The following is a 46,717-nucleotide window of genomic DNA, read 5'->3' on the forward strand; positions in this document are numbered from 1 at the left end:
CCAATCGTTGGTTCATCAAGGAACAACAGCTCAGGATCATTAATCAAACACCTTGCAATATGTAATCGTTGAATCATACCCTTTGAATATGTGTGGATTTTTTGATTTTCTGCATCCTCTAATTTAACTAATGTAAGTAATTCTTTAATTAAACCTGGTTGCTCTTTATTTTTGATTTTATAAAGCGTACAAAAGTAATGCATATACTCTTTCGCTGTCAATCTTCCATATACGCCTCGTTCACCCCCATAGACGAAATTTATATGATTACGAATCTTGTGACTCTCCGAAGCAACATCATAGCCAAGAACCTTTGCTTCACCCGCGGAAGGAAGCAACAATGTTGTCAAAATTTTAATCGTCGTCGTTTTCCCAGCACCATTAGGTCCAAGCAAACCAAAGACTTCCCCTTTTTCTACGTCAAAAGTAATATTTTCTAAAGCATATTTCAAACCCTCTTTCAATTTATAAAAGCGAGAAACCCCTTTAACTTCTATGATTTTACTCATCGACTCACCCCTAAACAATTTAGTCATTGATAAATATTACCATAATTTCTCAATAAATCTAGATATTATCAAAAGATTCTTACAAATTTTCATATAATTATTTTCTTCTCATTAAAAATGCGACGCTCCAGGTGGGTGTCGCTTTGATGTCATTTTTTAAATATGTAAAGACTGACTATGATGATCCCCAAAAAAAGAATATTCCTGGGACTCTTTTACAAACTAATAAAGTATATAGTTTCACTTAGAAATGGAGTTAACCATAAGATGAGCATTATATTAGCACTATTGGCTGCATTATTTGCGTCGTTTACAGCAATACTGGCCAAGATTGGAATAGAAGATGTCGATTCAAATTTAGCTACTGCTGTCAGGACGGTTGTCGTCTTGATTATGGCTTTTCTGATGGTCATCATAACGGGACAAACCGGCAGCATTATTACCGTTTCGATGCATGCACTGATTTTCCTAATACTTTCTGGACTGACCACAGGTTTGTCATGGATATGTTTTTTTAAAGCGATACAAATTGGTGATGTTTCAAAGGTTGTACCGATCGATAAAGCAAGTGTCGTTCTCACAATCGTGTTATCCTTTATAATTCTCAAAGAACCTGCAACGGCAGTAGTAATAACGGGTGGAATAGTGATATCCATCGGAACCTTTGTGTTAATAAGTAAAAAAGATAAAAATAACAAGGAGAAGAAAGTTTTAAATACCAAGTCTTATATTTTTCTCGCTATTCTTTCGGCGATTTTTGCTGCGCTTACAAATATTTTAGCCAAGATTGGAATTGAAGGCGTGGATTCAAATGTTGCTACATTTATTCGTACTGTAGTGATTCTTCTTTTTGCCTGGGGAATTGTTTTCTTTCAAGGAACTTTCAAAGAACTAAGTAATATCACAAAGAAATCATATATTTTCCTCATTTTATCTGGAGCGGCAACAGGATTCTCGTGGCTATGCTATTTTGGAGCATTGGCACTTGGCAAGGTAAGTGTCGTAAATCCGATCGACAAGTTTAGTGTAGTGCTTACCATGATCTTAAGCTTTGTAATTTTAAAAGAGAAACCAACGAAGTATACGATTGCTGGGGCTGTACTTATTACGATTGGGACAGGGCTGCTGATTATTTAAATGTTGTTGTTCCTAAATTTAGAATAAAAAAAAGGACTATGCTGTCCTTTTTTTATTGATCTCTTGCAGATTGTACAGACATAAGCTTTATTAATGATTTTCCGCGCCATCATTCGCCATCAATACCCAAAGTACGACATACCGTAAAAATAAAGTCACATCCTGCGCTTTCCCGAGAAATAATTCTTAACTTATTTTCATGATTTCACATCACAAACTGCCTCTGCACAAAGATTCTGAGAATCATATAAAACTTCCCCATCAATCATTGCAAGTTCAACCTTCATTTCTTTTATCAAACTTTTATCTTGATTCAATATACTGGAGTCTAACACAACGAAATCAGCTAACTTTCCTGCCTCTATGCTTCCCTTTATATTTTCCTCAAAGCTTGCATATGCACCATTCCAGGTGTAAGCCCTGATCGCTTCCATTATTTCGATGCGCTGGTTCTCTCCTACTGATTTTCCTCCGATCGATTTCCGATTTACGGCAGCATGGATGCCGAGTAGAGGATCCATGAAGGTTACTGGTGCATCAGATCCAAATGCGGCAATAATTCCTTTTTCAATAAAATCGCGGGCAGGATACATCACATCCACCCGATCACCGTAATATTCGAGGTACTTATCACCGTTGACGTACATGAAGACTGGATTTGGAGTTACAACAACACCGAGTTTCTCCATCCTCTCTTGCAAATCTGGAGAGGAAATCCCAGCATGTTCAATTCGGTGTCGGTGATCAGACCGCGGATGCTTGGCCAACGCCGTTTCATAACAATTCAACAGCATTTCAATCGCTCGATCCCCCTGTGCATGTGCCGTCAGCTGAAACCCTTTTTCATGAGCTAATCCTAGTATTCTATTTAACTCTTGCTGGCTATAATAAATAATTCCTTTATCCGAAGGGTCATGAGTATATCCTTCGCGTGTCGCAATCGTAGGACCAACACTGCTTCCATCGGTAAAAAGCTTGGCAGGACCAATTTTGAAACGTTCATCACCAAGTCCGGTAATCGGTCCGGCGTCGACCATTTTTTTTACAAAATCGTGAGAATTGGTTAATGAGCCAATCATCGCATATACTCGAACCTTCACTTCATTCGCCTTGACCGCCTGCTGCATAATCCGGATTGTTTCTGCTCCATCTCCATAAGCACCGGCATCATGGATACTTGTGATTCCTGCCTTAATGAATTCCTCTGAAGCTAACTTGATCCCTTTACGAATTTCCTCATTCGTATAACTCGCATACTCAAACACCTGCATATGTGCGTTTTCGATCATGCGACCAGTAAGGGTGCCATCTTGATTCCTTTCAATGATTCCACCTTCTGGATTCGGAGTTTTATCGTTTATGTTAGCTATTTCAAGGGCCTTGCTGTTTACAACGGACGTATGGTTACATGTCCGAATGATGACAATTGGATGCTCTGTCGATATTTCATCAAGCTCAGCTCTTGTCGGATAACGCTTTTCTCTTAGTTTTTGTTCATTAAAACCCCAGGCCCTGACCCATTGTCCTTTTTGAGTTTCAGCAGCCTTTTTACGAAGGTCGACAAACAGATCATCTAAAGACTGTACATGCGGCTCAATACAGCTTACTCCTAAAAGGTTGGTACCATAAATCGTCAAATGAATATGTGAGTCTATTAATCCTGGGAGCAGTGATCTTCCTTGCAGATTGATTATCTTTGTTTCATTCGCGACAAAATTTTGGATTTCTTCATTCGATCCCACGGCAAGGATGCGATTTCCTTTTACGGCAACAGCCTGTGCAACCCTGTCCTGTTTATCGACGGTCATTACTTCTCCATTTAAGAAGACGATATCTGCTTTCATTTCAATCCCCTTTCTTGTATGAAAAAATCGTCAGACCCATTTTTAAAAAATGAGCAGTCTGACGATTTTTTTATTTTTACATTAAGCTACATCAACATAACGTTTGACGTCCTCTTCGGTCTGTGGCTTTGTCATAAAGCTAACTGTTACCATTATGATAATATTGAAAATCAAGCCCAGAATTCCTGCGTGAATTTCAAAAGGTGTTGAGGTCGCCACAAGCTGGAAGTAATAGTTCACAAATGTTCCGACAACTAATCCAGAAACAACCCCTTTAGTGGTTGCTCGTCTCCAGAACAGAGCACTATAAACCCCTGGCGCGAATTGCACAATCGAACCATATGCACCTAAAAGTAACGCAATTAACCCTTGCCCGCCAAAAACGGTAATATAATAAGCCAATGCGCCGATTACAAAGACTCCAATCCGCATGATTAGTAACGTCTTTTGCTCGGAAAGGTTCTTCCATATTTGTTTGATTACCCCGTCCGTCACTTCCAATGACGCACTATGTGTGATTGCATCCGCTGTGGACATCGCTGCTGCCAGTGCACCTGCCCCAACAAGACCATATAACCATCCAGGCAAATTCATTACAGTGGTAATTAAGTAAGGCAACACTTGGTCAGCACTTTGAAGATCCCCAGCATCAACTACTCCTCTAGCTGCAAACCCAACTAATAACAGCGGTACTAAAAACAGAGCAAAAATCGGATAAGCGAGAACTGTCTTTTTAATTGTCCGAGAGTTGGAAGCATAAGATTTAGAGAACAAATGCGGCCACATCAGGAAACCGATAACAGACACTAAGATGGTAGTGGTGTATGCAACAGTCCCCATTGCTGAGCCTTCTTTGCCAATCTGAAGGAGCTCAGGCGTTTCACGTGCCATACTTGCAAACATTTCCGTCGTTCCGCCATGCAGCTGATAGACAATCGCCAAACCAACAACCCATGAAACGATGATCATTAGCAAACCTTGGAACACGTCTGACCAGGCAGCAGCCCGTAAGCCGCCAGTGGCTACATAAATAACAACGATACCGTATGACACAAGTGCTCCTAACCAGAAAGGGATTCTTCCCTCAGTCATGATATTAAATATAATAGCCATTCCAGACATCTGTGTAGCTAAGTATTGAATTGAAGCAAATATAGCAATTAAACCAACGATAACAGCGATGGCAGGGCTGTTAAATCTACCCTTCAAAAATCCCGCAAGAGTATACAAGCGGTGTTTCTTCCCTATTTTCCCAATTTTTGGTCCGATGATATACCATGGTAGAATCGCAAAGGCAGTATAGGTAATGATATACAATGCAGGAGCACCCTTTGAGTATGCCCAGCCTGGCGCACCCAGGAAAGAAAAGGCACTAAATACCGATCCGCCCATAAGGAACCACATGACGAATAAACTGATTTTCCCTTCTGCTACAGCAAATTCATCAAGAGAACTTCCATCTCTTCCTCGTCCAGCCATAACTCCAACAATAAGTGCAATGGCCAGGTACATAATCATCATTATGAGAGCGATTTGCCAGCTTGGCATTAGACATCCTCCTCCTCATCTTTTGCTGGATCAAAACGATATAGAACGACCAAAGCAATAAATGTAATGAAAATCCAAAGGATAACCCAGAAAAAAGAAAACGGTAAACCAAAGACGATCGGAGTCGCACGGTTCCCAATCTCAAACAATGGAAACACAAGCAACAAGAATGGAATCACACTACACAAAATATAAAGAGTATTAAATCTCGCCTTGCTCAACCTTCCTCATCTCCCTCTCATCTTTAACGCTCTAAAGCGCCGGGGGTCAGACCCCCAGCGCTTTAAAGGGGTAAAGTTATTTGTTTTTTTCTTCCATTTTCACTGTCGTTCGGTATAGCAGCTCGGTTCCTAATGAGATGTCGTCGATGGTGGAGTATTCTGCTGGGTTGTGGCTGATTCCGTCTTTGCAGCGGACAAAGATCATTCCGTAATCGCAAACATATGACATCGCCAGGGAATCGTGGAATGGGCCGCTCATCAGCTCCATAGTGTCTAATCCCATCTCCTTACTCTCACCACGCATGACGTCCATGATGTCCTTGGAGCAGTACCGCGGCTCGCTGTTTGTGTCTTCTGAGATTTTGCATGTTAATCCATGCTGGGCCGTGATCTCGTCCATTCTCGCCCTGAGCCGCTCTTCTAGCCGGTGCCTTCTATCAATATCGATATCTCGCAAATCCACAGTAAAGCTTACCTTTTCAGGAATGATGTTGCGAGAATCCGGGAAGACCTTCAAACTTCCTACAGTACCAACGGTCGGGGCATCTGGATCTTCACTTGCCAGTTCGTTGAGGGCAATAATGACTTTCGCAGCACCGACTAACGCATCCTGCCTCATCGGCATTGGTACGGAACCGGCATGTCCAGCAAATCCCTCCAATTCGACTGTCAGCCATAAAGGACCTGATATACCAGTGACGATGCCAACCGGCAAGTTGTTCTTTTCAAGCACTGGTCCCTGTTCAATGTGCATTTCGAGGAACGCCGCAATGCTTCCGTTAGGATATTGAGATTCGTGGAACTTATCAGGGTTACACCCAAACTCGATCAGTGCTTCTTTCCTGGTGACTCCATCCTTGTCGGCCCGTTCCAGCTCACCCTCTTCTAATTTTCCGAGGATTCCCCTGACACCAAACAGTCCTTTATTGAATCGGCAGCCCTCCTCATCGCAAAAAGCAACGACTTCGATCGGCACCTTAGGAACAATATTGTGTTCTTTCATCGTTTGCACGACTTCCAAAGCACCAAGTACGCCAATTGCACCATCAAACCGTCCTCCATATGGCTGCGAATCAATGTGGGATCCAAGCATCAAAATCGGTGCTTCTGGACTTTCTCCTTCGAACCGGCCAATCAAGTTACCGAAATCGTCGATTCTTGCAGTTAGTCCTGCTTCCTCCATCCATAACTTAACCTTTTCAACTCCCTGGCGGTCCTCCTTGGACAAGGCAAGACGGCATACCCCTGTATCACCAATTTTCCCAATCTCCGCTAATTCATTAATCCGTTGTTCCAGACGTTGTTTGTTTATTGTTAAGGTCTGCAGCGTCATCAAAATTCCTCCTTAATACCAAGCAATCTGTTTTCTAGCAATTTTTCATAAAGACAAATCTCTCTCTAAAACTCCCTAAATCATCGTCATTTGATGGGCCTTCGCTACTTCCTCATAAACAATTCTTCCACCTAAAACATTCAGCCCCTTATGTAAGGCCTCATTCTCGTCGAATGCCCGCTGATACCCTTTATCGGCAATCTGTAAAATATAAGGAACTGTCACATTCGTCAGCGCCATAGTTGAAGTCCGAGGCACTGCTCCTGGCATATTCCCAACCGCATAATGGACAACACCATGTTTCACATATGTCGGATTAGCGTGCGTAGTGACATGTGTGGCTGTTTCAAAAATCCCGCCTTGATCAATGGCCACGTCGACAATGACGGATCCTTCCTGCATCAGGCAGACCATTTCTTCTGTTACCAGTTTCGGAGCCTTTGCACCCGGTATAAGTACCGCGCCAATGACCAGGTCCGACTCCGCTACAGTATCTGCTATCGTATAAGGACTCGACATCAATGTCGTGATGTTATTGCCGAAAATATCATCAAGCTCACGCAGGCGATCCGGACTCACATCAAGGATGGACACTTGTGCCCCCAGACCAACTGCAACCTTTGCGGCGTTCGTGCCGACGACACCTCCGCCAATGATCGTAACCTTACCTCTGTTCACGCCTGGCACACCGCCAAGCAAGACCCCTTTGCCTCCACGGGATTTTTCAAGGAATGATGCCCCGATTTGGGTTGCCATCCTTCCAGCAACTTCACTCATCGGTGTCAGTAATGGTAACGTTCTGTTTGGCAGCTGCACTGTTTCATAAGCAATTGCCACGACATTTTTTTCCACCAAAGCTTCTGTCAAAGCGCGATCCGCTGCCAGATGTAAATACGTGAACAAAATCAGTCCATCATAAAAATATGGATACTCATCAGGTGTAGGCTCCTTCACCTTCACAACCATTTCGCTTTTCCATACTTCTGCGGCACTTTCAACAATCAACGCGCCAGCTTCCATGTAAAGCTCATCGATAAAACCTGAATTCAGTCCTGCTCCTTTTTCTACCAACACCTGGTGCTGATGCTGAACGAGCTGCATCACTCCCGCAGGTGTAAGCGCGACCCTGTTTTCGTTATTTTTAATCTCTTTGGGCACACCGATTTTCATTGTCCATCTACCTTTCTGGTACTATACTGGAATCTCCTTGGACATTTTGCAAAACACTCGTAATCCTATAAACTACCAAGGATTACGAGTGTCAAAGTTGGTTGTTAAAAATATTCTACTGAATCGCCTTCAACTCATCCGTCAGGGTTTGGATGATAAACTGAAGATCGTCCATTTCAATATTCAATGGCGGAGATAACGTCAGCACATTGTTATACCCAGCAACGGTTGCCCCATTTTTACCAATGATGAGGCCCTTTCCCTTACAGCCGCCAATTACTTTGTTTACAAGGTCCACTTCAAGAGGTTCTTTAGACTCCTTATTCTTGACCAGCTCGATTCCAACAAGCAGCCCTTTCCCGCGTACATCTCCTACAAACGGATGGTCAGCCAGTTGCGAAGCCAAACTTTGTTTCAAGTAATCTCCAAGCTCCCTCGACCGGTCAAACAGCTGCTCATTTTCCATGATTTCAAGATTCTTCAAAGCTAGCGCACAGGCAGCCGGATTTCCTCCAAAGGTATTCACATGCCGGAAATATTCGTATTCCTCTGAGCCTTTAAAAGCTTCATAGATTTCCTTGCGAACCGCAGTTGCCGACAACGGAAGATAAGCGCTCGTAATTCCCTTTGCCATCGTGATAATGTCTGGCTTAACACCATAATTCATGAAGCCAAAAGGTTTTCCAGTCCGGCCGAAACCGCAAATGACTTCATCGACAATCAGCAAGGCGCCATGCTTTTCACAAACCTCTTTTACACCCTTCATATATTCATCAGGCGGAACGAGAATCCCGCCGCCCGTAATGATCGGCTCCATGATCACACCAGCAATCGTCTCACTCAGCTCCCAGGTCATCACCCGGTCAATATCCTTTACTGATTCCAGCTCACTTGCCGGAGCGTCCACCCTATCCTTGCCGCGATACAGATCCGGCGGTGGCACATGCAGGAATCCTGGTGCCAGCGGCTCATACTTATACTTCCGCTGTGCCTGGCCAGTTGCCGCCAAAGAACCCATCGAATTTCCATGGTACGCTCGGTAGCGCGAGATGAATTTATATCGGCTGCCCTCCCCTTTTTGCTGGTGGTATTGCCTTACGAGCTTGAATGCTGTTTCATTCGCTTCAGAGCCGCTGTTGGAAAAGAAGATCACATACTCGTCACCAATCATTTCATTCAATTTTTCCGCTAGCTTAATCGCCGGAATATGGCTTTGGCTTAGCGGGAAATACGCCATTTGTTTTAGCTGTTCGTAGGCTGCCTCAGCAAGCTCCTCCCGCCCGTATCCAACATTCACACACCAAAGGCCGGCCATACCATCCAAATATCGTTTTCCGTTATGATCCGTCACCCACGAGCCTTCCGCTTTCTCAGCAATTAAGGTACTATCCGGACTGTACGGCTTCATCGAATGCCAGACATAATCCCGATCCTTCGTCAGAAAATCTTCACCTTGTTTAATCTTTGTCATTCCTGCCTTCCTCCTACTTTCAGGCTTTTATAAAAAAATCCCCGTTTAACCATTCGATTAATAATCAAACCTAGAAGTGATCATCTTTTTGCGCGTAAAGAAGTTCACCCCATCCTTGCCATTCACATGCAGGTCTCCGTAGAAAGAATCCTTCCATCCTGAGAATGGGAAGAAGGCCATTGTTGCCGGAACACCAACATTGACTCCCAGCATTCCTGCATCTGCTTCTTCTCTAAACTGTCTAATGGCTTTTGCATCCTTTGAATAAATGGTCGCACCATTTCCGTAACGGGATTTTCGAAGATATTCAAGTGCTTCATCCAAGTCCTCCGCTCTCAGCAAGCTTAATACCGGCGCAAAAATTTCATCCTTTGCGATCGTCATTTCTGGGGTTACATGGTCAAAAATTGTTGGTCCTAAGAAGGTGCCATCCTTGAATTCATCCATTTCATTCCGTCCATCAAGCAGCAGTGTCGCCCCTTCTTCCACTCCCTTTTCGATATAGCCCAGCACCTTTTCCCGGTGAGTGTCACGGATTACTGGAGTGAGGAGAACCTCGTCATCCAAACCATTTCCAATGACAAGCTCGTCTGCCTTCTGCTTTAACGCCTGGACGAACTGATCTCCGTCGCCAACTACGACAACGGCACTGCACGCCATACATCGCTGCCCGGCACTTCCATAGGCCGAACTGACAATATGAGTAACAGCCTTCTCCATGTCTGCATCCGGCATGACGATATGGTGATTTTTTGCACCGGATAATGCCTGGACTCGCTTCCCTTGTGCCGCTGCTCTTTCATATACATATTTCGCTACAGGCTGTGAGCCTACGAACGAGATTGCTTTTACATCCTCATGATCAAGCAAGCCATTCACGACATCATGTGCACCGTGAACAATATTCAATACACCCTTAGGAGCACCCGCTTCTGAAAACAGTTCAACCAATTCATTTGCTAAAAGCGGTGTCCGCTCAGATGGCTTTAACACGAAGGTGTTTCCACAAGCAATCGCAAGCGGGAACATCCACAAAGGCACCATCATCGGGAAGTTAAAAGGAGTTATCCCACCTACAACCCCAAGCGGATAGCGGAACATTTCAGAGTCGATGTCCTCCGCAATATTCGATAGGCTTTCACCCATCATCAAAGTTGGCGCACCAGCTGCAAACTCCACACACTCGATACCTCGCTGAACTTCCCCATGCGCTTCCTTGTAAGCCTTGCCATTTTCCTGAACGATCAGCTTTGCCAGTTTTTCATGATTCTCGCTCAATAAGTGGTGATATTTATATAAAATTCTCGCCCGTTTTGGCACCGGAGTGTTTTTCCATGTTTTGAACGCTTCATGAGCGGCACTTACTGCTAATTCCACATCTGTTTTTGAAGAAATCGGGACTTTGGCCAATACTTCACCTGTTGCCGGGTTCGGCACATCCAGAGTTTCAGTGCACTGTGCATCCACCCATTCACCATTAATAAAGTTCTTCAATACAGCCGTATCATTTTTGATTACTGTCATTACTACGAAGCCTCCTTTATCTTTTTTCTAAATTTTTAAAAAATTTACCTTATAGTAAAATTATCTTTGATTTTCAACTAGCTTTCATTAGACATTGTGTAAAATAACTGCCAAAGAATTTTTCACATAATGAAAAAAGTAAAACAGCTCTAAAATGAACCTTTCTTTTGTGTGTAATCGCGTTATTAGATTGATAGAACCCTCTGATGTTCCACTTAGGGTTTGGCTGTTTTCATATACTTCATTGCTTTTAATAATCTGATTTCCGCATCAGATGTCCGCTTTCCACTGAAGAGGAGGAAAAAGCCCTACTGTCGTCTTTTTCAATAAGCAAATTCTTCCTGGCTGGACGGTGAGCATTCTCGGTGTTTTAGCACCTTTGCGGTAAATATGATCCTTAGTTGCGGACCATTTGAACTCATTTTAAATTGTTTAAAATTGATCATTTTTACAATGCACAAATGCTTTCTTGGGATAACTTTTTTACGTTAATTAATGTATATATAGTATCTAAACTTCAACAGAGTGATAAAGGTCTCAGCGTAAATGAAATAGTTCACATACCGTTCATTTCGCTCCTTTAAATTTGTGATTTCAATCACAATGCCCACATCATCGACAGAATAAAATGATTATGAAAAAACGTTTTAGAATAAGGATATTAACTAGGAGGAAGGACAATGAGGTATAATAAAAAGCTTTTGAGGAACACATTTTTTTCTGCCGTGATACTTTTACTCCCAGCCTGCAGTACAACTACATCCTCAGAAAACACACAGCAAACAAGTGATCCAAAAGGAACCGTTTCAGCTGCTGCCCCTAACATATATGGTCCACACGAAAACGTAAATCAGCCACCGATCCCGTTAAAAATTGAACGAGTAAGCGAAAATGAAGTGAATGTAGAAATGACAGCACAAATCACGGATATTGAGATATCAAAAGGAAATATATATAAAGCCTGGACATTTAACGGCGAATCCCCTGGCCCTGTAGTGGTAGTTAATGAAGGTGATATCATCAATTTCAAATTAGTCAATATGGATCCTGCTATCCCCCATAGCATGGACTTTCATGCCGTACATGCAGCTCCATCTAAGGACTTTATTGATGTAATGCCCAATGAAAGCGGTTCCTTCACCTACCCTGCAAGTAAACCAGGAGTGTTCATGTATCATTGTGGTACCAAACCTGTTTTATCACACATTGCAAATGGAATGCATGGAACGATCATAGTGAAGCCGAATGATGGTTATCCGAACGACGGAGAAATCGATCGTGAATTTGTCATTATCCAAAATGAATGGTATAAGTATAACGATTTAGAGGATTTTACGAATGGAGTGCCCAGCAATGTTGTTTTTTCAGCTAAGGCGTTGAAAGAAGGACAACTAAACACAAATGGCGTGGTAGGCAGTTTAGTAGATACTCCTCTTTTAGCAAAAGTTGGTGACCGGATTCGTTTATATGTAAATAATGTCGGTCCAAATGAAGTCAGCAGTTTCCATGTTGTTGGGACGATTTTCGATGACGTCTATATCGATGGAAATCCGTTCAATCATATGAAAGGCCTGCAAACAGTCATGTTACCAGCCAGTGGAGGTGCTGTCGTCGAGTTTACTGTAACAAAAGAAGGCAACTATCCAATCGTCACTCACCAATTTAATCATGTGACCAAGGGCGCGGTTGGAATGATTAAAGTGACAAAGGATGGGAAGGATGACGGAAGTGCCATGACTGGGCACTGATGAAATCAGGTAGTCGTTACATTGAAACGATCAAAGCAGTTTCCTTATTTGGAAACTGCTTTACTTTATTTAATGAAATACATTGGCTGGGTTTACAATGGCATACGTCTTTATGTCTGTACTTTGGTAAAAGTGAAATTTGCTCTTTCCCACAGACCTGCTGGTACTCTTTGTGAAAACGATCGAATGATTGAAATTAAGAATTTAGTCAATCCCTCCCCAGGTTCACAGGAATTTTCATGTGAAAATGTTGAGACCTAGAGACGATCTTTCATTCCTTTACAACGTTTCCTGTTCAACCGCTCTAACCGGTTTCGAAGAAAGTAAATAATCATATGAATGCAGCATAAATTCAATCGCCAGCCGCTTTTCATGGTTCATAAAGTCGTTTCCAAGCAGCTTCTCAAGCTTCTCAATCCGGTGATAAAGAGTTTGCCGAACAACATACAGCTGCTTCGCTGTCTCCTGCTTCGACCCATTACAGGCCAAATACGTCTTCAAAGTCTCCATCAGTTTTCCATTGTACTTTTTGTCATAGTTAATCACCGGCTCCAGGTATTCGAGCACAATCTCATTCAAGTCCAAATGACGGTTCAAATGGGAAATGAGCCGGAAAATGTGTAAATCATCGTAAAAATAACTGCCCTCATGCTGGCTGCAGCGATTCTGTATGCGGATCGTTTCGATGGCTGTTTGATAACTGAGGTGGATATTCTTTAATTCATCTACATATTTGCCAACTCCAAGCACGGGCTTGGACTTTTGCTTGCCAACCTTGAGATCGTTTTGCAAGACCTTCTGGATTCCTTCCTTCATGCGCTGCTTCCAGGTTGCCGTGTTTCTTTTATTCAGAAAAATAAAGATCAAGGAATCTCTTTTTTCAATCGAAAACAGTGTAAACCCTTGCTGTTCAAATACCGTCCTGAAGTAAAGCTTGAAATAGGTTAAATCGACATTTGAGTACTGCTCATATGGGTCAAGCTTACACAGGCAGACAAACGCCCCCTTCGGCTTAATTGCCGGTGAATGATAAGCTAGATATTCGTGAATGGACTCCTCTCCATACTCGCCCTCCAGCCAGCTCATCAGCCATTCCGTTTCCTCGGCCCGCCGCTTTTCCTCAACATAATGCTTCCTGAGTAAAAACTGAGCGAGAGCAGTTGCCGTCCGGTCCAAAATCAGCTGGTCAAAATCAGTTAAAGCTCGATCCCTGGACAGGATAATCAGCTCTGCATGATTATCACCAAGCAGCTGAATAGGAATACTTGCCAGCAGCGGGGATGGTGATCCCATGGCATGACTTTCGATAACGTTCAAAATTTCTCCTTGTTCTTTTTCGGTAACTTTAGGTGTGAATTGTATTTCATGATTGCTAAATATGGTGATAACCTGAATTCTTAAGTATTGTTGGATAAAAGTGAGGATTTCATTATGATCTTCAATCGTTAAAAGTTTCTTATTCAGTGCTTGTGAATAGCCTTCTAAGTCTGAAATCATTTGATATTGGTGATTGATTAGGAGAGTATGGATATCCTGTGTGATTTCTACGAATGGAACCTCTTGCTTAAAGAGAATGATCGGGAAATTGTGTTCATTGGCAAGGGTGATAATTTCAGATGGCAGCAAGTTCGTATATGTACCAATTTCAATGCAAAGCCCTGCCGCATTCGAATCGATCAATTGCTCGACAACGGAAAGGAATAAGTCCTTGTCCTCCTTCCAGGCAAGGCCAGTCGACAAAATCAGTTCATTCCCATTGAGCAAATTCCTGATTTTTGTCACATCGACAACATGGACCCACTTCACCATCCGGTTAAGCCCAACATGTCCAGCAACAACTTCAATGTTTTCAAAGTGCTTTCTTTGTAAAAGATCATTTACAGTGAGGTAAGAATTCAAAGCAAAATCTCCTTTTATTAGTAGTTTTCTATTAATATAGCGAAACTATGCTGAGGAATATGTCGTTTTCTGTATCTTTAAAATATTTAATAAAATGTCTCGCTTATAAAAAATATGACAGAAAAAAAAGACCATCAAATTTCGATGATCTACCCTTATACCCTTTTGAATTAAAATAACCTGCCATCCTAAATCTTTAAGTAAAGCTCATCACAACCCAATTTATAAAATTGCATGTGTAGAGATACAAAATGGTTTCATTCCGACAGACAAATAGTGCCCTAAAAATTTATAGAAACGATTTTTGTAAAATCGCTAAATTTTTTTCTAGAAATAAAGCATTTTTATCAATTCCTCGACGTTTACACCAGCCAATACTATTGAAGGCATCTGTAAATTGATAAAAAGGCAATACTATGTCCAGATCAATTAATGGCCTGATACTGTTATAGCCTTCTTGATAGGCTTTATACAAGGAAGGATCGAAGCGCAAAAAATCTCGATACAGTTTGGTAAAATCGATTTCAGTTGAACCAAACCGTACGCTTTCAAAATCGATCATGCCTGAAACTTCATTACCATCTACAATGAGATTTCCTGGACGAAAATCCATATGTACAAAGCTGGGTCCATCAGGTGGAGGAAGGAGTTGTTTCATTTCTTCAAATTTTCCAATGGCTTGTATGTATAATTGTTCGTCCAAAACTTCCTTTACATCTTCTGCAAAACTATAAAATTGCTGTTCAATAAAAGTAGACCAATTCATAAATTCATTTTGTATGCCGGTTAACTCTTGGTCAGCACGAGGTTGAATCGAATGCATCTTTGCATGAAGGACCCCAACTTGAAACGCTACTGTTGATGAAGCCTCATTTGTTAACGGTTTTCCTTTTAATTCAGACAAAAAAAAAGCGCCAGGGCACTCCTCATCACCAGACCAAAAATCCAATAATTCTGGAGTGGAAACACTTCCTTTTAAAATTTCATAGGCTTCTAACTCCCGCTGCCACTTCAATTTCGTATAAGGGATTTTCAAAAACACATTTTCACCATTATTCAAAGTACATTTATAGACTGTTGAACTATGGGAATCTTCAACATTATGAATGGATTGTACCTGCAATCCAAATTGTTGTATGACACGGTTTAACATTAAACTTAACCTCCTTATACTGCTCTCCCTTGGACACTTATTGACTTGCGAAGAACTTTCCCTAATTGACAATATCCAAATAACAAGCTTTCTTCTAATAAATTTCATTTTAACACTTCTCACATTTAATGTTATTAGATTTATTTAATTCGAAGGAAACCTGCTCATTTAGTAACGCTTTTAATGTGTTGCCCTTAAATACAATACGGTTTACACAATCGTGAACATCACAATAAGAAAAAGCCGCATTGTCTGCGACTTGATTTCAATAAGCATTAGGCTGCTGATTAATTGTCTCATTTAAAACCTGGAGTTTTTCCTTGGACCTATAATTAGTTTGATAGCAGTTCTATTTTCATTATTAATTAACACATCGGTAAACGCAGGAACAAAGACCAGGTTAACACCACTTGGAGCCACGAAGCCTCGTGCAATCGCTATGGCCTTAATCGCTTGATTTAAAGCTCCAGCTCCAATCACCTGAATTTCTGTACTCCCTCTCTCCCTTAATGCGCCGGCAATTGCACCTGCAACAGAATTAGGATTCGAATTTGATGAAACTTTTAATAAATGATCCATATGAATTTTTCCCCCTGCTATTTAGTCGCTTGAGACGATCACTATAAAGGATATAAGTACGGTATCTTTCATCATATTCGAATTATTGCCATTCAGAACAAATGAATATAAATATTCTCTTTTCATGAATAGACCTTCTTTGGCTTTTTCCTGCAAACTTTATCCTTAAGGATTTTTTTATGAAATGAGAGGAGGTCACTTGAAATAGGATAAAAAAAGAAACTAAGTATTAATTTCACACATAAAACATACAGAATACACATTTGGGAACAATACAAATCAGTGTTATTTAGACACTGAATTAAGTGGTGAGCAGTAAGACAAAACACGTGTTATTCAGAGGAGATTCAGAAATATGGTGTTTCTAATATATTTGATTATGAACGTGACTGTCTTTCTTATTTTCATCAAAAAACAGAAAACTCTTCACATTCTTGAGATCATTGCATATTGGATGCTTGCTTCATACATAGCTCAAAACTTTTCAGCCATTTGTTATATGAACTTTAAAACCCTTTACATACCTGAAAAATTACCATTTGAATTCTCACATTTTATGAGTCGAACGGTTCTCTATCCTCTGATTCATGTCTTATTTCTCGATTATTATCTGAAAACGAATACTTGGGTTAAAAAAATCATTTTGATGTTTGTATTTGTGGCAATCTTAACGAGCATAGAATGGTTCAATCATTTTTTAGGTGTTTTGATTCACGTGAATTGGCGGTTTTGGTGGTCCCCCGCCATATGGTTGGCGGGAATGATATTGTTGATTGGGTTCATGAAGATATTTCGAATCATTTTATATCGAGGAGGTTTCAGTAAATGAATGTGACATATGATTGGAATGAATGGTTCTTCGTCATTTCCACATTTATTGTTTTATTGCTGTTTTTTCCGATTCGAACATACTTTTCACCTGTCATTGTCACTCTTATATGGATTTACAATATCGCAATGGTTTCTACGATTGACTATTTCTTAATCGCTACTCCATTTAACATGTATTATTTTGGTGACAATCCGACTTATGAGCTGTCTGGCGCATTGTTTCATTTATTTATGTATCCCTGTGCTTCTTTAATCTTCCTGTATATTTACGACAAGTTCGAACTTTACGGCAAAAAAACAGCTTGGTATATACTCTGCTGGACAGGCTTTGCCTTATTTTACGAATGGATTTGTGTAAAGAATAATGCGTTAATTTATACCGGGTGGAAGTTACAATATTCCATTCCAGTTTATCCGGCTGCTGCCATTGCATTAATTTTGTTTTTTCACTTTGTAAAAAGGAAGTCATTGGAGGTTTCCTATCAATAGACAATAAAACAGCCAACCAACCTGTAGCAAGGTTGATCAGCTGTTGGGTGAAACATGGGGACGGTTCTTCTGTTTCAGTTTATTACAAATTTTTACTTAAATTGAAACAAGAGAACCGTCCCCGTGGTCCGTTTTATTGGACGGGGGTAAATCGAAGAATCTCCCTCATCATTCCTTCAAATTGGTCTGGGTCAAAAAAATCCTCGCTCTGCCAATTGCTGAAAATCCATTCAATCAGCTCAGCGGAAGAGTTGAACACTTCTCCGCTGGAATCGGCTTTCTTGATCATGTATCGTCCATTATCATCATCAATCGTCACTTCACAAGGAAAAACATTGTCTCTACACTTCAAAAAATATTCCATTGTCCAACCCTCCCCTAATTTTTAAGCACCAGCTTTTTGCTGCTTCAATAAAAGCACTGAAAAATACTTTCGCGCATCCGGCGTGAGAATTTGCAGTGTTTCATACTCACCCTCGGAATTTTCGAATTCCACGAACGCACCGCTTAAATTCTCTACAACATTCTTAATTCGATAACCTTTCTGTACCATGAAATCGAGACGGTCTCTCTCCTGTAAAAACTCCTGATACTCAGACAAAAATTACACTCTCCTTCCAAAATTATGTGTTGATTGGATTAGTCGCTTCCGGAACAACGACCGAATCCAATCCCTCTTCTACAATCCAGTCACGCCCGACCGTGATGCCCAGATATTTTTCATCACTTGGGTCTTCAATTTCTGCCTGCTTGTATTTCACGAACCACCAGTGTTTTGCCAAAACGTAATAAATGATGGCACCAACGACAAAGCCTACGATAAAGGAATAAGAAGGGAAATAGTATGCAGCAAGGCCTCCGATCACCCATGCAATCAACCCTGCCATGTTAAAACCGTTCATTCCCCTGAATTGTCCATACTCTTCATACAGCTCCTGGACATTCACGCGTCTTTTACGCAATACGTAATAATCTGTGAACAAAATTCCCACGATTGCTGATAAAATTCCGCCAATGACTAGCAAGGCTGGAATGATAATGCCAAACAAACTCCACGGCTGGACAAGAATGCCGACAACACCGGCCATCACTACTCCAACCCAGAATGGCACCTTAGGACCGCCGACATTCGAAAAAATAGTAGCTGCCGGAATGACGTTCGCCGATGTATTCGTTGACCATTGTGCCAGTACAATCATCAGTAAAAGAATTCCTAAGATGAATCCACTCGCAGCCTGCTGAAGTCCAACAATCGGGTCGTAATTTAAAACTGCCACGTATGAAACAGCACCAATAATCACCATGAATGTATTCACGATCGGCATTGTGATCAAACTGCCTGCAATTTGCGCTTTGTTGCGCTTGAACCAGTTCCGCTCGTTTTTAGGAGCTTTGAAGTATCGAGACAACGACGGCATATCCGCTGCAAGCGTCGCCCAAAAGCCCATGTTCGCCATAACAACAACCATGAATGCTGTAAATGCGGCTCCGCCAGTAACCGGACTTTCCACCCATACCCAAATATCTCTTCCCTGTGCCATTGCTTGATCAGAAAGGGAAACGTACATCCAGCAGGAAATAATAATGATGATTGGGGCAGCCAGGTCCGCAAACCTTTCAACCGCTTTGATTCCCAGTGCTGTATTTACAAGCTGTACGACCGCAAATAAAACGAAACAGATAAACCAGTTATCATAACCATATAGTAAATTTAAAATACCATTAATAGCTGTTGCTCCAAAATAAGTGTTAATCCCAAACCAGCAAGAAGCTGCAACCCCACGGACTAACGATGGTATATGCGTTCCCATCGTGCCGAACGGGGCCCTCATATAAACAGGAAAAGAAAGTCCATGTTCAACCCCGATATCGCCAATGATTGTCATGAAAATCCCGATCGCTACCGATCCAATGATTGTAGCGACAATCACCCATCCCAGCGGCAACGTTTGTATCCCGGCTCCGCCAATAGCAAAAGCAGCAAGAACGATGGCCATCCCAATCCAGATCACCGAAAAACCAAACGGACTAATCTTCCTTTCATCATGCGAAATCGGAAGCAAATCAGGCGACTTTAAGTAATTTCCTTTTTTACTCATTCAGACACCCCCAAAGTAAAATATACATAATTTTCTGAATTTAAAAGACAAAAATGATTCACAAGCAACTATTTTATGACTTCTTGTTTCCACCTCCTTTTAAAATCAAATCCAAAGAAAATAACAGGTTCTTATCAGTACACAACCAGCAGCAAGGGGGACTCCCCTCGCTGTGGTCGATGGAATGATTCATTTTTTCAGGATGGCTGCCTCGAATTCTTTAAAACTATTGCAGGGTGTCTGGCAGAATAATTTTTTAAAATCACTTTCTCTGACTGACAGATTAGATTCTTAACAGACATTCCACTGTCTGGCAGATCAGATTATTAAATTTAATTCTTTTTCACTGTCCGGCAGGTTAGATCATCACACACATTTCACCATCTGGCAGATTAGAAAGTAAGTGACTCCTTCGTATTTCTAGTCTTGCTTTCACCGTATTTTGCACGCTTCAGGAACTGTCCGCCCCCCGGCTTTCCAACGAAGGTTTTATCGCGGACGACAAACTCCCCACGAGATAACACAGATACCGGCTCACCTGTCACTTTCATACCTTCAAATGCACTATAATCGACTGCCAAATGGTGTGTCTCCGCAGAAATCGTTCTCTCTACAGTCGGATCAAAAATCACAATATCAGCATCTGCTCCCACAGCAATTGTACCTTTTTTAGGATACAAGCCAAACAGCTTTGCCGCTCTTGTTGACGTTACATCAACAAATTGGTTAAGCGAAATTCTTCCCTTCAGCACTCCCTCAGAGAACATGATCGAAACGCGGTCCTCGACGATAGGTCCTCCGTTTGGAATCTTGGAAAAATCCCCTCTGCCAAGTTCTTTCTGCCCTTTAAAATCAAACGAGCATTGGTCAGAGCCTACTGTTTGCAGCTGGCCAGTCTTCAGCGCGTTCCATAACACATCCTGGTTCCACTTTTCGCGCAGAGGCGGTGACCAGACATATTTAGCACCTTCAAAATCAGGCTTCTCAAGATAGGATTGATCGAGCACCAAATACTGCGGGCACGTTTCTCCCCAAACCTCGATCCCCTTATTTCTCGCTTCGGCAATCTTTCTGGCAGCATCCGCACAAGACACGTGAACAACATAAAGTTGTGAGTTCGCAAGCCCTGTAAACGTTGCGGCACGCTCAGTTGCTTCTCCTTCTATCTCCGCAGGTCTAGTTAACGCATGGTAAATCGGATCCGTGTTACCCTGTGCCAGTGCCTGCTTCGTGAGGTATTCAATAACATCGCCATTTTCGGCATGAACCATGACAAGCGCACCAAGGTCCTTAGCTGCCAACAACGTTTTAAACAAGGTTTCATCGTCAGCCTGCAAGACATTTTTATAAGCCATGAACACCTTGAATGAGGTGATTCCCTCTTCATCGATGACCGAAGGAAGCTGGTTCAGTACATCATCATTGATTTCTCCAATCATCAAGTGGAAGCCATAATCAATCACCGACTTCTCCTTCGACTTTGCGTGCCATACATCAATCGCATCCTGTAACGGAACACCCTTATTCGTTAAGCAAAAATCAATAACCGTCGTCGTACCGCCAAATGCAGCGGCAATCGTCCCCGATTCGAAATCATCCTTTGTAACCGTCCCGCCAAATGGCATATCAAAATGAGTATGAGGGTCGACACCGCCTGGGAATACGTAGCAACCCTTCGCATCGACAACCTCCGCTCCCTGAGTTGAAAGGTTCTCGCCAATTAAGCTGATCACACCATTTTCAATCAACACGTCCGCCACGTACGTATCCGTTGCTGTCACGATTGTTCCGTTTTTTATTACCTTTTTCATGTGTTCTCCTCCTTTTTAAAAAGCTGCTTCCCTTTTTAGATCAGGTTCCTAATTCTGGTCATAGAAACTAGTTTCTATGACCTTTTTACTATGCCAGCCACAACAATCCTACCTTACTTCACGACCGGATCCACCCCGCAAGCCAGCACACCAAGCGCTGCCTGGCGCTCGTTCCAGGTCATTGGCGGCAGCTCGCTCTTCAGCTCGACCATGTCGATTGCGCCATCAACCGGGCAGACAATTGAGCATAGATTACAGCCGACGCAATCTTCCTCTCGTACCTTCAGATAGCTGTTTCCGCTCGCATCCTTCAGCATATCGATACACTGGTGCGAGGTGTCCTCACAGGCAATGTGGCACTTATTACAATTAATGCATGTATCATTATTTATACGGGCGACAATTTTATAATTAAGATCAAGGTCACCCCAGTCTGAGTATTTATGAACAGATTTTCCGACAAGATCCATCACCGAAGCAATCCCTTTTTCATCAAGGTAATGATTTAAGCCCTCGATCATGTCCTCGACAATTCGGAAGCCGTGGTGCATTGCTGCTGTACAAACTTGGACACCCGTTGCGCCCATCAGCATGAACTCAACCGCATTTTGCCAATTAGAGATCCCGCCAATGCCTGAAATCGGAACATTAATCCGTGGATTACGCGCACACTCACCAACCATGTGAAGCGCAATCGGCTTTACAGCAGGACCACAATAACCGCCGTGCGCTCCCTTTCCGCCAACATGCGGCACCGTATCCCAAGTATGAATATCAACAGCTGCCAGGCTGTTAATGGTGTTGATCATACTGATCGCATCTGCTCCGCCTTCGACAGCAGCTTCAGCCGTCACCGTAATATCCGTGATATTCGGCGTCAGTTTGACGATAACCGGAGTCTTGGCCACTTCCTTCACCCAATATGTCTGTTTTTGGACGAGTTCTGGCACCTGGCCGGAAGCCGCTCCCATGCCGCGCTCCGCCATCCCGTGCGGACACCCAAAGTTCAGCTCAAGGCCATCGACGCCCACGTCCTCAACCCGCTTCACAATCTCATGCCATTTTTCCTGCTTAGGCTCGACCATCAGGGAAGCGATGATTGCGTGATTCGGAAACTTCTTCTTCGTTTCATAGATTTCTTTTAAATTGACCTCGAGCGGTCGGTCAGTGATTAATTCGATATTATTGAAGCCTGCCACTTTTTGGCCGTTAAAACTAACCGCCGCAAAACGTGAGGAAACATTCAGGATTGGATCCCCAAGCGTCTTCCAAACCGCCCCGCCCCAGCCAGCTTCAAAGGCACGCTGGACCTGGTAGCCCGAGTTGGTTGGAGGAGCAGAAGCTAACCAGAACGGGTTCGGTGACTTGATTCCTGCCAAATTGATACGTAAATCTGCCATACTCTTACCTCCCTTTGTTTGTTAGGCTGTTTCTGGAACTGGTTGAGACAGCAGCTGATGGATTGCGTAGGCCGTATCTTTACCCTGCTGGGCTGCTGAAACGACCATGGCTTCTCCCTGTCCTTTGCCAAAAATAACATCTCCACACGCGAAGACTTTTTTATTCGATGTCTGATACGTATCCGGGTCGATTTTAACTACTCCGCCGCCATGCTCCAAACCAAATTGTTCTAGGAGGTCGACATATCTCGATTGGCCAATCGCCTTAATGACGGCATCGACTTCTAAAATAAACTCCGACCCTTCCAAAGGAACAGGACGACGTCGTCCATCTTCTCCCGGCTCGGCGAGCACCATCTTCACACATTTAATGCCCTTGACCTTGCCATTCTCATCCCCAATAATTCTTACAGGAGCAGTCAGCCAGCGGAATTCAACACCATCCTGCTTGGCAAATTCATATTCAAAATCATAAGCAGTCATTTCATCTACCGTCCGGCGATAAAGAATCTTGACGTTTTCTGCACCAAGCCGAACAGAGCAGGTTGCACCATCAATTGCCGTATTTCCAGCACCAATGACAACGACTTTTTTACCTAAAAATTGATTGTCGATCGGCTTAGTCTTTGTCGCCTTAACGAAATCAATCGCATCGTACACTCCATCCAAATCTTCTCCATCAATGCCAAGGTCCGGAACCTTTGACATCCCTACAGCTAAAATAACGATGTCATGCTGTCCCATGATTTCCTCGACAGAAACATCAACACCAACTCTTGTATTCGTCCTGATTTTCACATCGAGGCTTTCAACCTGTTTTACTTCCCAATAGGAAATGTTTTGAGGCAAACGGAACGATACGATTCCATAAGTATTCAATCCGCCAGCCCTCTCTTCAGATTCAAAAATGGTTACATCATAACCTAACAGCGCAAGCTCCCTGGCAGCTGATAAACCAGCAGGTCCTCCGCCAATAATCGCAACCGTTTTACCATTTTTTTCACCAGCCTGGAACAATAACTGATCATTCTTAATCGCCCAGTCAGTGGCATATCGCTGCAAATTTCCAATCATGATCGGCTTCGTCGAATGATTGAGTACACATGCACCTTCACATAGCTCCTCAGTCGGGCAGACACGTGAACAGCTTGCACCAATCGGGTTGTACGTCATAATTGTTTTTGCTGACCCCTTCAGGTTTCCAGAAGCAATCTTTTTGATAAAAGTTGGGATATCAATTCCCGTTGGACAAGCCTGAATGCATGGAGCGTCATAACAATACAAACATCGATTCGATTCCTCAACCGCTTCCTGATTCGTCAAGCCTGGATGCACTTCCTGAAAATTCACCTGCAAGTCCTCATACGAAATTTTCGTCGTCAATGAAACAACCCCCTTTTTAGAAAATCGACAGAAAGAGGGCTTTACGTCCTTCTTCTGTAAAGTCCCTCTGCAGTCATGATTGTTATGGTAAAAGTGCCGTCATTTCCTCGTACGTTTCCGGCCTGCGGTCGCGATAGAACTGCCAGGTATCACGGACTTCCCTAATCAATTTCTTATTCATTTCACCGATGATCACTTCATCCTTGTCTCGGCTGCCCATCGCGACAAAGTTACCTCTTGGGTCAACCAGATACGATTGGCCATAAAATTCACCCATATTCCATGGACCTTCCATGCCAACCCGGTTGATCGCGCCGACATAATAGCCATTCGCCACTGCGTGTGCTGGCTGCTCCAGTTTCCACAGGTATTCAGACAAACCGGCGACTGTGGCAGACGGATTCAGAACGACTTCCGCACCTTTCAAGCCTAGTAATCTAGCACCCTCAGGGAAATGGCGGTCATAGCAAATGTAAACCCCTACCTTGGCAAAAGCCGTGTCAAATACCGGATAGCCTAAATTGCCCGGCTTGAAATAGTATTTTTCCCAGAAGCCGCAGCCCTGGTCGCCTACACCAACATGCGGGATATGCTGCTTCCGATATTTTCCTAGATACGATCCATCCGCATCAATTACGGCAGCAGTATTATAGTAGGTGGCAATCCCTTCTCTTTCATAAATAGGTAAAACGATGACCACGCCCAGTTCCTTGGCAAGATCCTGAAAAAGCTTTGTCGTCGGGCCGTTCGGAATTTCTTCTGCCGCGTCATACCATTTCGAGTTCTGTTCGGAGCAGAAATATGGACCATAGAAAATCTCCTGTAGGCAGATAATTTGCGCCCCTTTATCCTTCGCTTCCCTTACAAGCTTGATATGCTTCTCGATTGCCTTCTGCTTATGAACCTCAACCGGCTCATTGCCATCAACATCATTAGAAGCCTGGATAAGACCAATTTTCACTGTATCCGACATGTTCAATTCCCCCTCTTTTATTAAAAATTAAAGTATATGTCGTAATTTGTAAGCGCTTACAAGATTCCTGTTTAAACGACATTTTTCTCAGGTGATTAAACCGTATGTACTCTATTATTCCCCTTTCAGATGTTTTCTGAATAATTAGAAACTTATATCCATTTTACATTTTCCCAAATACCATTGCACTATACAAAATGTTAAAAAATGTACAGCATGTACTGTTCACTATGTAAATGGGAAGCACAGGGACGTGGAAGCATGGGGACGTTTCTTGTGCTTCTCATCAATAGGAGAAACAAAAAGGATGCACCTTTTTCCTTTTATCGAATTTTTTTAGAAACACACAATGTTTGATGTTCTTACTAAAACAGAAGCATAAGATTCGTCCCTATGCTTATATTCAAATTACTCGGAACTTTTTTACGTTTTGTCCGTATTAGGATTATGGGGGTGTTTAAAATTAATAAAAATCGTTTCATAAATGGTGTGTTTAACATTTCACGCATATCAATTTCACTGCTTTTATTAGGAATTATTTTATTTATGGGTGGCTGCTCTTCATCCGTAAAATCTACACCACAAGATAAAAACATCACAGCGATAAAAACTGTCTTGGAGCATCAATTCACAGGACCAAATGAAGAATTCATTGAGGGATTGGATAATATACCAAAACTTGAACAATATTATGAAAAACGTTATAAGTCTTATTTTACGGAAGATATGTATAACCGTTTTATTGTAGCACATGCTTATGATTATCTCCTGATGGCACACAATAACGGTAAGCAAATAAAGGTCGATACAGTCAGTGTTAAAAGTATTGAATCCACAGAAGGCACATACACTTACAAAGTGGTAGTCCTATACGGTAAAGAAGGAAGTAATCAAGAGTCGGCTGAAGTATCAGGCAGAGCTAAATTCAGCAAAGATGGCAAAATCGCAAGTATTAAATACTTAGATGATGGAGGATTATCAGAAGAATTGAGAAATTAAAGAAGCAAAGGGACGTATCCTTTGCTTCTTTTGATGTCATTGTTCAGCACTTTAAAACGTTAAGAAATCCTCTTAATAAACAGAAGCATAAGGTACGTCCCCATTAAAGATCTCATCTAGCTGTTGGGAAAACTCTTTGAACCATGTTCTTAAAATCATCGTACAAACCACGTATTGGTTGGCCATTTTGAATCTGATTAGAATAATCCCTCATGTTGCCAACGAAATCAGGGTTACTTGAAACATAAACATTGTCGATACTTTTATCTGTGGATTTTACCACATCAGAAATTTTATCTTCAATATCTTTACTAATATTATTTGTTTGGGTATCGTTTAAAACAACTCCTACATAAGCAGTGCTATCTGTAATAATTACATGTGCCCTTTTTACTTCATTTAAGTCTTCAATTTTGTTTTTAACTTCGTCGTGAACTCTCATTTGTGTATTATTATTGTCATTTAGATTATCATTATTGTCATTTAGGTTATCATTAAGAATTCTTGCGCCTCTGTTGTTATAATTTTGGACCTTTGCATTATCATTATCATTATCCCTGACATCTTCTCTAGCACCATTGTTCATGTTACACCCAGTGATTAAAGCGATGGTGAATAAGGCAAGTGATAATCGTTTAATAAACTTCATGTTTGTTTCCTCCTTAGGTTAAATTCAAGTATAGAATTGCCAAATCATCTGTTTTTATGTACACAAACAAAAAAATTCACTTCATCCTACTGTTGAGTAATAAGAAGAATAAAACAAAAAAGTGCATTCCTCCTTTCAGGGATGGAATGCACCATTCACTATTTTAAACAATCCGTGTATTGGTCTCATATTTAGTTACATGCCCCCTTCCAGATTCTGAAATCTTTTGGTAGTAGTAACCTGTTGGGACACAATTGCATACAATGAACCATAACAAAAATATGTCCAATTTCAAGCCACCTTTTCCCAGGGTGGTTTTTACTTTTTATGCTTGGTATTTCTTATTATCAATCTTAACGATTTCATGGTTTGATTCCCTCGCAATTCTTTTTGTTTCATCCACTAGCTGAAGAATATGCTTGCTACATTGTTGAGCACCCTTTATTAGGAGCGGGACTCCTATAACATCAATTCCTAACTCCCTTGAGAAAAACCCTCCTAGTGTCATAGCAAGCGGAACAGCAGGAGAAGTATTGGAGAGTATAATTTTTTCTCCAGTTTGATTACGGCTTATTAATAATTCGCAAAAATGGTGAAGAGCTTTAATGGCCAACTTTGAAGATCGTCTGCCCAGAGTGTATACTGGATTGCCTTCCTCATCTTCACCATGCAAAATAAATCTTCCTGCATCTTCTTTATTTAACTTATTGAAGTAGGGCAGTGCCAATATCTCATCTTTACCAGGAATTTTGTTTGGATCATGTATAATCTTAAGATGGTAGGCAGCTGCTAAAGATGTGGTATGTGTTCCACCAAAGTCATGATAGATGAAAATCAAATTTCCCACTCCTGTCAAATTTTTACTATAGGCCTTTATTTGATTTTTAATTTATTTATATTAAATTTAATTTATTTTAAGTTCTTATCGTGCCTTCCATACATCTGCATCGATAGCAGAAGAGGATATCAACAATGGGTCTTAATCGATTATTGTAAATGCTTTGGTACGGGGATTTTATGTTCATTATTCTTTACTTCTTCGAAAATGCCCTCTTGACTTTCGACTTGGTACTTTTTGTTTATCAAGTTTAATATTTCGTTTATATGAGTAAGTTGTGAATTACTTGGGATTAAATTAACAATGGTTTGTTTAAAATCTTCAAATTCCTTTTTCGTAACCGGTTGAGCATCGTTTCGCAACTCAAAACCTAATTGGCCATTTGGTTCAAGGGTTGCCCATTTTACGTCACTAATTTAGATACACTATTTTGTCTTAGTTTCGTTTCCAGTTGATCCACCGTTAATCTAAGTTTCTTCAGGTTTTTTTGATTCAAATTCCAGTTATCAATTACAACAAGTGCTTTGCCTGTAAGAATTTTTTCAAAACTATCCGATTTCATTTGTAAAAATTCAATGACTAAAAGTGTTCCTACAAGAACATTAGCAACCAAAAAGGTTATCCAAATATTTTTTCCCACTACAGGTTGAATAAGTAAAGTCCCAATTGCAATCTTTAAAACAGTTTCAGCCAATGTCATTTGTGAAATTGTTTTCCGGCCAGCCATTTTTAAAAGTACTGTTCCCTCAAGGATAATCAGAATCGCCTTCCAAATATGATCCCATACCATGTTAAAAATAACCACCATTCGTTTAAACAGAGTTACATGTATCTTCTCCAAATCCCACACTAATATCCAAATCTTCCAACAAGCAAAAAAGTAGAAAAAGCACTAAAGATTCTACTTAACGATATGTACCATTTTCCAGGATGCTTCTATATTTCCTTTCTGTGTAAAATTCCCATTCATAATAATAGAATTTATATCAAGGGTTGAAAGCTGGAAATTCACCGAAAGACGATAATAAGAAAAAGGAAGCATTAGATACGTCCCCGAATATTACTCATAACTTTGTACAAAATATCTATGTTCAAAAGGAGGTGTCTAAATGCCTAATCAAAATGATAATAAGTTCAGGAAAATTCAATCTGAGAGTTTTAAGCAAGGCAAATCACAGGAAGAATATGCGGCAGAACTTGAAGCGAATAAAATGAAGGCTCAAAAAAGGAAGTAACTACACCAAGTGAAGTTTGTATTGGCAGGAAACTGGTTCCTGCCTTATTCATGTTTAATTAAATGGACTTATAACTTTAGGAAAAAGTTATTTCTCATTAAGAAAATAGCTTTCCATTAACAATACGAACTCTTTGTTCTTATTCAGAGCAGTCGGTTAAGGTGTGAAAGCTGGTAATCCCCTAAAAATTCTATCATGGAAAAAGGAAGCAGTAGAAACGTCCCCATGCTTCTATCCTTATATTCCCATATACTTACTTCTGTATGCATGTTAGGCTTAAGACCGATACCAAATTCAGGTAGCACAATCAAAATTTGTATGGAGGTGTTTTCATGGAAACCCTATTACAATCAAATTTCACAAATGTAACTGAAGGTCATGTCTTCTATCGATTCCAGGATGGAGAGGCTTATTTAGATCATTTGGTTTCTTTTATAAATACGGGATTAGATCGAAACGAGCAAATCCTAATTCTTGAGAGCATGAGAAACCTCCCCAAGATTAGTGCAATAATGAATTCGCTATTTACTGTTGAACAGCAATCCTCAATCCACTTAGTGAACAATTATGATTATTACATTTCAAATGGTGACTTTAACACACAAACCATTCTTGAGCATTTCGAAAAGGATCTACCCTGTTATAATAATAGTAATTCATCAATTCGGACCTGGGCTCACGTAGAATGGGTGTCCACTGAATCCAATGCCCAGTTAATTACGAACATTGAAGTCCTGGCAAATAATTTTGTTATACAGGAACGAATGGTTTCCGTTTGCGCATATTCTTCAGCCAGTTTATCTTCAAGCTTGAATGATGCACTTGAACAAGATCACAAATATATTATGTCGGATGATGATTTCTCTTTATCATCTTTATATGAGAAATAGGATTTCTCAAAAATACCAGGTGGTTATTCCCTCCTGGCATTTTTGACTTTCACTTTCCTATCATCTTCTAGATCAATATTAAAAAAAGCACCCTATTCAGGTGCTCGATCAAAATCCTATTCATTTTTCCTTTTTTCCAATGCTTTTACTAACTCTTCCCCCATCAACTCAGAGGAGAACGGGTCACGGCTAGTGACGATTTGATCATTCGCCCATACCGCATGTCCCGTTTTTTCAAGGTCTCCAGTTTCATAATTGCTTATTTTTCGCAACTCCTGCTCAAGGCTGAATGGCAGGATATCCAGTAGCCCTGCAGGCTCCATGACATCAGGATAACCGGTCACCTTTTTACTTGCAACAAAACTCTCACCATTTGGACGCTTCGCAAAAACCAATGGCGCTGGTCCATGGCATTCCGCTGCTACAATCCCGCCCTGGTCATAAATGCGATTCATAATCTGATGCAAATTCTCATCCTTTGCCAGGTCGTACATCGCACCATGGCCGCCAACAACAAGAACGACATCAAAATCAGCTGGATTCACGTCTGCAAGCTTTATTGTGTCATCGGCTTTTCCAGATTCATAAAGCTTCTTATAAGTACCATTCGGATCATAATCCTCACTAATACTCATCTGATCAATCACTGGCTTCCCTCCAAGCGGAGAGGCTAAATCAACCTGGTGTCCTGCCTTTTCTAAAAGCATCATCGGAGCAAATAATTCTTCTCCCCACCAGCCTGTTTCATAATTATTTTTCTCATCTTTATGTCCACTTGATAGTACTGCTAAAACTTTTGCCATTAAAATAACCTCCTCTTTTTCTGCACTGTGTTTATCTTCCCTTTATCCATACGATTTACACATAAGGTCATTTTTCAATGATTTCCTGTTTGAAAAGCTTGGTCAAATAAATATTACATTAAGATTGTGAGGACATTTTAATATTATTTGGATTAATGGCAAGTTAACAATTCACTGAGGATCATGGACAGGCCACATAAAAAAGGTAGCATCTGATCTCGTCCAGTGCATTCAATTCATTTTATCTTCCCCTTTTATTAAAACAGCTATTGCATATGTAGCAAAACTGAAAAATCCTATAACAATCGCAATAAATGAAATTATATTTTCCCCGAAAAATTGCTGTATAAAAAAACAAATCAATATGATTATCCAGCATACTATTGTTATGGATTTTTTCATTGTTTTTCCCCTTGTTTTTTTCTTCGTCATTCCTAAACAACAAGTCATTATCAATGCTATATTATTCTTGGTACGCTTCTTTATTTCCTTCTTGAGGTCCGCTATTATCAAATAGCGGATATGTCGCATTCGCATCACGTCAAAGTTCTTTGGGCTTTATCAATTGGGTGTATGTACAAACATAAAGAAATCCAGTTAAGTTATACTCTTAGTAAACTGAAGCACAAGATACGTCCCCATGCTTCACAAAAAAAGCGTACAGATCAATGTCTGTACGCTTTTTTCGTAATTATTTATTTACTTTCGATAAGAGTGTTAGGCTGTAGATTGCTGCTAGACCTACGAGGATATAGACCACTTTTGCGATCGGGCTGTCCATGCCTCCGAAGAGTCCACCGACTAGATCCCATTCAAATAAGCCGACCAAAAGCCAATTTAAACCGCCGACAATAAGCAATACTAATGATACCACATTCAAAGTTTTCATTATGACACCACCCATTGTATATTTTTTGTATAACCTTTCGAATTTATTATACAAAACCTATACAAAATAAGCAAATATTTATTATTATTTGATTTAAATCCTTATATCATAGGATTTTACATGTGTAATTTTTGTATAACTTATCTATAATGAGGAGTGGAGGTGTTAATTTTGTATAGCATTAAGCAAGTTTCGGAACAATTGGATATCCCTGCGGTCACAATCAGAGCCTGGGAAAATCGATACAACGTTGTAACTCCTACACGGACCGAGGGCGGACACCGTTTATATAATGAGAAAGATGTACAAACCCTTAAGTGGATCAAGACACAAGTACACGAAAAGAATATGAAAATCAGTGATGCCGTCCGTCTCTTGAAGGAAGAGGCTCCATCTCCTGTCGCACTTTCCCCTGAAGGTAATAAATACGAAGAGCTAAAAGAAAAGCTTTACCGTGCACTAATTAACCTTGATACCCATGAAGCGAACCAGATCGCTGACCTCACTTTTTCTTTGTATGATTATGAAGAGGTGTTTCAACAAATATTAGTTAAGGTTTTGTATAAGGTTGGGGATGAATGGGAGAATGGCTCCATCAGTGTAGCTCAAGAGCACTTCTCTTCACAGTTCATCATTAACCGCTGCACCCAGTTCATGAGGATTCTCCCGGTGAACCCGGCGCTCCCGAAAGTTATGGCATTTTGTCCAGAAGGCGAGCATCACCAAATTGGGTTGATGATATTCAGCCTATTTTTAAAGAAAAAGGGAAACGAAGTCATCTATTTAGGTCCTAATACCCCTCTTGAAGGATTAACCGATTTAATTAAAATGAAGAATATTTCCGTGGTGGCGATTTCCATGACAAACCCTGCCCCTGTCAAAAAGGTGGAAAGGTGGATTCAGTCATGTCTCGAAACGAATCCAGCTCTTAAATTCATTGTTGGTGGCAGCTGTATTCAGAAATGTTCAAAGCTTGATTCAAAATCCGTTTCCTACTCGCTCGGATTTGATTGGGATGAATGGTATGACTCATTCATGCACGGAAAAAAGGCCTGACCAGGTTGTCAGGCCTCTTTTTTATGTAATAATCGAAATTCCATTGTCCCTCTCTTTGCTTCCGCCTTTTTAAACTGTTTTTCCTTCTTTATAAGGTACGTCCCCACGCTTCTTTCTCTCTGTTCCAATCCCGTTAACATTTTTCCAGTCATCGGTTAATACAATTCTTGTAGAGGTGATTAAAGTGCCAAGAGTGAAATATGTCGATAGTGATGTTGCTTTAGTGGCTAGGATGATTAGGGCAGAAGCTGAAGGCGAAGGTCGACTCGGGATGATGATGGTTGGCAATGTTGTAGTAAACAGATTAAAAGCTAATTGTTTAGATTTCAAAGATTTAAGGACAATACCTCAAGTAATTTTTCAAATTCAAGGTGGGAATTATTCTTTTGAAGCAGTACAAAAGGGGAATGTATTTTACAACAGAGCAAGAAGTGTAGAAAAAAGATTAGCAAAACAAATCCTCGACTATTGGAGAGAACATCCTTCCAAGTATTCCCTTTGGTATTTCAATCCCTATGCTCCATGCCCGCCTACATGGTTCGGCCAACCATTTGCAGGCCAATTTAAACAACATTGCTTTTATGAACCAAAAGCGAATACATGTGATGGGGTATATATGGGGTAGAAGCAAAGGGACGTTCCCTTTGCTTCTTTTTTATGTCTGCTGTTCATTATAAAACATGAATTCCTACGATAAATCCACTTAATAAATTGAAGCAATAGATACGTCCCCGTGCTTACTTTTTGGGAATTTCACACCCATTTTCATCACACAGTTCGCCGTCCTGGCTGTTTAGAACTGTGATTTGATCTTCTGCGATGACTTTTGTCAGTGCCTGGACAAATGCTTCAGTCGGCTGGGCACCGGTGAGGGCGTACTTTTTATTGATGAGGAAGAATGGGACACCGGTGATGCGATACTGCTGTGCTGTTTGCTCATCGGCACGGACTTCATCTTCCATTTCATTGCTGGCGAGCATTTTCGCAACTGCTTCCCGGTCTAATCCAACTTCCACAGCTAATTCTGTTAAGGTATCATGATTACCGATATGTTTTGAATCGGTAAAATAAGCACGTAGGATGCGTTCAGTCATCTCATGCATCAACCCATGATTTTTAGCAAACATCGTTAACCGGTGAGCATCAAAGGTATTGGTTAAAATAACTGTATCCAGATGATACTCCAGCCCAGCTTCCTTCGCCATTTGTTCCATGTTTTGAAGGTTGCCTTTTGCCTGTTCGATACTCATTCCATATTTTTTCGCCAATAATTCCGGCATGTCTTCTTTTATATCTTTCCCCATTGTTGGATCCAATTCAAAGCATCGGTAAGTTACTTCGATTGGATGGTCAATCTGCTGAATAGCGTCCTCCAGACGCTTTTTGCCAATATAGCAGAATGGTCAAGCGTAGTCCGTCCACATTTCAATGTGCAACATGTAAATCACTCCTATCCAGTATTTCTACTATAGTATAGGTGTTAACCAAATAATTTACACGAGATTTGATTCGGGAGCCAAAACACTTTTATCATCATCCCTACAATCTATTGACCTCCATCAATTTTTCTCCTTCAAATGTCATTTTGTATACATCTGGTTTTGATAGTTGATGTAAAAAATCTAAATTGTATCGCCTATCAAAATACCCCATCATCAAGGTCATGACGGCTCCATGAGTGCCTATTGCCACTTTCCGCCCTTGGCAGCTCGTTAATATTTTTTTAAAAACCCTGATAGCCCGTTTTTGGCAATCCTTATTGGACTCCCCTCCTGGCAGCGCATATTCAGGATCTACGAAGGATTTCTCTAACAACGGAAATAACTCTTCATCGGAAAGCCGTTTGTCTCCTCCTGAAAAAACTCTCTCTTTAAGATCTTCAAAAGGTAACACCTTTTTCCCGGAAAGCTCAGCTAACTCCTGAATCGTCAGGATCGCTCTGCTGTATGGACTCGAAGCAAAAACCTCAATCTCTTCTTCTTTTAAAATCTCCGTTATTTCCTTGGCATCTCGCTTTCCTTTTTCCGTTAACCCTCTCGTTCTTTCATTTTCGCCTGTTTTAGGTGAATCACCATGTCTCACAAGGTATACAAAAGTTTGCATGCTGTTCCTCCAGCTTATTTCCACTATGTAAAAGTAGTTTTATATAGTGATTCAACAAGATGACCAAATTACCCTTTTCGATAAAAAAAGAAGCCTTATCCTCCAAGGCTTCAATAAAATGTATATTAGTGCACCCGGATTTCCTCATAAAAATCTTCATCGTGATGAACTCGAGTATGCTTTGATTCAATCCGTTCAAATTCATCCATTTCCATCCCATGATATGAAGCGCCCATCCACCAGTTCTTAAATTCAAAAATTAAATCGGATAACATCATGATTCCTCCCAATAGGGTTAATGGATTGATTGCGCTTTCATTATATCATGTGAATAATTTCACGTGAATACTTTCACATAATAGACAAAATAGCAAAATTTTACTGAAAATATAATCCAACCCCAATAGATTTACCGGTCTAACGTAAAACTTTCAAAGCTGCTATTTAAATATCCTTTTGAACTCTATTAAAACATTCACAAATTAGACAAAACTCTTATGCTTTCACCATGTCCTTTCCCCCTCCTTTTCCTTATATAGACTGTGAAAGGGTGGTGCATTAAAATGACGATTAAATCAGGTGTCATTGAAGGATTTGAACAATATTCACAGTTTGCTGCTTTAGGAGAGTTCAACAGCCATTTGGAAATGTGGATGGTGGAATACAAAAAGGAATTCACGAAGGGAGAATTAGTTGGTTTGAAACGCCTCGCTCGTTTTTCCGCTAAGGTTCCAGGAGTATGCAATGCAAAGATTGGCACGGTATTAAAGGCGATTCATGAGGAATATAAGGATTTGGGAATCTCCCGCTCTACTTTTAAACGCATGATCATCAAAGCAAGTAAAATCGGGATCTTCACTGTATATGAAACAGAACGTAAAAACGGCTCACAATCAAGCAATCTTTATGTGTTCAATCGGTTCAATAATAATAACGAACCACCTAAGAAGGAAATAATGAACCACCATAATAAAACTATCAGTCTTTTAAAAACTAACATTAAAAAGAATAATAAACGTGAACAAACAGCTCCTTCAGAACAAATAGCTCAACCTGTAGAAAAAGCAACAAGACCTGAAAAAACCATAGCTACAGCTCTTGAAAAAGCACCAGAAGACCATCTATTTGTAAATGACAGAATTCCGAAACCCTTTGTCGAATTGGTAAAATACTTTTTCCCCACTGCAAAAGCCATTGAAGAATTCTGGAGAATGACAACCATAGCTGCCTACCGCAACAATCTCGAAAATGTTGAGGAAACTAAATTATCCGTATCACTCGACTCGTTCAAACAACTTGTCCGTAAGTTAAAATTAAAAACACCAGTCAACAATCCAATCGCCTATTATACCGGAATCCTGAACAAAAAGTTCCAGGAGATCTATTTTAAGGAGCTATTTGAGATGGGATTTTGCAGCTCTGTAGAAAAGGAGGAGCAAAGGGACGTACCCGTTGCTTCTTTAGAAAACTGGTGCTCAGTACAGAATATTGAATACCGGAGAAAAATCCATTAAAAAAAAGAAGCATAAGGAACGTCCCTATGCTTCGGCCTCCCTGCCCTTTCACCTAAAACCGTTACGAGTATTTACGAAATTCCGAAAAGGAACTAACATAGTTAAAAGAATGTTATTTTTATACAATCTTTCTTTAAAATACTTTGGCGAGCTTTAATGATCCATAGGACTATTTGTAGAAACATAAAATGTGTCTGACTTTAGATTTTGTTAAAATGGAGGCTGAAATGGATAATATCGATAAAAGAAATCGTTTGAAAGAAGAACCTTTTAGTTATCGGGTAAGTAAAAACAATACCATATTTCTCGACTATTACGGAAATCAGGTAAAAATTCTGAAAGGCAAAGAAGCGGAGAAATTCTTAGAAAAATTGAATGGTGCGGCGGATACTCAGGCAGCACAATTAATCATGGCCAAGGTAACCGGGAATTTCAAAAGAGGAAATGAACGGGATGGCAGCAAAAAGAAATAAAATTGATCACTATACGGTAAGGTTGTGAATAACAATGCATGAGAAAAAAGTTGCGGTAAGCTGGAGCGGCGGAAAAGATTGTTGCCTTGCTTTACATCGAATGCTGCAAGAAAACAAGAATGTCGCTTGTCTAGTGTCGATGGTTTCTGAAAAAGATGCCAGGAATCATGCCCATGGGATAAAACTAGAAATCTTAAGATTACAGGCGGAAGCTCTGGGATTGCCATTGATTTTAGTGGATTCTGCAGGTGATTATGAACGGTCTTTGATTCATTCGCTTACCCAATTAAAGGACCAGTATGGTATTGAGGAGATTGCATTTGGCAGTTTATATGCCGGTGAAGATCGAAAATGGAATGAAGAGGTTGGGTATAAATCTGGGCTGGCTCCCCTATTTCCTGTATGGATTTCTCCAGAGGAATCATCAAAGCTCCTGAAGGATTTTATCTCACTCGGTTTCTCAGCGGTAGTTTGTCGTGCTTCTGTTAAAAATTTTGATCGTACCTGGCCCGGTAGAATGCTTGACTTGAGCTTTTTCGAAGAAATCCAGAAGCAAGACATATGTGTAATGGGCGAATTCGGAGAATATCACACATTCGTATTAGACGGACCGATTTTTCAAAAGAAAGTGAGTTTAACAGAATCCAGAGTTGTTTGGAATTCTGGACTTTGGTCATTAGATATTAGTCAGTGCCAGTTAGTTGAGAAATGATGGCATACCTCTATTAAATTGACTCCTAATAAAAAACGATTAAGGACGATTACAAGTTCCGCTTTTTCCACAACTTTATATCCTAATCAAATCGACCTTGGTTTTTCTACAGAAGTGGTTAAATGGCCAAGAGCTGGAAATCCATTGAAAGATTCTATTATAAAAAAGAAAGTAAAAGGACACATAAAATATAAGAAAATTGGAACGATAAAAGGAGGAAACTTGTTTTTTAAAGGATGAATGAATAGTGGACGGACGCCGTATAAAAGAATTCGATGAAATTGTGAAAATGGGAAAAGAAGGTCAGGAAGCATTAAATCATTATTGGATGGATTACGCACTTTATACTTCGTTAGAATATTGGATTATGGTTATGCTTCTAATTGCTCCTTTAATTATTCTATTTTTCAAAATTGATAAAAGTAAAATTTTTTTCATGGGCTTTTTCGGGTACAGTATACATATGATTTTCGGATATATCGACTTGTTCAGTAGGAATTTAGGGTTAGTAAATTATCCTTTTCCGGTTATTCCGATGCTACCGGGTTTGTCCATTGATTCAAGTTTCGTTCCTGTTACTTTTATGCTCGTTTATCAATGGACATTAAATCATCAAAAAAATTACTATATCTATATGGTGTTGACTTCGGCCATTCTGGCATTTGCATTCAAGCCCCTTCTAGTAGGTCTGGGGCTATTCAAACTATATGGTAACACAAATTATTTTTATCTATTTGTTTGTTATCTTATTGTAATAGTACTTGCTAAGTTCTTTACAAATGTTTTCTTATGGATGGAAAAGAAATTTAATAACAAAATGAAATCAAGCTAAATGGATCAAGTAAACTAAAAACCTTGCGATTGAAATAATCGCCCTTTCTTCTGGGGTGCGAATTGGTTAATAACATGGAATAATATAAAAAAGCCAGGACCCACTATTCAAGCAGTGTCCTGGCGTTATTTAAAGTGATCATCCTATTCACCATGCAAAAGCGGAATATCCACATTCACTCCCAGACGAGTCAATATCTTCCCAAGTGTCTCAAGCCCTGATTTAGGGTTGATTTTAGTCTCCAAATAATAGACGTCACCTGTATTTTGGGATTGATAAGTATGAAGCTGTGCAAACGGTCTGTTATCAGGATGGATCGGCTGCAATGCAATCGCATAGCGTTTTCCATTATCAGTTGAACCAAGAACAATTCCCTCTTTCACAAGAGCATGAAGAGGCAGATTGCGTTCCTCCATCCATCTAAGTGCTTCCTTCCAAATAGCAGGTACACTTTCACCGCGAATCACTCCACTGCTATTCCCTTGCTTTACATTCACATATAAGGATTCCCACTTTTTATAACTCTTCCGACTTTCGTTAAAATGGTCCTCGTCACTCACAACTGCTCTATCATTCAGCTTGGCTTTAAGCTGCTCAAACAGCTTTTCGACCGTCCCGATCCCAACATTCTCGTACTTTGCCAGGATCACAAGCTCCTTCGGCAGCTGTCCGACAGTTTCAATCTGGTCTTCATTTAGCTGCCTCAACAGACTTGGAATACCAGTGAATTCATCAGAAGTCAACGGCACCTTCGATAATTCTTCCGTTACGACTAGATGATTCGCTTTGTAAAAGAAGAACAGTTCTCCAGGCCTTTTCAAGGTAAGATTCCTGCGTGCTTTTTCCTCTTCGATAAACGTATACAGCTCCTCGAACAGCTGCTCATCATTCTTCTCACTGTAACGCTTCACATTTTTATAAAGACCTTCAAGATTGTTCGGCAGCTCGCTCATGATCCGCGCTTCCTGCTCGGCTCCAAGTCGAATGAGGAAAGTCTCAGATTTATCAAATCGCTGTGGTAAAAGAAAAGCGTCCCGCAGGAAATAGGGAACATCAAGCTTCCGCCCTTTATAAGAAATCGATCGGATCGGCGTAAAGCCCGGTGTTTCCTGTACCTCGACAACTGGAGCTTCCACAGCAGCAGCCGCTTCTTGCTTCGATGTTTCCTCTGCTGGTTTTTGCCCCGAATTCTTCAGCAGCTCCTCCAGTCCTTTCAGCCTGACTTCTAGCTCAGACATATCAAACACCTTTTCCACCTGTGGTGATGGATCCTGGTATTCAGGAACGATGACATCAACAGGACCATACACCTCAACATACCATCGAACGATCCTGTATAAAGCCTCCCATGATAAAAGAGCCTCTGAATAGCGGAACATCCTCGAGTCATGTGCCGCCTGGTTCCCTAGTCTCCTCACCAAGTGAAGAGCATCGCGAATATTAGGAATCAGATACCCGTTATCATTCAGCATATCCAGCCGTTCTTTTAAATTCGTTCGCGGATCTTCAACAAGTTCCTCTGCAAGGCTGACCTGCTGCAAAATATTTTCAACAAAAACCCTGGAGTGCGTAAGCATTGTCCTCGGGCTAGTAAAAATACTGTTCTCTAATTCCTTCGCCAGCAGCGCCAGCTCCTTGGAAATCGGCTCTAAAAATTGATAGAAATATGTATTTGTGTTCATCCTTAATCCCCCGGATAATAGTCTACATAAATTTTATCATAAGATTAATAGAAAAGATGATGGTAGCAGAAACTGGCAGACAATAAGAAAAAACCTCCCAACATTGAGAGGTTCGCAATTACGCATATCGAATTCCAGCAGCCTTCACTTTATTAATATCACCAGAACTGCAAGGAGTCACTCCGTAAGTCATGCCACATTCAGGACAGTCCATTACCACCGTTTCCAGAATAAACATCTCACCGCATTCACAAACGATGTTATGAGCTATCTTTGGAGCAAGATCCTTCTTCCCTTTACTTTTTACATGGTCAACAATTGCCTTGCCATCTTGCAGACGTGAACAGCCACAACTCATGATCAAAAACTCCTTTATGCCATTAATAATGTCTTAAATTATTTTAAAAATAGCATAAAGAATCACAGGATAATATGTGAAAAGTCACACAGAAGCAGAGGGACGTATCCTTTGCTCTTTCTCACAAGATGCCGCTGAACTGCATCAAAGTATGGGTTTTCTATACTAATTAGAAGCACGAGAAGCATCCCCTTGCTTCGGTTTATTCAATTTATTTCGAAGCACTTTTAACTGTTTCATTAATTGCTCATATTCTTCAAACTCGATATTGCATGTTTTTAATTCTGCGGCGATTTTTTGCACGATTGCCTGTTTCTCTTCGATTGCTTTAGGTTGAAGAGAAATACTCACTTTTCTTTCATCTATTGCAGACCTTTCCTTTTTCACCCAGCCGTTCGCTTCCATTCTTTTGATCATGGGGGTCAAAGTGCCTGTGCCTAAGTTTAACTTTTCTCCAAGCTCTTTTGCGGTAAGATCATTTTTCTCCCACAGCGCCAATAGCACTAAATACTGCGGATAGGTCAGCCCGAAGGAATCGAGCGCTTTAGTGTACAATTTGTTAAACTGGCTTCCTGCTTCATAGACAGCAAAACACAGTTGATTTTCCAGAGTTAAAAAATCATTCAAATGACTCATCCTTCATTAAGATTGAATTAGTTTGGCGATATCCTTCTCAATTTTACCCGGTTCTGTCGTTGGAGCATAGCGTTTTACCACTTCCCCATTTTGATCAATAAGGAACTTCGTAAAATTCCATTTAATATCCTTAGACAGGAGACCGCTTTTTTGATTTTTCAAGTAAGTAAATAGAGGGTCTTCGTCTTCACCATTCACATCAATTTTTGCAAACATAGGAAAAGAGACACCGTAATTCAGCTGGCAAAACTGTGTTGTCTCCTCAATATCATCAAACTCCTGGTTGTTAAACTGGCTGCATGGAAATCCGAGTATTTCAAAACCTTCATTCTGATATTTATCATACAGCTCCTGCAGACCTTTAAACTGATCCGTCAATCCGCATTTACTCGCAGTATTAACGATTAACATAGGCTTTCCTTCGAAATCCCTGATTGCTTTACTTTCACCATTCGGTTTTTTAACTGTAAAATCATATATTCTTGTCATCATTATGTCCTCCTCTGTTTTGTTAAAACCCGATATTTATATCGTGCACGATTTAATCGTACCAGATTTTATTTTTTGTTTCAAATCTTAATGCTCCGTCAGTTTTGAGCAAAAAAATAAAGGTAATGCAATCACTGCATTACCTTTCATATCCTTCAGGAGCAGTAATCATATTACCTCTTCATAAACACATTCCCTTTGAGAGATTATATTCCCAATCGTATCTCTAACGCTTCTCATCAACCTTTTTTAGAAAATCACGAATTACCTGCAGATACTCCTCTGGCTCTTCCACATAAGGCATATGTGCACTGTTCTCAAACACCTGTAATTCGGAATTAGGTGTCACGCTGCTGTAATACTCAGTTGTCTCAGGAGTAGCCTCATCATAGCGGCCGCATGTATAAAGCGTTGGACAGTCAATCTCCTTAAGCTGAGAAGTACAATCAAATGTCTTCAAATTCCCAAGCACCGTAAATTCAGAAGGACCCCACATCGTCTGGTACACCTCTGGATTCCTCATACCTGCGCCTGCCTTCAGCCATTCAAAGTCAGGCTCTCCGCGGAAAACAAACTCCTTGCTAAAAGCCGCAATGGCGTCCTTAAATTCCTGTGAATCAGTCGTTCCTTCTTCCTCACAGCGTCTGATTGTCTCCTGCACTTCAGCGGGCAGCTTCGCAATATTCCGCTTCTGATCCTCTTCCCATAAAGGAGCACTCAAACAAGGACTAGAGAATATCACACTCTTCACACCACTCGGCTTCGTAAGCAAATAAGCAGCTGCAAGCGTCGTACCCCATGAATGACCTAGGATATGCACTTCATCGAGCTTTAACGTCTCTCTCACCTGGCCAAGCTCCTCAACAAACCGGTCAATATTCCAAAGTGAAGTGTCAGTCGGTCGATCCGATTTCCCGCAGCCCAATTGATCATACATAATGACCGGACGATCCTCGCCAAGCGCTTTTAACCCTTTCAATGAATAAGTCGATGAACCTGGTCCTCCATGTAAAATAATCACTGGCGTTCCTGTCGCTTCTGGATTATAAATTTCGTAGTAGACTTTTCCTCCCGTTACTTCAACAAAGCCATCTTGGTACATTCCAATATCCCCCTTATGTATAACTATCTATGATTATACTTCTTTTGCATATTGAACCGCTTTCTTTTTGGTAAAAGAAGTGATAAAAACCCCGATAAAAACGAGACAGCCCCCAATAATTTGCGGAAGAGTAATAACCTCATCGAGAACAAGGAATGCTGCAATCGAACCAAATACAGGAATCAAATTCAATGAGATCGACGCCTTGGACGGACCTATCAAAGCAACGGCACGATTCCATAACAAAAACGAACAGATAGATGGGAAAATCCCAATGTAAATAAGAGCACTCCAATCAGTTATTGAAGGCGTTTCAACCGGAACAATCGACAGCTCAATAGCGACAGGAAGAATCATCACCACAAAACCAATCGCCAAGGTGAAGCCAAAAATCGCCATCGAAGGCAATTTACCAGAAATCTTTCTGATAAAAATAGAATATAAAGCCCATGAGATCACAGCCAGTACCATGATCAAATCTCCAATATTAAAATGCAAATCCATCAATCTATCATATGAGCCCTGCGTGATGACAAAGAGCACACCAATAAAGGAAACCGCCATCGACACCCAGTATTTCAACTCCATTTTCTCTCCTAGCAAAAGCGCAGATAAAAGGAAGATGAACATAGGACTCGTGCTGTTCAGCAGGGTGGCATTGATGGCCGATGTGTAATGGACCGCCCAATAAATCAACAGATTAAAACCAATCACTCCTGTTACCGCCAGGAATAACAACAGCTTAAAATTCTCCCTAAAAACAGTCATATCCCGCTTGAAAAGCCTTATGATCACCGGTGACATAATCAGAACTCCAATGGTCAATCGAATGAACGAAATCGTCACTGGTGGAAGAGAAGCCGCAAGGAACTTACCAGCTACTGCATTCCCACCCCAGAATAGGGCCGCTCCAACCAGAAGTAAATATGGGACGTTGCCAAATCTCTGAATCAATATGTACTCCCCCCTAGAAGCAAAGGGACGTACCCTTTGCTCCTTCTCCAAAGAATTAACTGCATTGTTACTACTATTGTAAATGAAATGGCATCTAAGGGGTACAGGTTAATCGAGGAGGATAATTTTTAATTTCTTACTAATAGACTCCACCCCTATTATGAACCAGAAGCTAAGGGACGTATCTTTTGCTCTTTCTCCCAGATGCCATAGAACTGCATTATTGCCTATGATTTCTAAACTAATTAGAAGCCCGGGATACGTCCCCGTGCTTCTTTGATGATTTAATTTTCAATGACAATTTCTCCTTCACCTTTTGGTGTTTCGAAACCAATCAGATAGGAATTTAAGATTTCTTCAGTTATGGGGAATGAATTAGCGTCAAAACGTTTGTTCCTTATTTTTAGCCGTTCGCGCAAATCATCAGGATGAACCTTTATATAAATGAGTTTCCATTTTCCGCCGGCCTGTTCAACGAGTTGTTTATACTGGTCCCTGTTTGCGCGCTGCCAAAAACTGAAGTCAATTACCACTTGTTTTTTATCTTGAATCAATTTAACTAAAAGATCTCGCAATTTTCTTTCTGCTTCCTTCTTATACTCTTCAATCTTTTCCATTGGGAAGTCAAGACCATAACGACCATGTGTTGCCCATATTTCTTCGTCGATTGAAAGACGTACAAATCCTTGTTTTTCTAATTGCTGTGAGAATGTCGTCTTCCCAGAACCAGCTACACCACACATCATCACAACTAGCGGAGTAAGGTCATCTTTTTCCTCATAAATGAAGTCAAAATCAGACGGTTCGAACAAAAATATCCCCCCATTTTTTAAATCATAATTCTTATAAAGTTCTGTACCAAACTGAATCAGACTTGAATAAACCCTTCCCGCAAACCATTTCGCAAAAACGGACTCGGTTCCCCTACGCTGTATAGCTGCAGATAATGCATCGCTCTGGTGCACGCGGTGTAGAATACTCTCCGCAGGCTCTCATCACCATACACACTCTCCGATGCATCATAAATGATGACGGCATCGAATTCGATGCCCTTGGACAAATACGACGGTATGACAACGACTCCTTGTTCATATTCTATCGAGCCGCTCTTTATGAGTTTAATATCATCGATGTTGGACAAGGACTCGTAGGCACGTATACTTTCCTCAGCAGATTTGCATATGATCGCAATACTTTGGTAACCAAGGATTCGCAAATCTGCGACTTTGGAGGCAATGTGGCTGTGCAGTTCTGTGTGATGTGCCAATTGTGTCAGCACGGGGCGCTCACTTTCGCGTTGAAAAGGGATAATCCTTTCACCGTTCGGAACGAGACTTCGTGTTAATTCGATGATTGGTTTTGTCGACCTGTAGCTCCGTACCATATTAATCACTTCGGTTTCATCCAATCCGTACAAGCTTGTAAGTGTATGAAAATCCACCATTTCGCTGGCATGGGCGAAGATCGCCTGATTAAAGTCGCCAAGCACGGTCATTCTTGCCGCTGGAAACAAACGCTTCAAAAATTCGAATTGAAATGGTGAATAATCCTGTGCCTCATCAACAACGATATGTTTGATCGAACTGTTCGTCTGAAAGCCTAACATCAGCTCTTTCATTAACAGAAACGGAGTAGCATCTTCATAAAATAGTTTTCCTTCATCAAGCATTCCCACTGTAGATCGGCAAATATCATGCCATTCCTTTGGTACTTCCCGGTCCATCCACTTTTTGTCAGACTCAGTAAAAAACTGCTTATAGATCTCTTTAATGTTGACGAAAAGATATGTCTTGATCCGTTTTCTCAAAGGCTTTAACTTCTGGCGAACAATCAAACGGGCTAGCGCTTCATCCTCGATTTCATAATCATGAATCGCCTCTCCACTAAAGCCGCGTTTTTTCGCCAAGTGGGTATATGCCTTATGATATTCCTCATCGCTAAGCAGCTCAATTTCCTCCTGAACCCATGGCTTCTTCCGTTCGAGCTTCTCTGCTTCATCTATTTTCTTGATTAGCCAATCCTTTAATTTTTCAAGTCTGCTATGAAAACGGAGCGAGGTGTCGCTGCTATAAAATCTGTCTGCTATTTGTTCGGATGTAACAATCGGCTCTCCTCTAAAGTTTATGTTCTTGAATAACATTCCGGAAAACTCAAGCGACTTCCTGTATAATTGAATCGCTTCAAAGAAATCAACAGATGCCTTGAACTTGATGCTGGCAACCCTCGACTTGTAAGACGGTGTATTCACTGCAGTTAAAACATATTCCAATTGATCGTATGGGTTTTCAACTTGAAACTCTTTACTCAGGCGATGGTCCAAGTACTGCTGAAATGTGACCTGCTGCATATTCTCTTCTCCAAGTTCAGGCAACACATTCGACACATAACTGTTAAACATCGAATTAGGCGAAAAAAGAATAATTTGATCCGCATTCAGATGATCCCGATATTTGTAGAGTAAATAAGCAATCCGCTGCAATGCAGCAGATGTCTTGCCGCTGCCGGCGGCACCGTGAACAATGAGCAGCCTTCCGCGATCGTGACGGATGATCCTGTTTTGCTCCTGCTGAATAGTCGCAACGATATTATGCATTTGTTTGTCAGTACCTTTACCAAGAACCTGCTGTAAAATCTCGTCTCCTATCGTCAGACTCGTATCGAACATTGATTGAAGAACGCCGCCGCGTATAAGATATTGCCACTTTTTCTCTAATTCGCCCTGGACTATGCCCCCGGGTGTTGTATACATAGCCGGACCTGGCTGGTAATCGTAGTAGACACTTGATACGGGAGCCCTCCAGTCGTAGATCAGGAAATCTTCGCCACTGGGATCAGTTAACGAGGAGATACCAATGTAGATTTGTTCTGGAGTGGAAGTACCTGCTTCCTTAAAATCAATCCGCCCGAAGTACGGAATTTCCTGCATTCGACGCAGCGTGGCCAAACGCTTGGATGCATGTCTGTGAGTACTCTGGCTTACTGAAAGAGCTTGTGCTTCCTGCCTCAAGCCGATGATGGTCTCAAGGAAATCATCAAATGTATCTGTATTCACTTTGACTTCATCCCAAAAATGCCTGCGAATCTGGACAACCTCATTCCTGCGTCTGGCCGTTTCCTCCTCCAATCGGTTCATATCGTCCTTAATGGTCCCCATAACCTTGTTCACTCGTTTTTGCTCCTGCTTAAATTCCGAATTCATAGCAACACCCCCAAATTTTTTTATATAAGAGTTGACTTACGAATCAATTTCGTTGTATAATTAAAATAAGGATAATTATAATTAATGTTAATTACACAACGTATATCTATATAAATTTACCACAGGATTGGATTTATTTCAATGTAATTCTGTGATTCTAGCTATATAAAAAGAGCAGTATT

Annotated in this window: 46 protein-coding genes and 1 pseudogene (1 of these 47 running past the window's edge); 13 read left to right on the forward strand and 34 right to left on the reverse strand. The window is 40.9% G+C overall.

Annotation, left to right across the window (positions count from 1 at the left end):
- A protein-coding gene (locus V7201_RS15105; RefSeq protein WP_335377574.1) for an ABC transporter ATP-binding protein crosses the window boundary here: on the reverse strand, positions 1–509 show its 5' portion. It extends 436 nt beyond the left edge of the window; the window shows 509 of its 945 coding nt (coding positions 1–509); it begins with the start codon at positions 507–509; its stop codon lies beyond the left edge, outside the window.
- 267 nt (positions 510–776) lie between these two features.
- On the opposite strand from V7201_RS15105, the gene V7201_RS15110 reads away from it, so the two are divergent.
- Entirely contained in the window at positions 777–1,646 is an 870-nt protein-coding gene (locus tag V7201_RS15110) for an EamA family transporter (protein ID WP_335377575.1), read from the forward strand.
- Positions 1,647–1,843: 197 nt separating this feature from the next.
- Here V7201_RS15110 and V7201_RS15115 read toward each other — a convergent pair whose 3' ends face one another.
- From V7201_RS15115 to V7201_RS15145, 7 genes are all read right to left on the reverse strand, one after another.
- Positions 1,844–3,490, reverse strand: a complete 1,647-nt coding sequence (locus V7201_RS15115; protein WP_335377576.1) for an amidohydrolase — start codon at positions 3,488–3,490, stop codon at positions 1,844–1,846.
- Between the two features lie 81 nt (positions 3,491–3,571).
- A complete protein-coding gene (locus tag V7201_RS15120) occupies positions 3,572–5,038 on the reverse strand; it encodes a sodium:solute symporter family protein (RefSeq protein ID WP_335377577.1) in 1,467 nt (488 codons plus the stop codon).
- Positions 5,038–5,259, reverse strand: coding sequence for a DUF3311 domain-containing protein (locus V7201_RS15125; RefSeq protein ID WP_335377578.1), 222 nt, complete (start codon positions 5,257–5,259; stop codon positions 5,038–5,040). Before V7201_RS15125 ends, V7201_RS15120 begins: the two co-directional genes overlap by 1 nt.
- 76 nt (positions 5,260–5,335) lie before the next feature.
- Entirely contained in the window at positions 5,336–6,592 is a 1,257-nt protein-coding gene (locus V7201_RS15130) for a M20 family metallo-hydrolase (protein WP_335377579.1), read from the reverse strand.
- Positions 6,593–6,667: 75 nt separating this feature from the next.
- Positions 6,668–7,762, reverse strand: coding sequence for an alanine dehydrogenase (gene ald / locus V7201_RS15135; protein ID WP_335377580.1), 1,095 nt, complete (start codon positions 7,760–7,762; stop codon positions 6,668–6,670).
- 115 nt (positions 7,763–7,877) lie between these two features.
- Positions 7,878–9,233: an aspartate aminotransferase family protein gene (locus V7201_RS15140; protein ID WP_335377581.1), complete on the reverse strand. Its 1,356-nt coding sequence runs from the start codon at positions 9,231–9,233 to the stop codon at positions 7,878–7,880.
- A gap of 57 nt (positions 9,234–9,290) precedes the next feature.
- The gene (locus V7201_RS15145) at positions 9,291–10,757 is read right to left on the reverse strand and encodes a CoA-acylating methylmalonate-semialdehyde dehydrogenase (RefSeq protein ID WP_335377582.1); all 1,467 of its coding nucleotides are present in this window, start codon (positions 10,755–10,757) and stop codon (positions 9,291–9,293) included.
- 680 nt (positions 10,758–11,437) lie between these two features.
- On the opposite strand from V7201_RS15145, the gene V7201_RS15150 reads away from it, so the two are divergent.
- A complete protein-coding gene (locus tag V7201_RS15150) occupies positions 11,438–12,505 on the forward strand; it encodes a multicopper oxidase domain-containing protein (protein ID WP_335377583.1) in 1,068 nt (355 codons plus the stop codon).
- Between the two features lie 279 nt (positions 12,506–12,784).
- On the opposite strand, the gene V7201_RS15155 is transcribed toward V7201_RS15150, so the two are convergent.
- The 3 genes from V7201_RS15155 to V7201_RS15165 form a co-directional block, all read right to left on the reverse strand.
- Positions 12,785–14,404, reverse strand: a complete 1,620-nt coding sequence (locus tag V7201_RS15155; RefSeq protein ID WP_335377584.1) for a PucR family transcriptional regulator — start codon at positions 14,402–14,404, stop codon at positions 12,785–12,787.
- Positions 14,405–14,693: 289 nt separating this feature from the next.
- Positions 14,694–15,557 carry an aminoglycoside phosphotransferase family protein gene (locus tag V7201_RS15160; RefSeq protein WP_335377585.1) on the reverse strand — a complete coding sequence of 288 codons (864 nt, stop codon included), beginning with the start codon at positions 15,555–15,557 and terminating at the stop codon, positions 14,694–14,696.
- 300 nt (positions 15,558–15,857) lie between these two features.
- Positions 15,858–16,136, reverse strand: coding sequence for a stage V sporulation protein S (locus V7201_RS15165; protein ID WP_335377586.1), 279 nt, complete (start codon positions 16,134–16,136; stop codon positions 15,858–15,860).
- A 556-nt stretch (positions 16,137–16,692) separates the two neighbouring features.
- Between V7201_RS15165 and V7201_RS23240 the strand changes: the two genes are divergently transcribed.
- The gene (locus V7201_RS23240; protein ID WP_438825060.1) at positions 16,693–16,965 is read left to right on the forward strand and encodes a CBO0543 family protein; all 273 of its coding nucleotides are present in this window, start codon (positions 16,693–16,695) and stop codon (positions 16,963–16,965) included.
- Positions 16,962–17,456: a hypothetical protein gene (locus V7201_RS15170; protein ID WP_335377587.1), complete on the forward strand. Its 495-nt coding sequence runs from the start codon at positions 16,962–16,964 to the stop codon at positions 17,454–17,456. The genes V7201_RS23240 and V7201_RS15170 overlap by 4 nt, the downstream gene beginning before the upstream one ends.
- 133 nt (positions 17,457–17,589) lie before the next feature.
- Here the strand turns inward: V7201_RS15170 and V7201_RS15175 are convergent, their stop codons facing one another.
- The 7 genes from V7201_RS15175 to V7201_RS15205 all read right to left on the reverse strand — a co-directional run bounded on the left by V7201_RS15175 (position 17,590) and on the right by V7201_RS15205 (position 25,122).
- Positions 17,590–17,820: a hypothetical protein gene (locus V7201_RS15175; RefSeq protein WP_335377588.1), complete on the reverse strand. Its 231-nt coding sequence runs from the start codon at positions 17,818–17,820 to the stop codon at positions 17,590–17,592.
- Positions 17,821–17,841: 21 nt separating this feature from the next.
- Positions 17,842–18,057, reverse strand: coding sequence for a hypothetical protein (locus V7201_RS15180; RefSeq protein ID WP_335377589.1), 216 nt, complete (start codon positions 18,055–18,057; stop codon positions 17,842–17,844).
- A 22-nt stretch (positions 18,058–18,079) separates the two neighbouring features.
- Positions 18,080–19,555, reverse strand: a complete 1,476-nt coding sequence (locus V7201_RS15185) for an NCS1 family transporter (RefSeq protein ID WP_335377590.1) — start codon at positions 19,553–19,555, stop codon at positions 18,080–18,082.
- Between the two features lie 392 nt (positions 19,556–19,947).
- Complete coding sequence (gene hydA / locus V7201_RS15190) at positions 19,948–21,366, reverse strand: dihydropyrimidinase (protein ID WP_335377591.1); 1,419 nt, start codon at positions 21,364–21,366, stop codon at positions 19,948–19,950.
- Positions 21,367–21,479: 113 nt separating this feature from the next.
- On the reverse strand, positions 21,480–22,766 hold the full coding sequence (preA, locus tag V7201_RS15195) for an NAD-dependent dihydropyrimidine dehydrogenase subunit PreA (RefSeq protein WP_335377592.1): 1,287 nt from the start codon (positions 22,764–22,766) through the stop codon (positions 21,480–21,482).
- Between the two features lie 21 nt (positions 22,767–22,787).
- Positions 22,788–24,149 carry an NAD(P)-dependent oxidoreductase gene (locus V7201_RS15200; RefSeq protein ID WP_335377593.1) on the reverse strand — a complete coding sequence of 454 codons (1,362 nt, stop codon included), beginning with the start codon at positions 24,147–24,149 and terminating at the stop codon, positions 22,788–22,790.
- Positions 24,150–24,231: 82 nt separating this feature from the next.
- A complete protein-coding gene (locus V7201_RS15205; RefSeq protein WP_335377594.1) occupies positions 24,232–25,122 on the reverse strand; it encodes a nitrilase-related carbon-nitrogen hydrolase in 891 nt (296 codons plus the stop codon).
- A 453-nt stretch (positions 25,123–25,575) separates the two neighbouring features.
- Here V7201_RS15205 and V7201_RS15210 point away from each other — a divergent pair, with 453 nt between their 5' ends.
- A complete protein-coding gene (locus V7201_RS15210) occupies positions 25,576–26,121 on the forward strand; it encodes a hypothetical protein (RefSeq protein ID WP_335377595.1) in 546 nt (181 codons plus the stop codon).
- A 112-nt stretch (positions 26,122–26,233) separates the two neighbouring features.
- On the opposite strand, the gene V7201_RS15215 is transcribed toward V7201_RS15210, so the two are convergent.
- The 3 genes and pseudogenes from V7201_RS15215 to V7201_RS23245 form a co-directional block, all read right to left on the reverse strand.
- Positions 26,234–26,770 (reverse strand): YhcN/YlaJ family sporulation lipoprotein, encoded by a 537-nt coding sequence (locus V7201_RS15215; RefSeq protein WP_335377596.1) that lies wholly within the window; start codon positions 26,768–26,770, stop codon positions 26,234–26,236.
- Positions 26,771–27,095: 325 nt separating this feature from the next.
- Positions 27,096–27,608, reverse strand: coding sequence for a DUF3189 family protein (locus tag V7201_RS15220; RefSeq protein ID WP_335377597.1), 513 nt, complete (start codon positions 27,606–27,608; stop codon positions 27,096–27,098).
- A 149-nt stretch (positions 27,609–27,757) separates the two neighbouring features.
- Positions 27,758–28,416 (reverse strand): annotated as a pseudogene (locus V7201_RS23245) (DUF421 domain-containing protein).
- Positions 28,417–28,717: 301 nt separating this feature from the next.
- Between V7201_RS23245 and V7201_RS15235 the strand changes: the two are divergent.
- Both V7201_RS15235 and V7201_RS15240 read left to right on the forward strand, forming a co-directional pair.
- Positions 28,718–28,843 carry a hypothetical protein gene (locus V7201_RS15235; protein ID WP_335377600.1) on the forward strand — a complete coding sequence of 42 codons (126 nt, stop codon included), beginning with the start codon at positions 28,718–28,720 and terminating at the stop codon, positions 28,841–28,843.
- 332 nt (positions 28,844–29,175) lie between these two features.
- Complete coding sequence (locus V7201_RS15240; RefSeq protein ID WP_335377601.1) at positions 29,176–29,733, forward strand: MEDS domain-containing protein; 558 nt, start codon at positions 29,176–29,178, stop codon at positions 29,731–29,733.
- Positions 29,734–29,849: 116 nt separating this feature from the next.
- On the opposite strand, the gene V7201_RS15245 is transcribed toward V7201_RS15240, so the two are convergent.
- Together V7201_RS15245 and V7201_RS15250 are read right to left on the reverse strand one after the other, a co-directional pair.
- Positions 29,850–30,536: a type 1 glutamine amidotransferase domain-containing protein gene (locus tag V7201_RS15245; protein WP_335377602.1), complete on the reverse strand. Its 687-nt coding sequence runs from the start codon at positions 30,534–30,536 to the stop codon at positions 29,850–29,852.
- 691 nt (positions 30,537–31,227) lie between these two features.
- Positions 31,228–31,425, reverse strand: a complete 198-nt coding sequence (locus V7201_RS15250) for a DUF378 domain-containing protein (RefSeq protein ID WP_335377603.1) — start codon at positions 31,423–31,425, stop codon at positions 31,228–31,230.
- 171 nt (positions 31,426–31,596) lie between these two features.
- Here V7201_RS15250 and V7201_RS15255 point away from each other — a divergent pair, with 171 nt between their 5' ends.
- Both V7201_RS15255 and V7201_RS15260 read left to right on the forward strand, forming a co-directional pair.
- Positions 31,597–32,481 (forward strand): MerR family transcriptional regulator, encoded by an 885-nt coding sequence (locus tag V7201_RS15255; protein ID WP_335377604.1) that lies wholly within the window; start codon positions 31,597–31,599, stop codon positions 32,479–32,481.
- A gap of 184 nt (positions 32,482–32,665) precedes the next feature.
- The gene (locus V7201_RS15260; RefSeq protein ID WP_335377605.1) at positions 32,666–33,106 is read left to right on the forward strand and encodes a cell wall hydrolase; all 441 of its coding nucleotides are present in this window, start codon (positions 32,666–32,668) and stop codon (positions 33,104–33,106) included.
- Positions 33,107–33,218: 112 nt separating this feature from the next.
- Here V7201_RS15260 and V7201_RS15265 read toward each other — a convergent pair whose 3' ends face one another.
- The 3 genes from V7201_RS15265 to V7201_RS15275 form a co-directional block, all read right to left on the reverse strand.
- Entirely contained in the window at positions 33,219–33,872 is a 654-nt protein-coding gene (locus V7201_RS15265) for a DsbA family oxidoreductase (RefSeq protein ID WP_335377652.1), read from the reverse strand.
- Between the two features lie 148 nt (positions 33,873–34,020).
- On the reverse strand, positions 34,021–34,584 hold the full coding sequence (locus V7201_RS15270; protein WP_335377606.1) for a histidine phosphatase family protein: 564 nt from the start codon (positions 34,582–34,584) through the stop codon (positions 34,021–34,023).
- A gap of 125 nt (positions 34,585–34,709) precedes the next feature.
- A complete protein-coding gene (locus V7201_RS15275; RefSeq protein ID WP_335377607.1) occupies positions 34,710–34,862 on the reverse strand; it encodes a hypothetical protein in 153 nt (50 codons plus the stop codon).
- A 285-nt stretch (positions 34,863–35,147) separates the two neighbouring features.
- Here V7201_RS15275 and V7201_RS15280 point away from each other — a divergent pair, with 285 nt between their 5' ends.
- The 4 genes from V7201_RS15280 (at position 35,148) to V7201_RS15295 (ending at position 38,115) form a co-directional block, all read left to right on the forward strand.
- Complete coding sequence (locus V7201_RS15280) at positions 35,148–36,098, forward strand: hypothetical protein (RefSeq protein ID WP_335377608.1); 951 nt, start codon at positions 35,148–35,150, stop codon at positions 36,096–36,098.
- 227 nt (positions 36,099–36,325) lie between these two features.
- The gene (locus tag V7201_RS15285) at positions 36,326–36,571 is read left to right on the forward strand and encodes a hypothetical protein (RefSeq protein WP_335377609.1); all 246 of its coding nucleotides are present in this window, start codon (positions 36,326–36,328) and stop codon (positions 36,569–36,571) included.
- A gap of 34 nt (positions 36,572–36,605) precedes the next feature.
- The gene (locus V7201_RS15290; RefSeq protein ID WP_335377610.1) at positions 36,606–37,283 is read left to right on the forward strand and encodes a diphthine--ammonia ligase; all 678 of its coding nucleotides are present in this window, start codon (positions 36,606–36,608) and stop codon (positions 37,281–37,283) included.
- A gap of 247 nt (positions 37,284–37,530) precedes the next feature.
- Positions 37,531–38,115 carry a hypothetical protein gene (locus tag V7201_RS15295; protein ID WP_335377611.1) on the forward strand — a complete coding sequence of 195 codons (585 nt, stop codon included), beginning with the start codon at positions 37,531–37,533 and terminating at the stop codon, positions 38,113–38,115.
- A gap of 143 nt (positions 38,116–38,258) precedes the next feature.
- Here the strand turns inward: V7201_RS15295 and V7201_RS15300 are convergent, their stop codons facing one another.
- From V7201_RS15300 to helD, 8 genes are all read right to left on the reverse strand, one after another.
- A complete protein-coding gene (locus V7201_RS15300; RefSeq protein WP_335377612.1) occupies positions 38,259–39,797 on the reverse strand; it encodes a DUF4145 domain-containing protein in 1,539 nt (512 codons plus the stop codon).
- Between the two features lie 118 nt (positions 39,798–39,915).
- Complete coding sequence (locus V7201_RS15305; protein ID WP_335377613.1) at positions 39,916–40,155, reverse strand: hypothetical protein; 240 nt, start codon at positions 40,153–40,155, stop codon at positions 39,916–39,918.
- Positions 40,156–40,320: 165 nt separating this feature from the next.
- Positions 40,321–40,782 carry a MarR family winged helix-turn-helix transcriptional regulator gene (locus V7201_RS15310; RefSeq protein ID WP_335377614.1) on the reverse strand — a complete coding sequence of 154 codons (462 nt, stop codon included), beginning with the start codon at positions 40,780–40,782 and terminating at the stop codon, positions 40,321–40,323.
- Positions 40,783–40,797: 15 nt separating this feature from the next.
- A complete protein-coding gene (locus V7201_RS15315; RefSeq protein WP_335377653.1) occupies positions 40,798–41,280 on the reverse strand; it encodes a glutathione peroxidase in 483 nt (160 codons plus the stop codon).
- Positions 41,281–41,506: 226 nt separating this feature from the next.
- Positions 41,507–42,382 (reverse strand): proline iminopeptidase-family hydrolase, encoded by an 876-nt coding sequence (locus tag V7201_RS15320; protein WP_335377615.1) that lies wholly within the window; start codon positions 42,380–42,382, stop codon positions 41,507–41,509.
- Positions 42,383–42,415: 33 nt separating this feature from the next.
- Positions 42,416–43,336: a DMT family transporter gene (locus V7201_RS15325; RefSeq protein ID WP_335377616.1), complete on the reverse strand. Its 921-nt coding sequence runs from the start codon at positions 43,334–43,336 to the stop codon at positions 42,416–42,418.
- Between the two features lie 284 nt (positions 43,337–43,620).
- Positions 43,621–44,148 carry an AAA family ATPase gene (locus tag V7201_RS15330; protein ID WP_335377617.1) on the reverse strand — a complete coding sequence of 176 codons (528 nt, stop codon included), beginning with the start codon at positions 44,146–44,148 and terminating at the stop codon, positions 43,621–43,623.
- A 56-nt stretch (positions 44,149–44,204) separates the two neighbouring features.
- On the reverse strand, positions 44,205–46,535 hold the full coding sequence (gene helD / locus V7201_RS15335) for an RNA polymerase recycling motor HelD (RefSeq protein ID WP_335377618.1): 2,331 nt from the start codon (positions 46,533–46,535) through the stop codon (positions 44,205–44,207).
- Positions 46,536–46,717: the final 182 nt, after the last annotated feature.

The sequence above is a fragment of the Bacillus sp. JJ1122 genome, assembly GCF_036964885.1.
In the GTDB taxonomy this organism is placed as follows: Bacteria; Bacillota; Bacilli; order Bacillales; family Cytobacillaceae; genus Mesobacillus.

Bases quoted from the DNA above. Each gene is read 5' to 3' on its own strand.
- V7201_RS15110 (WP_335377575.1), top strand. From the start codon at position 777: ATGAGCATTATATTAGCACTATTGGCTGCATTATTTGCGTCGTTTACA.
- V7201_RS15115 (WP_335377576.1), bottom strand. From the start codon at position 3,490: ATGAAAGCAGATATCGTCTTCTTAAATGGAGAAGTAATGACCGTCGAT.
- V7201_RS15120 (WP_335377577.1), bottom strand. From the start codon at position 5,038: ATGCCAAGCTGGCAAATCGCTCTCATAATGATGATTATGTACCTGGCC.
- V7201_RS15130 (WP_335377579.1), bottom strand. From the start codon at position 6,592: ATGACGCTGCAGACCTTAACAATAAACAAACAACGTCTGGAACAACGG.
- ald (WP_335377580.1), bottom strand. From the start codon at position 7,762: ATGAAAATCGGTGTGCCCAAAGAGATTAAAAATAACGAAAACAGGGTC.
- V7201_RS15140 (WP_335377581.1), bottom strand. From the start codon at position 9,233: ATGACAAAGATTAAACAAGGTGAAGATTTTCTGACGAAGGATCGGGAT.
- V7201_RS15145 (WP_335377582.1), bottom strand. From the start codon at position 10,757: ATGACAGTAATCAAAAATGATACGGCTGTATTGAAGAACTTTATTAAT.
- V7201_RS15150 (WP_335377583.1), top strand. From the start codon at position 11,438: ATGAGGTATAATAAAAAGCTTTTGAGGAACACATTTTTTTCTGCCGTG.
- V7201_RS15160 (WP_335377585.1), bottom strand. From the start codon at position 15,557: ATGTTAAACCGTGTCATACAACAATTTGGATTGCAGGTACAATCCATT.
- V7201_RS15165 (WP_335377586.1), bottom strand. From the start codon at position 16,136: ATGGATCATTTATTAAAAGTTTCATCAAATTCGAATCCTAATTCTGTT.
- V7201_RS23240 (WP_438825060.1), top strand. From the start codon at position 16,693: ATGAGTCGAACGGTTCTCTATCCTCTGATTCATGTCTTATTTCTCGAT.
- V7201_RS15170 (WP_335377587.1), top strand. From the start codon at position 16,962: ATGAATGTGACATATGATTGGAATGAATGGTTCTTCGTCATTTCCACA.
- V7201_RS15175 (WP_335377588.1), bottom strand. From the start codon at position 17,820: ATGGAATATTTTTTGAAGTGTAGAGACAATGTTTTTCCTTGTGAAGTG.
- V7201_RS15185 (WP_335377590.1), bottom strand. From the start codon at position 19,555: ATGAGTAAAAAAGGAAATTACTTAAAGTCGCCTGATTTGCTTCCGATT.
- hydA (WP_335377591.1), bottom strand. From the start codon at position 21,366: ATGAAAAAGGTAATAAAAAACGGAACAATCGTGACAGCAACGGATACG.
- preA (WP_335377592.1), bottom strand. From the start codon at position 22,766: ATGGCAGATTTACGTATCAATTTGGCAGGAATCAAGTCACCGAACCCG.
- V7201_RS15205 (WP_335377594.1), bottom strand. From the start codon at position 25,122: ATGTCGGATACAGTGAAAATTGGTCTTATCCAGGCTTCTAATGATGTT.
- V7201_RS15215 (WP_335377596.1), bottom strand. From the start codon at position 26,770: ATGAAGTTTATTAAACGATTATCACTTGCCTTATTCACCATCGCTTTA.
- V7201_RS15235 (WP_335377600.1), top strand. From the start codon at position 28,718: ATGCCTAATCAAAATGATAATAAGTTCAGGAAAATTCAATCTGAGAGT.
- V7201_RS15240 (WP_335377601.1), top strand. From the start codon at position 29,176: ATGGAAACCCTATTACAATCAAATTTCACAAATGTAACTGAAGGTCAT.
- V7201_RS15245 (WP_335377602.1), bottom strand. From the start codon at position 30,536: ATGGCAAAAGTTTTAGCAGTACTATCAAGTGGACATAAAGATGAGAAA.
- V7201_RS15250 (WP_335377603.1), bottom strand. From the start codon at position 31,425: ATGAAAACTTTGAATGTGGTATCATTAGTATTGCTTATTGTCGGCGGT.
- V7201_RS15270 (WP_335377606.1), bottom strand. From the start codon at position 34,584: ATGCAAACTTTTGTATACCTTGTGAGACATGGTGATTCACCTAAAACA.
- V7201_RS15275 (WP_335377607.1), bottom strand. From the start codon at position 34,862: ATGATGTTATCCGATTTAATTTTTGAATTTAAGAACTGGTGGATGGGC.
- V7201_RS15280 (WP_335377608.1), top strand. From the start codon at position 35,148: ATGACGATTAAATCAGGTGTCATTGAAGGATTTGAACAATATTCACAG.
- V7201_RS15285 (WP_335377609.1), top strand. From the start codon at position 36,326: ATGGATAATATCGATAAAAGAAATCGTTTGAAAGAAGAACCTTTTAGT.
- V7201_RS15290 (WP_335377610.1), top strand. From the start codon at position 36,606: ATGCATGAGAAAAAAGTTGCGGTAAGCTGGAGCGGCGGAAAAGATTGT.
- V7201_RS15300 (WP_335377612.1), bottom strand. From the start codon at position 39,797: ATGAACACAAATACATATTTCTATCAATTTTTAGAGCCGATTTCCAAG.
- V7201_RS15305 (WP_335377613.1), bottom strand. From the start codon at position 40,155: ATGAGTTGTGGCTGTTCACGTCTGCAAGATGGCAAGGCAATTGTTGAC.
- V7201_RS15315 (WP_335377653.1), bottom strand. From the start codon at position 41,280: ATGACAAGAATATATGATTTTACAGTTAAAAAACCGAATGGTGAAAGT.
- V7201_RS15320 (WP_335377615.1), bottom strand. From the start codon at position 42,382: ATGTACCAAGATGGCTTTGTTGAAGTAACGGGAGGAAAAGTCTACTAC.
- helD (WP_335377618.1), bottom strand. From the start codon at position 46,535: ATGAATTCGGAATTTAAGCAGGAGCAAAAACGAGTGAACAAGGTTATG.